The 57,655-nt window shown below is 71.2% G+C and carries 40 protein-coding genes, 1 rRNA gene and 1 pseudogene (1 of these 42 running past the window's edge); 18 read left to right on the top strand and 24 right to left on the bottom strand.

All coding sequences use genetic code 11. The annotated features are described in order from the left end of the window. The first annotated feature begins 160 nt into the window (after positions 1-160). A 5S ribosomal RNA gene (gene rrf / locus ACZ6KY_RS11660) occupies positions 161-277 on the top strand. Between the two features lie 116 nt (positions 278-393). Here rrf and ACZ6KY_RS11655 read toward each other — a convergent pair. The 5 genes from ACZ6KY_RS11655 to ACZ6KY_RS11635 are packed head-to-tail and all read right to left on the bottom strand — an operon-like array spanning position 394 to position 5,974. Continuing rightward, the gene (locus ACZ6KY_RS11655; RefSeq protein ID WP_469310121.1) at positions 394-1,704 is read right to left on the bottom strand and encodes a DUF58 domain-containing protein; all 1,311 of its coding nucleotides are present in this window, start codon (positions 1,702-1,704) and stop codon (positions 394-396) included. After that, a complete protein-coding gene (locus ACZ6KY_RS11650) occupies positions 1,704-2,702 on the bottom strand; it encodes an AAA family ATPase (RefSeq protein WP_469310120.1) in 999 nt (332 codons plus the stop codon). The genes ACZ6KY_RS11655 and ACZ6KY_RS11650 overlap by 1 nt, the downstream gene beginning before the upstream one ends. Further along, a complete protein-coding gene (locus ACZ6KY_RS11645; protein ID WP_469310119.1) occupies positions 2,702-3,886 on the bottom strand; it encodes a DUF4350 domain-containing protein in 1,185 nt (394 codons plus the stop codon). The genes ACZ6KY_RS11650 and ACZ6KY_RS11645 overlap by 1 nt, the downstream gene beginning before the upstream one ends. Beyond that, the gene (locus tag ACZ6KY_RS11640; protein ID WP_469310118.1) at positions 3,883-4,641 is read right to left on the bottom strand and encodes a DUF4129 domain-containing protein; all 759 of its coding nucleotides are present in this window, start codon (positions 4,639-4,641) and stop codon (positions 3,883-3,885) included. The genes ACZ6KY_RS11645 and ACZ6KY_RS11640 overlap by 4 nt, the downstream gene beginning before the upstream one ends. 4 nt (positions 4,642-4,645) lie before the next feature. Then, a complete protein-coding gene (locus ACZ6KY_RS11635; RefSeq protein WP_469310117.1) occupies positions 4,646-5,974 on the bottom strand; it encodes a proline-rich domain-containing protein in 1,329 nt (442 codons plus the stop codon). A 141-nt stretch (positions 5,975-6,115) separates the two neighbouring features. Between ACZ6KY_RS11635 and mtnA the strand changes: the two genes are divergently transcribed. The 7 genes from mtnA to ACZ6KY_RS11600 all read left to right on the top strand — a co-directional run bounded on the left by mtnA (position 6,116) and on the right by ACZ6KY_RS11600 (position 15,057). Next, complete coding sequence (gene mtnA, locus ACZ6KY_RS11630) at positions 6,116-7,261, top strand: S-methyl-5-thioribose-1-phosphate isomerase (RefSeq protein WP_469310116.1); 1,146 nt, start codon at positions 6,116-6,118, stop codon at positions 7,259-7,261. A gap of 8 nt (positions 7,262-7,269) precedes the next feature. Beyond that, positions 7,270-7,959: a two-component system response regulator MtrA gene (gene mtrA / locus ACZ6KY_RS11625; protein WP_192582811.1), complete on the top strand. Its 690-nt coding sequence runs from the start codon at positions 7,270-7,272 to the stop codon at positions 7,957-7,959. A 1-nt stretch (position 7,960) separates the two neighbouring features. Next, on the top strand, positions 7,961-10,045 hold the full coding sequence (gene mtrB / locus ACZ6KY_RS11620) for an MtrAB system histidine kinase MtrB (protein WP_469310115.1): 2,085 nt from the start codon (positions 7,961-7,963) through the stop codon (positions 10,043-10,045). Beyond that, positions 10,035-11,879, top strand: coding sequence for an LpqB family beta-propeller domain-containing protein (locus tag ACZ6KY_RS11615; protein WP_469310114.1), 1,845 nt, complete (start codon positions 10,035-10,037; stop codon positions 11,877-11,879). Before mtrB ends, ACZ6KY_RS11615 begins: the two co-directional genes overlap by 11 nt. A gap of 287 nt (positions 11,880-12,166) precedes the next feature. Next, complete coding sequence (locus ACZ6KY_RS11610) at positions 12,167-13,093, top strand: ComF family protein (RefSeq protein WP_469310113.1); 927 nt, start codon at positions 12,167-12,169, stop codon at positions 13,091-13,093. A gap of 315 nt (positions 13,094-13,408) precedes the next feature. After that, positions 13,409-14,101: a ribosome hibernation-promoting factor, HPF/YfiA family gene (gene hpf / locus ACZ6KY_RS11605; protein WP_389286169.1), complete on the top strand. Its 693-nt coding sequence runs from the start codon at positions 13,409-13,411 to the stop codon at positions 14,099-14,101. A gap of 209 nt (positions 14,102-14,310) precedes the next feature. Then, complete coding sequence (locus ACZ6KY_RS11600) at positions 14,311-15,057, top strand: response regulator (RefSeq protein WP_469310112.1); 747 nt, start codon at positions 14,311-14,313, stop codon at positions 15,055-15,057. A gap of 84 nt (positions 15,058-15,141) precedes the next feature. Here ACZ6KY_RS11600 and ACZ6KY_RS11595 read toward each other — a convergent pair whose 3' ends face one another. Beyond that, positions 15,142-16,395 carry a winged helix-turn-helix domain-containing protein gene (locus ACZ6KY_RS11595; protein WP_469310111.1) on the bottom strand — a complete coding sequence of 418 codons (1,254 nt, stop codon included), beginning with the start codon at positions 16,393-16,395 and terminating at the stop codon, positions 15,142-15,144. 134 nt (positions 16,396-16,529) lie between these two features. Beyond that, the gene (locus tag ACZ6KY_RS11590) at positions 16,530-17,096 is read right to left on the bottom strand and encodes a GNAT family N-acetyltransferase (RefSeq protein ID WP_469310110.1); all 567 of its coding nucleotides are present in this window, start codon (positions 17,094-17,096) and stop codon (positions 16,530-16,532) included. 244 nt (positions 17,097-17,340) lie between these two features. On the opposite strand from ACZ6KY_RS11590, the gene secA reads away from it, so the two are divergent. Further along, the gene (secA, locus tag ACZ6KY_RS11585; protein WP_469310109.1) at positions 17,341-20,184 is read left to right on the top strand and encodes a preprotein translocase subunit SecA; all 2,844 of its coding nucleotides are present in this window, start codon (positions 17,341-17,343) and stop codon (positions 20,182-20,184) included. A gap of 113 nt (positions 20,185-20,297) precedes the next feature. Here secA and ACZ6KY_RS11580 read toward each other — a convergent pair whose 3' ends face one another. Beyond that, positions 20,298-20,564, bottom strand: coding sequence for an Rv3235 family protein (locus ACZ6KY_RS11580; protein ID WP_469310108.1), 267 nt, complete (start codon positions 20,562-20,564; stop codon positions 20,298-20,300). A 1,009-nt stretch (positions 20,565-21,573) separates the two neighbouring features. On the opposite strand from ACZ6KY_RS11580, the gene ACZ6KY_RS11575 reads away from it, so the two are divergent. Together ACZ6KY_RS11575 and ACZ6KY_RS11570 are read left to right on the top strand one after the other, a co-directional pair. Further along, positions 21,574-22,089, top strand: coding sequence for a DUF6912 family protein (locus ACZ6KY_RS11575; protein ID WP_469310107.1), 516 nt, complete (start codon positions 21,574-21,576; stop codon positions 22,087-22,089). Positions 22,090-22,148: 59 nt separating this feature from the next. After that, positions 22,149-22,814, top strand: a complete 666-nt coding sequence (locus ACZ6KY_RS11570) for an HAD family hydrolase (protein WP_469310106.1) — start codon at positions 22,149-22,151, stop codon at positions 22,812-22,814. Positions 22,815-22,999: 185 nt separating this feature from the next. Here the strand turns inward: ACZ6KY_RS11570 and ACZ6KY_RS11565 are convergent, their stop codons facing one another. After that, on the bottom strand, positions 23,000-23,566 hold the full coding sequence (locus ACZ6KY_RS11565; RefSeq protein WP_469310105.1) for a DJ-1/PfpI family protein: 567 nt from the start codon (positions 23,564-23,566) through the stop codon (positions 23,000-23,002). Positions 23,567-24,192: 626 nt separating this feature from the next. Between ACZ6KY_RS11565 and ACZ6KY_RS11560 the strand changes: the two genes are divergently transcribed. From ACZ6KY_RS11560 to ACZ6KY_RS11545, 4 genes are all read left to right on the top strand, one after another. Beyond that, a complete protein-coding gene (locus ACZ6KY_RS11560; RefSeq protein ID WP_469310104.1) occupies positions 24,193-29,133 on the top strand; it encodes an NAD-glutamate dehydrogenase in 4,941 nt (1,646 codons plus the stop codon). Positions 29,134-29,407: 274 nt separating this feature from the next. Continuing rightward, positions 29,408-29,878 (top strand): GtrA family protein, encoded by a 471-nt coding sequence (locus ACZ6KY_RS11555; protein WP_469310103.1) that lies wholly within the window; start codon positions 29,408-29,410, stop codon positions 29,876-29,878. 37 nt (positions 29,879-29,915) lie between these two features. Beyond that, on the top strand, positions 29,916-32,948 hold the full coding sequence (locus ACZ6KY_RS11550) for a bifunctional glycosyltransferase/CDP-glycerol:glycerophosphate glycerophosphotransferase (protein ID WP_469310102.1): 3,033 nt from the start codon (positions 29,916-29,918) through the stop codon (positions 32,946-32,948). Then, entirely contained in the window at positions 32,945-34,096 is a 1,152-nt protein-coding gene (locus ACZ6KY_RS11545; protein WP_469310101.1) for a glycosyltransferase, read from the top strand. Before ACZ6KY_RS11550 ends, ACZ6KY_RS11545 begins: the two co-directional genes overlap by 4 nt. Before the next feature lie 96 nt (positions 34,097-34,192). Here the strand turns inward: ACZ6KY_RS11545 and ACZ6KY_RS11540 are convergent, their stop codons facing one another. Then, positions 34,193-35,017 (bottom strand): ABC transporter ATP-binding protein, encoded by an 825-nt coding sequence (locus tag ACZ6KY_RS11540; RefSeq protein WP_469310138.1) that lies wholly within the window; start codon positions 35,015-35,017, stop codon positions 34,193-34,195. 16 nt (positions 35,018-35,033) lie between these two features. Beyond that, complete coding sequence (locus ACZ6KY_RS11535) at positions 35,034-35,954, bottom strand: ABC transporter permease (RefSeq protein WP_469310100.1); 921 nt, start codon at positions 35,952-35,954, stop codon at positions 35,034-35,036. Positions 35,955-36,128: 174 nt separating this feature from the next. Between ACZ6KY_RS11535 and ACZ6KY_RS11530 the strand changes: the two genes are divergently transcribed. Beyond that, entirely contained in the window at positions 36,129-36,785 is a 657-nt protein-coding gene (locus ACZ6KY_RS11530; protein WP_469310099.1) for a TetR/AcrR family transcriptional regulator, read from the top strand. A 16-nt stretch (positions 36,786-36,801) separates the two neighbouring features. On the opposite strand, the pseudogene ACZ6KY_RS11525 reads toward ACZ6KY_RS11530, so the two are convergent. The 4 genes and pseudogenes from ACZ6KY_RS11525 to ACZ6KY_RS11510 form a co-directional block, all read right to left on the bottom strand. Continuing rightward, positions 36,802-37,342 (bottom strand): annotated as a pseudogene (locus ACZ6KY_RS11525) (ADP-ribosylglycohydrolase family protein). Between the two features lie 125 nt (positions 37,343-37,467). Beyond that, complete coding sequence (galE, locus tag ACZ6KY_RS11520; RefSeq protein ID WP_469310098.1) at positions 37,468-38,448, bottom strand: UDP-glucose 4-epimerase GalE; 981 nt, start codon at positions 38,446-38,448, stop codon at positions 37,468-37,470. 162 nt (positions 38,449-38,610) lie between these two features. Beyond that, positions 38,611-40,206 carry a glycosyltransferase gene (locus tag ACZ6KY_RS11515; RefSeq protein WP_469310097.1) on the bottom strand — a complete coding sequence of 532 codons (1,596 nt, stop codon included), beginning with the start codon at positions 40,204-40,206 and terminating at the stop codon, positions 38,611-38,613. Positions 40,207-40,261: 55 nt separating this feature from the next. Beyond that, positions 40,262-41,530: a glycosyltransferase 87 family protein gene (locus ACZ6KY_RS11510; protein WP_469310096.1), complete on the bottom strand. Its 1,269-nt coding sequence runs from the start codon at positions 41,528-41,530 to the stop codon at positions 40,262-40,264. Positions 41,531-41,623: 93 nt separating this feature from the next. On the opposite strand from ACZ6KY_RS11510, the gene ACZ6KY_RS11505 reads away from it, so the two are divergent. Then, the gene (locus tag ACZ6KY_RS11505) at positions 41,624-43,213 is read left to right on the top strand and encodes a glycosyltransferase family 39 protein (RefSeq protein ID WP_469310095.1); all 1,590 of its coding nucleotides are present in this window, start codon (positions 41,624-41,626) and stop codon (positions 43,211-43,213) included. On the opposite strand, the gene ACZ6KY_RS11500 is transcribed toward ACZ6KY_RS11505, so the two are convergent. Then, complete coding sequence (locus tag ACZ6KY_RS11500; protein ID WP_469310094.1) at positions 43,107-43,604, bottom strand: MarR family winged helix-turn-helix transcriptional regulator; 498 nt, start codon at positions 43,602-43,604, stop codon at positions 43,107-43,109. The two genes, ACZ6KY_RS11505 and ACZ6KY_RS11500, sit on opposite strands and share 107 nt — an antisense overlap. A 125-nt stretch (positions 43,605-43,729) precedes the next feature. On the opposite strand from ACZ6KY_RS11500, the gene ACZ6KY_RS11495 reads away from it, so the two are divergent. Next, positions 43,730-44,143 (top strand): organic hydroperoxide resistance protein, encoded by a 414-nt coding sequence (locus tag ACZ6KY_RS11495; protein WP_469310093.1) that lies wholly within the window; start codon positions 43,730-43,732, stop codon positions 44,141-44,143. A 43-nt stretch (positions 44,144-44,186) separates the two neighbouring features. On the opposite strand, the gene ACZ6KY_RS11490 is transcribed toward ACZ6KY_RS11495, so the two are convergent. The 8 genes from ACZ6KY_RS11490 to ACZ6KY_RS11455 form a co-directional block, all read right to left on the bottom strand. Further along, a complete protein-coding gene (locus ACZ6KY_RS11490) occupies positions 44,187-45,884 on the bottom strand; it encodes a hypothetical protein (protein ID WP_469310092.1) in 1,698 nt (565 codons plus the stop codon). Between the two features lie 84 nt (positions 45,885-45,968). Further along, a complete protein-coding gene (locus ACZ6KY_RS11485) occupies positions 45,969-47,225 on the bottom strand; it encodes a hypothetical protein (protein WP_469310137.1) in 1,257 nt (418 codons plus the stop codon). A 158-nt stretch (positions 47,226-47,383) separates the two neighbouring features. Beyond that, positions 47,384-49,600, bottom strand: coding sequence for a bifunctional glycosyltransferase/CDP-glycerol:glycerophosphate glycerophosphotransferase (locus tag ACZ6KY_RS11480; RefSeq protein WP_469310091.1), 2,217 nt, complete (start codon positions 49,598-49,600; stop codon positions 47,384-47,386). A gap of 1 nt (position 49,601) precedes the next feature. Then, a complete protein-coding gene (locus ACZ6KY_RS11475) occupies positions 49,602-51,761 on the bottom strand; it encodes a CDP-glycerol glycerophosphotransferase family protein (protein ID WP_469310090.1) in 2,160 nt (719 codons plus the stop codon). Positions 51,762-51,884: 123 nt separating this feature from the next. Beyond that, positions 51,885-54,191, bottom strand: a complete 2,307-nt coding sequence (locus tag ACZ6KY_RS11470) for a bifunctional glycosyltransferase/CDP-glycerol:glycerophosphate glycerophosphotransferase (RefSeq protein ID WP_469310089.1) — start codon at positions 54,189-54,191, stop codon at positions 51,885-51,887. Between the two features lie 151 nt (positions 54,192-54,342). Then, the gene (locus ACZ6KY_RS11465; RefSeq protein ID WP_469310088.1) at positions 54,343-55,254 is read right to left on the bottom strand and encodes a carbohydrate ABC transporter permease; all 912 of its coding nucleotides are present in this window, start codon (positions 55,252-55,254) and stop codon (positions 54,343-54,345) included. A gap of 88 nt (positions 55,255-55,342) precedes the next feature. Next, a complete protein-coding gene (locus ACZ6KY_RS11460; protein WP_469310087.1) occupies positions 55,343-56,683 on the bottom strand; it encodes a carbohydrate ABC transporter permease in 1,341 nt (446 codons plus the stop codon). Positions 56,684-56,690: 7 nt separating this feature from the next. After that, positions 56,691-57,655 carry the 3' portion of an ABC transporter substrate-binding protein gene (locus tag ACZ6KY_RS11455; RefSeq protein ID WP_469310086.1) on the bottom strand. 451 nt of this gene lie beyond the right edge of the window, so 965 of the gene's 1,416 nt are visible here — the last part of the coding sequence; its start codon lies off the right edge, out of view — the gene reads right to left on this strand; it ends in the stop codon at positions 56,691-56,693.

Here is a 57,655-nt window from a genome sequence, read left to right as displayed (position 1 = left end):
GGTTGATAGGCCAGATCTGGAAGGCGGGCAACCGCTGGAGGTGACTGGTACTAATAGGCCGAGGGCTTGTCCTCAGTTGCTCGCGTCCACTGTGTTGGTTCTGAAACCACGAACAACCGTCGTAGCTATGCCACGGCTCCGGTTGACAGTTTCATAGTGTTTCGGTGGTCATAGCGTGAGGGAAACGCCCGGTTACATTCCGAACCCGGAAGCTAAGCCTCACAGCGCCGATGGTACTGCAGGGGGGACCCTGTGGGAGAGTAGGACGCCGCCGAACAAATTTTGTTGAAAACCCCCGTACCGGGAAACCGGTAACGGGGGTTTTCTGCGTTCAGGGGAAATCCCCCGGAACGTACAACCCTTCGTCGGGTCGGGGCCTTTTCCGTTCTTCGTTTACAGGCGGCCCGCGGCCTTCAAGGCCAGATAGGCGTCCGCGAGGGCCGGCGCCAGGTCATCCGGAGTCGCGTCGACGACGGTGACCCCGCGGCGGCGCAGTTGCTCGGCGGTGCGCTGTCGCCCGGCCTCTGCCTGGGCCGCCGCCGCTGCCTCGTAGACCGCGTCGATGTTTCCCCTGGCCTTCGCCATGTGCGCGATGTGCGGGTCCGCGACCGATGCGAGCAGGACCGTATGGCGTTGGGTGAGGCCGGAGAGCACGGGGAGCAGGCCCTCCTCGACGGGGGCCGCGTCGAGGCTAGTCAGGAGCACGATCAAGGACCGGCGTGGAGCCGTACGCAAGGCGGTGGCGGTCAGGCCGCGGGCGTCCGTTTCGACGAGTTCCGGTTCCAGGCCGGCCATCGCGTTGACCAGGGACGGGAGGACGTCGCCCGCCGCGCGGCCCTGGACGAGGGCCCGTACCCGGCGGTCGTAGGCGAGGAGATCCACGCGGTCGCCGGCGCGGGAGGCCAGCGCGGCGAGGAGCAGGGCCGCGTCCATGGAGGCGTCGAGGCGGGGGGCGTCGCCGACACGGCCCGCCGAGGTGCGGCCGGTGTCGAGGACCAGAAGGATGTGGCGGTCGCGTTCGGGACGCCAGGTGCGTACGGCGACCGTCGTCCGGCGGGCTGTGGCGCGCCAGTCGATGGAACGGGTGTCGTCGCCGGGAACGTACTCGCGCAGGCTGTCGAACTCCGTGCCCTCGCCGCGTGTCAGCACGCTGGTGCGGCCGTCGAGTTCACGGAGCCGGGCCAGTTTGGAAGGGAGGTGCTTCCGACTGGTGAACGGGGGCAGGACGCGGACGGCCCAGGGGACTTCGTGGCTGCCCTGACGGGAGAACAGACCGAGGGGACCGGACGAGCGGATCGTGACGCGGTCGGCCCGGCGGTCGCCGCGGCGTGTGGGGCGCAGACGGGTCGTCAGACGGCGGCGTTCGCCGGCGGGGACCGTGAGGTGGTGGCGGGAGGCCTCGACCTCGGTACCGGGTTCCCAACTGCTCGGCGGCCAGGCGTCGCGGAGGCGTGCGCGCAGGGGGCGGCCCGAGGGATTGGTGACGGTGAGGGTGACGTCCGCGGACTCGCCGAGGCGCACCGAGGTGTCGCCTGAGCGTGTCAGGCCGAGGCGTCGTACGGGAGCCGCGAGGGCGGCGTCGCAGGCGCAGGCCATGGCCAGAGGGGCGTTCACGGCGAGAATGCCCGTCCAGCTGGGCTCCCAGATGCCGACGGGGATCGCGCCCAGGGCCGCCAGCAGAGCGGCGCGTCCGGTGAGTGCCATCAGCGGGGGACGGGGACGTGGGCGAGGATCGCGTTGATGACGGAGTCGGCCGTCACGCCCTCCATCTCGGCTTCCGGGCGGAGTTGGATGCGGTGGCGGAGGGTCGGCAGGGCCAGGGCTTTGACGTCGTCGGGGATGACGTAGTCACGGCCGGTCAGCCAGGCCCAGGCGCGGGCTGTGGCGAGGAGGGCGGTCGCACCGCGCGGGGAGACGCCGAGGCTGAGCGAAGGCGATTCGCGGGTGGCGCGGCAGAGGTCGACGACGTAGCCGGTGATCTCGGGGGAGACCGCCGTCTTGGCGACCGCGGCGCGGGCGGCTTCGAGGTCGGCGGGGCCGGCCACGGGGCGCAGGCCGGCGGCGCGCAGGTCGCGCGGGTTGAAGCCCTCGGCGTGGCGGGTGAGGACGTCGATCTCGTCCTGGCGGGACGGCAGCGGGATCGTCAGTTTGAGGAGGAAGCGGTCCAGTTGGGCCTCGGGGAGCGGATACGTTCCCTCGTACTCGACCGGGTTCTGCGTCGCCGCGACGAGGAAGGGCTCGGGGAGCGGACGTGGCGTGCCGTCGACCGTGACCTGGCGTTCCTCCATCGCCTCCAGCAGGGACGCCTGCGTCTTGGGAGGCGTGCGGTTGATCTCGTCGGCGAGCAGGAGGTTGGTGAAGACCGGACCTGGCTGGAAGGAGAACTCGGCGGTGCGGGCGTCGTAGACGAGCGAGCCGGTGATATCGCTCGGCATGAGGTCGGGGGTGAACTGGACGCGCTTGGTGTCGAGTTCCAGCGCGGACGCGAGAGCGCGGACGAGCAACGTTTTGGCCACTCCGGGGACTCCTTCGAGGAGAACGTGTCCGCGGCAGAGGAGGGCGACGACGAGGCCGGTCACAGCGGGGTCCTGGCCGACCACGGCTTTGGCGATCTCGGTGCGCAGGGCTTCCAGGGAGGAACGGGCGGTGTCCGCGTCCGCGGAGTACCCGGCGTGTCCGGCGTTGTCAGTGGTCGGGTCCATCATGAAATGCGTACCTCTCTTTCGAGGGCGTCGAGTTGGCCGGCGAGGGAGACGAGGGCCGCGTCGTTGCGGGGCGGCGGCCCGAAGAGGAGCGGGAGCAGGGCCTGTCCGTCGCCGTCGAGGCGGGCGGACAGGGCGGGGAGCAGGGCCTCGGGCGCGTGCGCCTGGGCCGGGGGTACGCCGATGAGAGGGGCGAGGCGGGTGCGGGTGGCGGAGCGCAGAGCGGCGGCCGCGCGGTCGCGGGCGTTGGCCTTGCGGTAGAGGCGTGCGCGGCCTTCGGCGGTCTCGGAGGCGCGGATCGCGACGGGAAGCCGTTCGGGTACGAGGGGGCCCATCCGGCGTCCCCGCCACAGCGCGGCCAGGATCGCCGCGATGAAGAGCTGCAGTGTGCCCCAGAGCCAGCCCGAGGGGAGCAGGTCGAGGAAGCTCTGGCCGCCCGCGTCGGTGGCCGAGTCGTCGGAGAGCGAGGGGAGGTACCAGACCAGATGGGTGCGGGATCCGAGGAGTTGGAGAGCGAGCGAGGCGTTGCCCTGCTCGTCGAGGCGGTCGTTGTAGAGGATGTCCGGGGCGCCGAGCACGATGGTGTCGCCGCCTCCGGAAGCGGCCGGTACGCGCAGGAGCGTGGGCAGCCCGTCGCTCGGGTAGCAGGCGGCGGCGCCCGGGTCGGTGGTGGTGTAGCGCATGCCGCCGGTGTCGGCGCTGCCCGCTCGCCGGGCGGCGGGAAGGCCGCAGTCGGGGGAGAGCGTCGAGTCGAAGCTGACCGCGGGGTCGGCGGTGACCCCTGGGGCGAGGGTGCCGACGGAGGGCGATCCGGGTGCGATCAGGACCGTACGGCCGTCGGAGCGTTCCGTCGCCGCGTGCAGGAGGTTCTGCTGACGCTTGGTCAGCAGGTCGGGGGCCGTGATCAGCACGGTGGTGTCGGGGCCGGCCGCGGCGCGGGCCCCGTCGAGGGTGGTGACCACGCGCGTGGAGATCCCCTGGTCGGCGAGGAGCTGGGCGACGGCTCGGCTGCCGGAGGGGTCGGCGGAGCGCGGGTCGAGGCGGCCGTGCCGGGCGTCCGAGCGGACCGCGGCTATCACGATGGCGGCCACCAGCAGCAGGACGAGCGCGAGGACGAGTCCGCGCGCGCGGGTCCACAACTGGCGGGCGGTGGGCGAGGTGGAGGTGAGGGTGGCCTCGGTCATGAGGCGGCCCCCTGGCGGCTGTTGCGGGGCGTGTTCCGGTCCGTGCTGTGGGTGCTGTCCGTGAGTACGGGCTTGGTGCGCTCCACATCGCGGTCGAGCTCGGTGAGGCGCTGGTACGCGCGCGGGTCGCCGGCCCGGCCGCCGTACGTGATGTCGTCGAAGTCCCGTGCGGCGGCGCGCAGTCGGTCCGTGTGGGAGGGCAGGGTGCGGGTCGCCTCCGCGACCGCCTCGTCGGCCGTGCGGCCGGGGCGCGGATCGAGCAGGGCGCGTTCCTCCAAGGAGCGCACGATGGCACGCATCCGCTCCTGTACGGCCTGGTTCCAATGGCCCTGGGCGGCATGGGCCTCGGCGGCGGCGCGGTGTTCGGCGGCGCTCTTGGGGCGGTCGTCGAAGAGGGTGGCGGACGAGGAGGGGGTGCGGCGCGGTGTGCCCAGGCGCCACCACAGGGCGGCCACGACCACGACGACCGCGAGGACGATGACGACGAGTCCGAGCGTTCCGCCGGGTGCCGCGGAGGAGGCGGCGCCGAACAGTTTGTCGACCCAGTCCCAGAACGCGTTCAGGGCGCGCTGGACGAGGCCGGGATCGTTCTCGTGGTACATCCGCTTGGACAGCTCGCGTCGGGCCGCCTCCCGTGCGGGATCACGCGGCGTCGTCACCGGTGGCGCGTCGCCGCGCGACAGCGCGATGACGGCTGTCGCACCGGTGTGCGGCCCCGCGAGTACGGCTGTGAGAACTCCCCCCGCCCCGTTCACCGCATCAACTCCCTGGTGTGGTGCCGGTGGCCTCGGTGCCGTAGCCCTGGACGCCGGCGGCTCGGGCCAGGTCGAGGTCGAGGGCCTCGCGGCGGATGCGCTGGTCGATGTACAGGAGCACGGTGACGCCCGCGGTGATCGGGAAGGTGATCATGGATCCGATCACCGAACCGATACCGCTGACGATGAGGAAGGTCCAGCCGAGGTCGCCGCCGGAGCTGTCGAGGAAGCCGGAGAAGCCGTCGCCGCTCAGTGCGGCGGCGATGACGGCGAAGGGGATCACGATGATCGACGCCACGATGTTGGCGATGATCACGGCGAGCAGCTGGATGCCGAACACCCGCCACCAGGAGCCGCGGACGAGTTTCGCGGAGCGGCTCATCGACTTCAGGATGCTCTGCTTCTCCAGCATCAGGGCGGGAGAGGCGAGCGAGAAGCGGATCATCAGCCAGAGGGCGACGAAGCCCGCGGCCAGGACGCCGAGGAGGGCGAGCGCGGCACCGGAGTCGTGCGAGCCGGCCGCCATCACGAGCAGACCCGGCAGTGCGCCGACGCCCAGGATCACGATGGCGATGAGCGGCAGCAGCAAGGTCAGGCCGAACAGTTTGGGCAGCTGGGGGCGGGCGTCCCGCCAGGCCTCGCTCGTGGTCACCGGCTTGCCGAGCACGGCGCGGCTGGTCACCGAGGTGAGCAGGGCCGTCGCGACGATGGTGCCGAGCAGTGTGATGAGCAGGACGAGACCGGAGCTCAGCAGAGTGTCGCCCAGAGCCCGGCTCAGCTCGCCGAGGGTGGCGCTCGGGTCGTTCAGGGCGGCCGTGTCGGTGTTGTTGTCGAGGACGAAGCCCTGGAGCAGGATGACGGCGATCTGCGTGATGACGGCGACGGTCAGCGAGATGCCGAGGACCGTGCGCCAGTAGGTGCGCATCGTCGAGACGGCGCCGTCGAGGATCTCGCCGACGCCGAGCGGGCGCAGCGGGATCACACCGGGCTTGGCGGCGGACGGCTGTCCGCCCCAGTTGCCTCCCCAGCCGGCGGGTCCACCGGGGCCGCCGTATCCGGGGCCTCCCCAGCCGGCGGGTCCACCGCCCTGGCCACCGGGGTGCTGACCGCCCCAGCCCGGAGCGGGCGGAGCGGGCGGCGAGGCCTGGCCGGGAGCCTGTGCGCCGGGAGCGGACCACTGGCCGGGCGGGGGCTGCTCCTTGGACCACTTCGGGGGCTGCTCGGGCTGGTTCGCTCCGCCCTGGTCCGTGGGCTGCGGGGTGCCGGACGAGTCAGGCTCCTCTTTGCCGGAGGGTGCAGATCCGGGCGACGCCCAGCCCGGAGTGTCGTTCATCGTCGCTCCTTCACGGTGCCCGTTCCGCGGTCGCGGCGGCAGGTCGGCAGCCATCGTGTCACGGCGTGCCCGGCGGGGGACCGGCCCCCGTATGGGCTGCAGACCTTCAATTGTCCGCCGGGTACGGGGCAGACTGGGCGGATGGCCGATCACTACGCGCAATCCCGCGAGGACAGCGGGCCGACGGAGATACCCGCGATCCGCTGGCACGAGCCGCCCGAAGGCCCTGTGGTGGTCCTTCTCGACCAGACGCGGCTTCCCGCCGAGGAGGTCGAGCTGGTGTGCACGGACGCGCCCGCGCTGGTGGAGGCGATCCGTACGCTCGCGGTGCGGGGGGCGCCGCTGCTCGGGATCGCCGGCGCGTACGGCGTCGCGCTCGCCGCCGTACGTGGCTTCGACGTGGACGAGGCAGCCCGTGCGCTGGCCGGTGCCCGGCCGACCGCCGTGAACCTCGGGGTCGGTGTGCGCAGGGCGCAGGCGGCCCACCGGGCCGCGCTCGCCGGAGGCGGTGACGAGGAGGCGGCCGCCGCCGCGGCGCTCGCCGCGGCGCGGGCGCTGCACCGGGAGGACGCCGAGGCCAGTGCACGCATGGCCGAGCACGGGCTGGCGCTGCTCGACGAGCTGCTGCCGGGCGGCGGACACCGGGTGCTCACGCACTGCAACACCGGGGCACTGGTGTCCGGCGGGGAGGGCACGGCGTTCGCCGTGGCGCTCGCGGCGCACCGGGCGGGGCAGCTGCGGCGGCTCTGGGTGGACGAGACGCGGCCGTTGCTGCAGGGTGCCCGTCTGACGGCCTACGAGGCCGCTCGCAGCGGGATGGCGTACACGTTGCTCACGGACAGCGCGGCGGGCTCGCTGTTCGCGGCCGGGGAGGTGGACGCGGTGCTGATCGGGGCCGACCGCATCGCGGCCGACGGTTCGGTGGCGAACAAGGTGGGGAGCTATCCGCTCGCGGTGCTGGCCAGGTACCACCATGTGCCGTTCATCGTGGTGGCGCCGGTGACGACGATCGATCCGGACACGCCCGACGGAGCATCCATCGAGGTCGAGCAGCGCGCCGGTCATGAAGTGACGGAGATCACAGCTCCACAGGTGCCGGTGGCGGGGGTGGAGCCGGGAGGAGGTATACCTGTGGCACCCCTGGGGACCCAGGCGTACAACCCGGCGTTCGACGTGACGCCGCCGGAGTTGATCACGGCGATCGTCACCGAAGAGGGCGTTGTTTCGCCCGTGACGGCTGAGGCTCTCGCCGAGCTGTGTGACTTGTCACGCCAGGTAACGATTTAGTTAATGGGATGATGTCGTTTATGAAGGGACGAGTCCTTGTCGTCGATGACGACACCGCACTGGCCGAGATGCTCGGCATTGTGTTGCGTGGTGAAGGTTTTGAGCCGTCTTTCGTAGCCGACGGCGACAAAGCGCTGGCCGCTTTCCGCGATGCCAAGCCCGACCTGGTGCTCCTGGACCTGATGCTGCCCGGACGGGACGGTATCGAGGTGTGCCGCCTGATCAGGGCGGAGTCCGGGGTGCCGATCGTGATGCTCACGGCGAAGAGCGACACCGTCGATGTCGTGGTCGGCCTCGAATCGGGCGCCGACGACTACATCGTGAAGCCGTTCAAGCCAAAAGAGCTGGTGGCGCGGATCAGGGCGCGGCTGCGCCGTTCGGAGGAACCGGCACCCGAACAGCTGTCGATCGGCGATCTCGTCATCGACGTCGCCGGTCACTCTGTGAAACGGGAAGGCATGTCGATCGCGCTGACGCCGCTGGAGTTCGACCTGCTGGTCGCTCTGGCGCGCAAGCCGTGGCAGGTGTTCACGCGTGAGGTCCTCCTGGAGCAGGTGTGGGGCTACCGGCACGCGGCGGACACCCGTCTGGTCAACGTGCACGTCCAGCGGCTGCGCTCCAAGGTCGAGAAGGACCCGGAGCGCCCGGAGATCGTGGTGACCGTCCGAGGTGTCGGTTACAAGGCAGGGCCGAGCTGACATGTCACGGGACAGTGCCGCTTCGGCGCCCGCTGAGCAGGGGGACCGTTCGGGGCGGCCTGTCGGCCGGAAAATGACAGGCTCCCGCTGGGAACGATTCTTCGAGGGCGGGCTGCTCCAGGGCGGAGTCCAGGGCAGCCCGGTCCTCCGGCTGCTCATACGCTGGGTGCGGCGTCCGCTGCTGCCCGTGATGCGGCTGTGGCGGCGCAACATCCAGCTCAAGATCGTCGCGACGACACTGCTGATGTCGATGGGCGTCGTCCTGCTGCTCGGCTTCGTCGTGATCGGGCAGGTGCGCAACGGCCTGCTGGACGCCAAGGTGAGGGCCTCGCAGAGCCAGGCCACCGGTGGCTTCTCGGTGGCCAAGCAGAAGGCGGACTCGGCGGCGACCGCGAACGGCGACGACGGTACGAGCGCCGACGGCCGCCCGTCGAAGAACGTCAGCCAGTGGATGACCGACCTCGTCGTGTCCCTGTCCAGCGGTGGGCAGGGCGCGTTCGACGTGGTGACGCTCAACTCCACCGCGTCGGGCGACGGCAGCGCCGGCCTCGCGCCGCGGTACTCGGGTCAGGTCGACCCGACGGTCAGCGTGCCCGAGAACCTGCGCGCCCGGGTCGACAGGACCACGGCGGCGGCGCAGAGCTACACCCGTGTCGTCTACAAGGACGGCCGGGAATCCCAGCCGGCGCTGGTCATCGGCAAGCAGGTCAACGACCCCAACGGTGACGCGTACCAGCTCTACTACCTCTTCCCGCTGACGCAGGAGGAGAAGTCGCTGAGCCTGGTCAAGGGCACGCTCGCGACGGCCGGACTGTTCGTCGTGGTGCTCCTCGGGGCCATCGCCTGGCTCGTGGTGCGCCAGGTCGTCACACCCGTGCGGATGGCGGCCGGGATCGCCGAGCGGCTCTCCGCCGGACGCCTCCAGGAACGTATGAAGGTCACAGGCGAGGACGACATCGCGCGCCTCGGCGAGGCCTTCAACAAGATGGCGCAGAACCTCCAGCTGAAGATCCAGCAGCTGGAGGACCTCTCGCGGATGCAGCGGCGGTTCGTGTCCGACGTGTCGCACGAGCTGCGCACACCGCTGACCACCGTGCGGATGGCCGCCGATGTCATCCACGACGCGCGCGTGGACTTCGACCCGGTGACCGCGCGGTCGGCCGAACTCCTCGCCGACCAGCTGGACCGGTTCGAGACGCTGCTCGCCGACCTGCTGGAGATCAGCCGGTTCGACGCGGGCGCCGCGGCGCTGGAGGCCGACGCGATCGACCTCAGGGAAGTCGTACGACGGGTGGTCGGCGGAGCCGAGCCGCTCGCCGAGCGCAAGGGCACGCACATACGCATCAAGGGTGACCAGCAGCCGCTGATCGCCGAGGCGGACGCCCGGCGGGTCGAGCGGGTGCTGCGCAACCTCGTCGTCAACGCCGTGGAGCACGGCGAGGGCAAGGACGTCGTCGTCAAGCTCGCCGCGGCGGGCGGAGCGGTCGCGATCGCGGTCCGCGACTACGGCGTCGGGCTGAAGCCCGGCGAGGCGACCCGCGTGTTCAGCCGCTTCTGGCGGGCCGACCCGGCACGCGCGCGTACCACCGGTGGCACGGGTCTCGGGCTGTCCATCGCCCTGGAGGACGCGCGGCTGCACGGCGGCTGGCTGCAGGCCTGGGGCGAGCCGGGCGGCGGTTCGCAGTTCCGGCTGACCCTGCCGCGGACGGCCGACGAGCCGCTCAGGGGATCGCCGATACCGCTGGAGCCCAAGGACTCCCGGCGCAACCGCGGACTCGACGACGCCGGCCTGCCGCACGGTGGCGGTACGAAGCTGGCCACGGTTCCCGTGCAGCAGCCCGGGGCCGCGACGGCTCCGATACCGCCGCGTGGGGCCATGGCCCCACGGCTGGCCGGGGCCTCGCCCACGGCCGATCCGACGGCGCTGCCGGGCAACGGCGCCCGCGTGGTGCCCCGGCCCGCCGGGGCGCTGCGCCGCCAGGAGGAGACATCCGGCACCGGCCGGGAACGGACCGCGCAGGAGCGGGGGCGGGACGGCGAGACGCCGGAGGAGCTCGGACATGGGGAGGCATTTCGTGGGCGCTGACCGCGGGGGGAGCGGCGTCCGCGGACGCCGTCCGGTGCGCGTCGTGGTGTATCTCGGCTGTGGAGCCCTGCTGCTGACGGGGTGCGCCTCGATGCCGGACAGCGGGGATCTGCGCGGGGTGGAGTCCACACCGCGCCAGGACTCGCAGGTTCGCGTCTACGCCATGCCGCCGCATCCCGGCGCCTCGGCGGCGCAGATCGTGCAGGGCTTCCTGGAGGCGCTGACCAGCGACGACGCCAAGTACGAGACGGCCGGCAAGTACCTCACCGACAGCGCGCGCAAGACGTGGGATCCGTACCGCTCGACGACGGTCCTCGCGGACGCGCCGGAGCCTGCGGGAATGCCCTCGGGTACCAAGGACGGCAGTGGTGACGCCCTGTTCCGGCTGAACGGCAGCAAGGTCGCCACGGTCGACGGCCGGCACGCGTACGGGCCCGACTCCGGCGCGTACAGCGGATCGGTGCACCTGACCAAGCTGAAGAGCAACAAGCAGTGGCGCATCGACGGGCTGCCGCAGGGCGTCGTGATGGGCACGTCCGACTTCCAGCGGAACTACGTGTCCGTGAACAAGTACTTCTACGCGTCGAACGGGACCTCCGGGAGCGGCCGTCCCCTGGGGACCGTCGCCGACCCGGTCTACGTGCGCGCGCAGGTGGACCCGATGACGCAGATCGTGCGCGCGCTCCTGAAGGGGCCCACGAGCTGGCTGGACCCGGTGGTCAGGTCGAGTTTCCCCTCGGGCACGGAACTGAAGAACAGCGATGTGTCGTTGTCTCCTGACGACCGCAACAGCGTCACGGTGCCGCTGAACGCGAAGGCCGACCGGGTCGGAAGCTCCCAGTGCAGGCAGATGGCGGCCCAGCTCCTCCTCACCCTGCGGGATCTGACCCCCACCGGCGTCGACGAGGTGGAGCTCCAGAGGTCGAACGGCTCGCAGCTGTGCGTGCTGAACAAGGCCGGGGCCGAGAGCGTCGCCTCGCACGGTACGGGCGAGCACCCGGAGTACCAGTACTTCATCGACCACGACCAGCGGCTCGTACGGATGCCCGGCGGCAACCGTGACAAGAAGCCCGAGCCGGTGCCCGGTGCGCTGGGCGAGGGCGACAAGAAGCTGCGGGCGGCCGCGGTGTCGCGGGACGAGAGCAGCGCGGCCGGGGTGTCGGCCGACGGCCGGAACCTGTACGTCGGGTCGCTGGTTTCGGGCGGTTCGCTCGCCGAGCCGGTGCTGCGCAGCCAGGGCAGGACGGCCGACGACCGGCTGACGACGCCCAGCTGGGACGCGCGGGGGGACCTGTGGGTGGCCGACCGTGATCCGAAGAACCCCCGGCTGCTTCTGCTGCAGAAGGGCGCGGGCGAGCCCATCGTCGTGCAGGCGCCGGAGCTCGACGGGCGCGTCGAGGCGGTGCGGGTGGCCGCCGACGGCGTGCGCATCGCGCTGATCGTCGAGAAGGACGGCAAGAGCTCGCTGCAGATCGGCCGTATCGAGCGGTCCAAGCCCGGGGAGCCCGCAGGCGCGTACATCTTCGAACCGCGCTCCGTGGCGCCCCAGCTGGAGGAGGTCACGGCCATGTCCTGGGCCGGTGACAGCCGCCTCGTGGTGGTCGGCAGCGAGAAGGGCGGCGTGCAGCAGATGCAGTACGTGCAGGTCGACGGTTCCACCCCGCTGGGCACCTCGCCCTCCGCGCTGGCCAACGTCAAGGAGATCGCCGCGTCCGAGGACGAGCAGCTGCCGCTGGTGGCGCACTCGGAGACGGACGGGATCGTGCGGCTGTCGGCGGGGGAGCAGTGGCAGAAGGTGGTCCAGGACGGGACGGCGCCGGTCTATCCGGGGTAGCGCCGTGTGTCCCTCGGCTCAGCGGTGGGCCCGTCCGGTTTCCGGGCGGGTCCACCGCCGTTTCCGGGGCGGGCCGCATACGCATCTCGCGGGTCCGTGTCCGCCGTGCCGTCCTCTCGCCGTGCCGTTCTCCGGCCGTGCGGTCCTCCTGCCCTGCGGTTCTCCGCCCTGCCATTCCTCCGTCCTCCGCCCTGTCGTACGACCGCGCAGGGCCGCTCCGAGAGTTGTCCACAGGTGGTTTTCCACAGGGGTGGCCGAGCGGGCCGGGCGTTGGCACAGTGGTGGCCATGCGGGGGTGGTGGCAGGACCTCACGGATCTGGTGCTGCCGGCCGAGTGCGGAGGCTGTGGGAGGCCTCGCACGGTGCTCTGCCCGGAGTGCCGTGCCGCCCTGAGCGGGGCCGCTCCGTGCCGGGTGCGACCGGTGCCCGAGCCGATGGGGCTGCCCGTGGTGCACGCGGCGGCCCCCTACGAGGACGAGGTGCGGGCCACGCTCCTCGCCCACAAGGAACGGGGTGCGCTGGCACTGGCCGCACCCTTGGGAGCGGCCCTCGCCGGGGCTGTGCGGGCGGGTCTGGGGCCGGTACGACGTCCTGGTCCGGCCAGGCGGCCGACAGCTCCGGAGGGGCGGCTGAGGCTCGGGAAGGGGGAAGCGTGGGGTGAGAGGGACAGGCCGGACACCGGTGGCGCGGTGATTCGGGCGACGGGGACGGGATACGGGCCCGTGCTGCTCGTACCCGTGCCGTCCGCGCGGCGGGCGGTTCGGGCGCGGGGACATGATCCGGGGCGACGGATCGCGCTCGCGGCGGCGGGCGAGCTGCGACGCACGGGAACGCCCGCCCGGGTGCTCGCCGTGCTGCGGCAGCGGCGTGCCGTGGCCGACCAGTCGGGGCTGGACTCCCGGCAGCGGCTGGAGAATCTGGAGGGCGCCCTGGAGGTCGTGGCCGGGGGCGAGCGACTGCTGGCCGAAGGGGGCCGGGTCGTGCTGGTGGACGACCTGATGACGACAGGGGCGTCGTTGGCGGAGGCGGCGCGTGCCGTACGGGTCGCACAGTCGGGTGCGCGGGCGCTGCGGTGGACGGGTGAGAGGAGGGGGCGGGCGGAGGTGTACGGGCGAATCGCGGGTAGGGAGCAGGCCGGAGGAACAAGCGGTGAAGCGGTCTGCTCGGCTGTGGTCGCTGCACCGCCGGACGCCTTCGAAATAAACTGGAACTGACCGAGAACTTGCATCGTTGCAGGTAATGAGTGGGTCAATTCACCTGAACGGAGGTACGTATCAGTAGAGGGTGACGTCATCCGTCCGGGCGAGATATGTTCGGTTGTGAGGCAATGGCGCAGGCCGTACCTCGCGCATCCGAGTGCCGAACCGTGGGTTTTCAGCAATCACCCGCATCGGTGGGGTGGAGATCTTGTCCTTGGGGGAGGAGGAGGTGAAAGTCACCGAGTCCGAGGTTCCGGGGCTCACCGGAGCCTGGTGCAAAAGGGAGATGCTCCGCCAGTGGAGCGGGGCTATCCGGGAACGGAGTTCTGCGTGGACATCGTCGTCAAGGGCCGCAAGACCGAGGTGCCCGAGCGGTTCCGCAAGCACGTGGCCGAGAAGCTGAAGCTGGAGAAGATCCAGAAGCTCGACGGCAAGGTGATCAGCCTCGACGTCGAGGTGTCCAAGGAGCCCAACCCCCGACAGGCCGACCGCAGTGACCGGGTGGAGATCACGCTCCACTCCCGCGGGCCGGTGATCCGGGCGGAGGCAGCGGCAAGCGACGCGTATGCAGCACTCGACCTGGCCGCGGACAAGCTGGAGGCCCGGCTGCGCAAGCAGCACGACAAGCGCTACACCCGCCGTGGCAACGGCAGGATCTCGGCGGCCGAGGTCGCCGACGTCGTCCCTGGTGCCGCGACCCTGAACGGCAACGGCAGCGTCGTCCACGACGAGGAGCCGGACGCCGTGCCCACAAAGAAGATCGGTTCTCTCGAGATCATGGGCGAAGGCCCCTGTGTCGTCCGCGAGAAGACCCACGTGGCCGCACCGATGACGCTCGACCAGGCGCTCTACGAGATGGAGCTGGTCGGGCACGACTTCTACCTCTTCGTCGACTCCGAGACAAAGGAGCCCAGCGTCGTCTACCGGCGGCACGCGTACGACTACGGTGTCATCCACCTCAGCACGGACCCGATGGTCACCCAGGGCGGAGCGGACGCGCCGGGCGGCGCGCTCGGCGGCTGACCGGCCGTCCCCGGTAACGGCTGAGCCGGTGCCCCTGGAGCGCGAGTGCGCCCCCAGGGGCACCGGTGTGCGACCACTTCACGTCCCGCTCCGTCACCCCGCCGACGTCCGGACATGGAATCATGGCCGGACCGGCCCAACCGGTGGGCCGTTGCCTTGGGTTGGCGATGGCACGGAAACACAGGCCACGGCTTTCAGGGGGAGGAACGATGGCGGACAGCTTCGGACCGATGCGTGCCGGTGATGCCGACGGCGGAGTCGTCGCCACCGGCCTGGACGCGGGCACTTCACGCAAGGAGCCCATCAGGGTCCTTGTCGTGGACGACCACGCCCTCTTCCGCCGTGGTCTGGAGATCGTGCTCGCGGCCGAGGAGGACATCCAGGTCGTCGGTGAGGCGGGGGACGGGGCGGAGGCGGTCGACAAGGCTGCCGACCTGCTGCCCGACATCGTGCTGATGGACGTACGGATGCCCAAGCGCGGCGGTATCGAGGCGTGCACCTCCATCAAGGAGGTGGCCCCCAGCGCGAAGATCATCATGCTGACGATCAGCGACGAGGAGGCCGACCTCTACGACGCGATCAAGGCGGGTGCGACCGGGTACCTCCTCAAGGAGATCTCCACGGACGAGGTGGCCACGGCCATTCGGGCGGTGGCCGACGGACAGTCGCAGATCAGCCCCTCGATGGCGTCGAAACTCCTCACCGAGTTCAAGTCGATGATCCAGCGGACGGACGAGCGCCGGCTGGTGCCCGCGCCGCGGCTCACCGATCGCGAGCTGGAGGTCCTCAAGCTCGTGGCCACGGGGATGAACAACCGCGACATCGCCAAGGAGCTGTTCATCTCCGAGAACACCGTGAAGAACCATGTACGCAACATCCTGGAGAAGCTGCAGCTGCACTCCAGGATGGAGGCCGTGGTGTACGCGATGCGGGAGAAGATCCTCGAGATCCGCTAGGCGTCACCCGAAGGCGCCGCCGGGCGTCACGCGAGGACCCCACGAGGCATCCCGAGGCATCACACCCCGGGACGCCGCCCCGCGTCACCCCAGAATGCTGACGAGTTCCGCGACGAGCGGCTCGCGCAGGTCCGGGGCGTCCACCCGCTCCACCCGTACATCCGTGCAGTCCACCCAGCTCGCGGCCTCCGCCAGGGCCTGGGCCACCGCCGGGACCGCCTTGGCGCCGTCCAGGGTGACCTGCCTGGCGACCAGCGTGCGGCCCTCCCGGGCCGGGTCCACCCGGCCGACGAGCCGGCCGCCGGCGAGGACCGGCATCGCGAAGTAGCCGTGGATCCGCTTCGGCTTGGGCGTGTACGCCTCCAGCCGGTGCGTGAAATCGAAGATCCGCTCCGTGCGCGCCCGCTCCCAGACGAGGGAGTCGAACGGCGACAGGAGCGTCGTACGGTGGCGGCCGCGCGGGGCCGTCTCCAGCGCCAGCGGGTCCGCCCACGCGTCTCCCGCCGGTCTTCCGCCGGGACTCTTGGCACCGCCCTTTCCGGCGGCGGACCTGCCCCAGCCCTCCACCGTCACCGGGACCAGGCCCGAGTCCGCGACCACCGCGTCGACCTGCTCCAGCCTGAGGCGGTGGTAGTCGGCGATGTCCGCGCGCGTGCCGACGCCGAGGGACTGTCCGGCGAGGCGGACGAGACGGCGCAGGCACTCCCTGTCGTCCAGCTCGTCATGGAGCAGCTGCTTCGGGATGGCGCGCTCCGCGAGGTCGTAGACCCGCTTCCAGCCGCGCCGCTCCACGCACACCACCTCGCCGTACATCAGCGCGCGCTCGACGGCGACCTTGGTGCCCGACCAGTCCCACCACTCGCTGGTCTTCTTCGCCCCGCCCAAGTCCGTGGCCGTGAGGGGCCCTTCGGCGCGCAGCTGCTTGACGACCTGGTCGTAGGCGCCGTCGGGCAGGTCGTGGCTCCAGTGCGGGCGGGCACGGTAGGCGCGGCGGCGGAACGCGAAGTGGGGCCACTCCTCCACGGGCAGGACGCAGGCCGCGTGGGACCAGTACTCGAACGCGTGCGGCGCCGGGGGTGTGTCGGCGGGCGGTGTGGACGTCCAGTAGGCCTGCTCGACGGTCTTGCGGCCGACGGCGCCGAGACGGGCGTACGGAATCAGTTCGTGCGAGCGGGCGAGGACGGAGATGGTGTCGAGCTGGACCGCGCCGAGGTGCCGCAGGACTCCGCGGACGCCCGCCCTGCGATCAGGGGCGCCCATGAAACCCTGCGCCCGCAGGGCGATGCGGCGGGCTTCGTCCGCGGAGAGTTCGGTGGTGGGACGCGGGAGACTCGTCATGCCCACACGTTAGGCGGTGCCACTGACAACGGGGGACGGGCGGGGCGACCGCGTCGGCGCGGGTGCCGGACCCGGCGTCGGGAGCCGGCTCGGACGGGAACGGCGGGACCCGCCCCCGGGAGCCGGTACGGCCCTCACCTGGCCGGCAGGTACGGCGCCGTCGACGGGAGGCCCAGGTCCGAGGGGAGCAGCGAGCCCACCCAGCAGTCCCTGCGTACGCCCTTGTTGTTGATGGCGGAGCGGAGGGTCCCCTCGATGGTGAAGCCGGCGCGTTCGGCGACCGCTCGGGAACCGGTGTTGCCGACCTCGGCACGCCATTCGACGCGGTCGACGGACAGGTCCGTGAAGGCCCAGCGGGAGGCGGCGACGACGGCTTCGGCGGTGTAGCCGTTGCCGCGGTGCTCCTTCGTCGCCCAGTAGCCGACCTCGCCGACGCCCAGGGACCGCATGGTGATGGAGACCATTCCCGCCAACTCCCCGGAGGGGAGGAAGACACCGAAGGCGAAGGCGGAGCCGTCCGCCCAGCCCTCGGGCACTATCTGGTCCGTGAAGCCGGTCGCGTGCTCACGCAGATAGGGCGACGGGATCGTCGTCCAGCGCTGGATATCGGGATCCTGGGCGGCCTCGTAGACGGCGTCGGTGTCGTCCACTCCCACGGCGCGCAGGAGGAGACGGTCGGTGGTCAGCGTGACGGGGTCCATCGGCCGATTCTGCTCGGGCATCCCGAAGGACGCCATTCCTTTGCCCTGAGTGAGCGGTTCGCTACTTTTCGCTGTGCGATTGCGGCACCTTCGGCAACCCCTGCCCGTTGTCCTAGTGGCTGTCACGGGCAGGCCTCCCGGCGTGGTGCGGTCCTCGCTTACGATGGCCGTTGCTCAAGCTGTGATTTGAAACTGTCATTGAAACCGACCGTCCCAGGCCCGACCGGCAAGGAGACAAACCCCCGTGTCCGTCCTCTCAAAGATCATGCGTGCAGGCGAAGGCAAGATCCTGCGCAAACTGCACCGCATCGCGGACCAGGTCAACTCCATCGAAGAGGACTTCGTCAACCTCTCCGACGCCGAGCTGAGGGCCCTCACCGATGAGTACAAGCAGCGGTACGCCGACGGCGAAAGCCTCGACGACCTGCTGCCCGAGGCTTTCGCCACCGTCCGTGAGGCTGCCAAGCGCGCCCTTGGCCAGCGTCACTACGACGTGCAGATGATGGGTGGCGCCGCGCTCCACCTCGGCTATGTCGCGGAGATGAAGACCGGTGAGGGCAAGACGCTCGTCGGAACCCTGCCCGCGTATCTGAACGCCCTCTCCGGAGCCGGCGTCCACCTCATCACGGTCAACGACTACCTGGCCGAGCGCGACTCCGAAATGATGGGCCGCGTCCACAAGTTCCTCGGCCTCGAGGTCGGTTGCATCCTCGCCAACATGACTCCGGCCCAGCGCCGCGAGCAGTACGCGTGCGACATCACCTATGGCACGAACAACGAGTTCGGCTTCGACTACCTGCGCGACAACATGGCGTGGGCCCAGGACGAGCTCGTCCAGCGCGGCCACAACTTCGCGATCGTCGACGAGGTCGACTCCATCCTCGTCGACGAGGCCCGTACGCCGCTGATCATCTCCGGTCCGGCGGACCAGGCCACCAAGTGGTACGGCGACTTCGCCAAGCTGGTCACCCGCCTCAAGAAGGGTGAGGCCGGCAACTCCCTGAAGGGCATCGAGGAGACCGGCGACTACGAGGTCGACGAGAAGAAGCGCACCGTCGCCATCCACGAGCCCGGCGTCGCCAAGGTCGAGGACTGGCTGGGCATCGACAACCTGTACGAGTCGGTGAACACCCCGCTCGTCGGTTACCTGAACAACGCCATCAAGGCGAAGGAACTGTTCAAGAAGGACAAGGACTACGTCGTCATCGACGGCGAAGTCATGATCGTCGACGAGCACACCGGCCGTATCCTCGCCGGCCGCCGCTACAACGAGGGCATGCACCAGGCGATCGAGGCGAAGGAAGGGGTGGACATCAAGGACGAGAACCAGACGCTCGCCACGATCACCCTCCAGAACTTCTTCCGCCTCTACAAGCGCCACGACCACACCGGCAAGGAAATGCCCGGTCTCTCGGGCATGACCGGTACGGCGATGACCGAGGCCGCCGAGTTCCACCAGATCTACAAGCTCGGCGTCGTCCCGATCCCGACCAACAGGCCGATGGTCCGCAAGGACCAGTCCGACCTGATCTACCGCACCGAGGTCGCCAAGTTCGAGGCGGTCGTCGACGACATCGCCGAGAAGCACGAGAAGGGCCAGCCGATCCTGGTCGGCACCACCTCGGTCGAGAAGTCCGAGTACCTCTCGCAGCAGCTCTCCAAGCGCGGCATCCAGCACGAGGTGCTGAACGCCAAGCAGCACGACCGTGAGGCGCCGATCATCGCCCAGGCCGGCCGCAAGGGCGCCGTGACCGTCGCCACCAACATGGCCGGCCGTGGTACCGACATCAAGCTCGGCGGCAACCCCGACGACCTCGCCGAGGCGGAGCTGCGCCAGCGCGGCCTCGACCCCGAGGAGCACATCGAGGAGTGGGCGCACGCCCTGCCCGCGGCCATGGAGCGTGCCGAGAAGGCGGTCAAGACGGAGTTCGAAGAGGTCAAGGACCTCGGCGGCCTCTACGTCCTCGGCACCGAGCGCCACGAGTCGCGGCGTATCGACAACCAGCTTCGCGGTCGTTCCGGCCGTCAGGGCGACCCGGGCGAGTCCCGTTTCTACCTCTCGCTGGGCGACGACCTGATGCGCCTGTTCAAGGCGCAGATGGTCGAGCGCGTCATGTCGATGGCGAACGTGCCGGACGACGTGCCGATCGAGAACAAGATGGTCACGCGCGCGATCGCGTCCGCCCAGTCGCAGGTCGAGCAGCAGAACTTCGAGACCCGCAAGAACGTCCTGAAGTACGACGAGGTGCTCAACCGGCAGCGCGAGGTCATCTACGGCGAGCGCCGTCGTGTCCTGGAGGGCGAGGACCTCGAGGAGCAGATCCAGCACTTCATGGACGACACCATCGACGCCTACATCGGGGCCGAGACCGCCGAGGGCTTCGCCGAGGAGTGGGACCTCGACCGGCTGTGGGGCGCCTTCAAGCAGCTCTACCCGGTGAAGGTCACCGTCGACGAGATGGAGGAGACGGTAGGCGACCGTGCCGGTCTGACCGCCGAGTTCATCTCCGAGTCCATCAAGGACGACATCCACGACCAGTACGCGGCCCGCGAGGAGCAGCTCGGCTCCGAGATCATGCGTGAGCTGGAGCGCCGGGTCGTGCTGTCGGTCCTGGACCGCAAGTGGCGCGAGCACCTCTACGAGATGGACTATCTCCAGGAGGGCATCGGCCTGCGTGCGATGGCCCAGAAGGACCCGCTGGTCGAGTACCAGCGCGAGGGCTTCGACATGTTCGGCGCCATGATGGACGGCATCAAGGAGGAGTCCGTCGGCTACCTGTTCAACCTGGAGGTCCAGGTCGAGCAGCAGGTCGAGGAGGTCCTGGTCGAGGACTCCGCGCCGTCCCTCGCCAAGAAGGAAGCGGTCCCCGCGGGCGGGATGCGACCCGAGATCCGCGCCAAGGGGCTCGACGCCCCGCAGCGGCCGGACCGGCTGCACTTCTCCGCGCCGACCGTGGACGGCGAGGGTGGCGTCATCGAGGGTGACTTCGCCAGCGACGACGAGCCCGTGCGCTCCGAGGCGGACGGCCTCACGCGCGCGGAGCGCCGCAAGCAGCAGAAGGGCGCCGCGCGGCGCCGCAAGAAGTGAGTGAGGGTCGCGGGCGGCGGGCGACTGCCGCCGCGCGCGACCGGTAACGCCGGAAGGGCCGGGCACCTGGTGTCCGGCCCTTCGCGTTTCCCGAGGCCGCGGACCGGAGTCGTTCAGTCCCTCGGGCGGGGCATGCGGGGGCCGCCGAGTTCGATCGCCGTGCAGCGCCAGCGGAGGTCGGGGCCCTGCTCCAGCCGGAAGGCCATGGCGCGGAGCTGGTCGCCGGCGCCGATGCGGGCGAAGGCCTCGACGGCGCCGGGGCGCGCGACGTAGTAGCCGATGTCCCGTACGACGGGGCGGGCGCCGCGGGTGCGAAGGGGGCCGCGTTCGGCGAGCCAGGCCAGTTCGTCGTAGGCGCGGCCCGCGGTGTGGCGGAGCATGCAGTGAACGGGGCGCGCACCGCTCAGTACGGCCAGCAGACGCTCGGCGAAGACATCGGTGGGGCGGGGCTGGGGAGCGGGGCGCCGAGGCGCTTCCGCGGACGTCGTGGCGAGCGGCCGGGCCCCGCCGCGCGCCGTTGCCAGGGACCGGCTGCCCGCCGGTCCCCCCGACGGGTGGCCCGCGCCGCGTGCCGCCGTCGGATCGCCGGTGGCCAGTGCCGCTGCCGATCGGCTTCCGGCCGCCGCCCTCGCCACTGCCGCTTCCGCCGCCGCATGGCTCGTGGCCCTGCCCGGTACTACGTCCGGCTGGCCTGTGGCCCTGCCTGGCACCGCGTCCGGTCGGCCAGTACCCCTGTCCGGTACAGCGTCCGGTCGGCCTGTCGTCCTGCCCGGTGCCATGTTCGGTCCGTCCGGGGCCCGGTCTGGCGCGTCCGGGCGGCCCGTTGACGGGGAAGGGTGGGTCGGGGGCCGTGAGGGCGCCAGGGCGCTCGTGGTGTGCGCGGGGGACGAGTTCGTGTCCTGGGGCGGGTTGCCGCTCGGGGGACTGGTGGGGGTGCCTGTGCCCGGGGTGCGGGGTGGGGCGCCGCCGGGGCGGCGGGTGTCCTGACGGCCGGGCGGACGGGTGCCCGGATGGCGCCCTGCCCTGGTCATCACCTTGTTCATACGTCGTCCCCGATCGTCGTTGGGCCGATTGATACCGGTCGGTAACTTTCGTGTCGGAGATCTTGTACGAGGCGGGAGCGGGCCCGCGCAAGGACGGCGGGCGCGCGTCGCGGCGGCCGGAGAATTCACCTATCAGGGTTGCCGGGAGGGGCGGACCCCTTGGCGGGGAAGGGGAGTACCGGGTGAATCGCGGGCGCGGGGTGGACGCCACGGAGGGTGCGGCCGGGACCTCGAAAGGGGACGCCCGCACGTATCCTGAAGGCCCTCCCCGGAGGCGCGGGACCGCCCTCCCCGGAGCGCTCGGACTGCGTGACCCTCGGAGCCCCGACTACGAAAGCGGCCAGCCATGCGCGTCTACGTCCCCCTGACCCTCTCCGGTCTCGCCGAGGCGTACAAGACGGGAGAGCTGGAGGCGGGACCGTTCGTCGCGTACGCGGTCACGCCCGCCCTGCGCGAGTGGTATCTCTCCGACGACATCGAGGAACTGGAGTACGCGGCGCTGAGCCGTGCCGCGCTGGCCTCGCTGCGACTCCTGGCGGTCGATCCGGGGGCCGTACGGCGCCGGGTCGTCGTCGCCGTCGACGTTCCGGACCGGGCCGCGGCCGCCGACCCCGACCGGGGGCTCGATCCCGGGGCGCTCGGCGAGGTGCGGGTCTCCCAGGACGTGCCGCTGTCCAAGGCGGCCGCCGTACACGTGGACTCGGTGGACGCCGAGGCGGACGTGACCGCGGCGGCGGGCGCGCTGGGCGCGGCGGACGTCGGGGACGACGACGCCCAGTTCGTGGTCGACGGGGCCGAGGACCACGTACTGCTGTGGTTCGCCACGCAGGAGATCCCCAGCCTGGTCGGACTCGGGGAGTAGCCGCCCCCGGTTCCCGCCCGCGATGAGGTGTTGTCAGTGGTGGCGGGTACGTTTCCTGTATGGGGAAGCAAGGAAACGCGCACATTGTGTGGGACTGGAACGGCACGCTGTTCCACGACAATGACGCGATCATCGGGGCGACGAACGCGGCGTTCGCCGAGCTGGGGCTCGAGCCGATCACGCTGGAGCGGTATCGGTCGCTGTACTGCGTGCCCGTGCCGAAGTTCTACGAGCGTCTGATGGGGCGGCTGCCCACGGACGCCGAATGGCTGATCATGGACGAGACCTTCCACCGGTACTACGCCGAGCACCGCAGGGCGTGCGAGCTCACCGCCGGGGTGCCCGCGCTGCTCGCCGGGTGGGGAGCGGCGGGTCGCAGCCAGTCCCTCCTGAGCATGTACGGGCACGAGGAGCTGGTCCCGCTGGTGCGCGACTTCGGGATCGAGCCGCACTTCGTCCGGGTCGACGGGCGGACCGGGCCCTCCGGCGGCAGCAAGGCCGAGCACATGGTGCGACACCTCGGAGCCATAGCGGGTGTCGAGCCGGCCCGCGTGGTGGTGATCGGCGACGCCGTGGACGACGCGTTGGCCGCCCGGCATGTCGGTGCCGGGGCGGTGCTGTACACCGGGGGTTCCCACAGTCGCGCCAGCCTGGAGGAGGCCGGTGTTCCCGTGGTGGACAGCCTGGAAGAGGCGGTCGAGGAGGCCGGGCGGCTGGCTGCCTGAGGGGAGCGGGCCTGGGCCCGCTCAAGGCGCCTGGCCCTGACCTCACCGACGACCTCACCGACCTGCCCCGACCTGCCTTCGGCCGGTACCTTCGGCCCGTGCCCGTGCCCTGGCCCTGGTGCGCCCGGCCCGGGGACGGTCGCCCCGGCGCCGGGACGGTCGGCCGCCCCGGGCCGTCGCGCCCGTCAGTTCACCGGGGCCTTAGAGCGCAGCACCTTGAGGAACTCGCGCATCCAGGCGGGGTGGTCCGGCCAGGCGCGGGCGGAGACCAGCGTGCCGTCGACGACGGCCTCCGCGTCCTGGAAGGTCGCGCCCGCCGCCTGCATGTCGAGTTCCAGCGCGGGGTACGCCGTGACGCGGCGGCCGCTCAGGCTGTCGACGGCCGCGGTCAGCAGGGGACCGTGACAGATCTGGGCCACCGGCTTGTCCGCGTCGAAGAAGGCCTTCAGGATCTTGCGGAGTTCGAGGTCGTTGCGGAGGTACTCCGGCGCACGTCCGCCGGGGATGACCAGGGCGACGTACGCGCCGGGGTCGACCTCGGCGAACGAGAGGTCCGCGGGCCAGGTGTAGCCGAGCTTCTCGGTGTAGGTGTCGAAGCCGGGCTCGAAGTCGTGGATCACGAACTGCAGCTTCTTGCGGGTGGGAGCCGCGATGTGGACCTCGTAACCCTCCTCGAGCAGGCGCTGGTAGGGGTAGAGGACTTCCAGTGACTCCGCCGCGTCGCCGGTGACAATGAGGATCTTCGCTGCCATGGTGCTGCGCTCCCGTCGGCCGTCCTTGCGCGTTCCGTTCGCCGTCCCGGTCAACCTGCCTCCGGGGGAGGTACTTGCCAAGGGGCAGAACACTGCCCGTAGGACGACGGTAGCTTGCGGTCGGCCCGCACTGCATGCCATCGCCCCATTCGTCCCTGTGCATAGTGTCAAAGTTCCACCCCCGGTTTTGTACACATGCGGCTCATGACGACCCCCGGGTCGGGGGCGATAGCCTGGTGGCGTGATCAGCGCGATATCTCGCGGGGGCATCGTCGCCCCCGCCCCGCGCCCGGAGCGCACGGACGACATCCGTGACCGGGCGGCAATCGCTGATCTTCACGGGCGGGACGGGATCATGGCGACGGCCGTATGCGCGAGCGGAAACGCGGCGAGCGCCCACGGCAACGCACTCCGTACGTCGAGGGCACCCCGGGCAGGGACGTCGCCGAGAGCAGCGTCACAGTCTCCGGGGGCGTCGAGAATGGCCGATACCCCTCCGCCCATCTCACCTTGCGGCATAGCGTCGAAGCAGACCGGACACCCCGCGTCACGGCGTTGCGTCGGAAGCGACGAGACCGTACTTCCTTCAACGTCACGCAACGGCGCGCGACAGGAGCCAGAGGACAATGCAGACCAAGCTGGACGAAGCCAAGGCCGAGCTGCTCGAACGGGCCGCCCGGGTAGCTGAGAACAGCCCGGTCGGGGGGCACCTACCGACTGGGACGACGGACGAGGGCACCCCCGACCGGGACACCGTGCTCGCGTTCCTCCAGCGCTACTACCTGCACACGGCCCCGGAGGACCTCACCGACCGCGACCCGGTCGATGTCTTCGGAGCGGCCTTCTCCCACTACAGACTGGCCGAGAACCGCCCGCAGGGCACGGCCAACGTGCGCGTGCACACGCCCACCGTCGAGGAGAACGGCTGGACCTGCAGCCACTCCGTCGTCGAGGTGGTCACGGACGACATGCCCTTCCTCGTCGACTCGGTGACCAACGAGCTGTCCCGCCAGGGACGCGGCATCCACGTCGTCATCCACCCGCAGTTCGTCCTGCGGCGCAACCTCACCGGCGAGCTCATCGAGGTGCTGCCCACGCGGCCCTCCGCCGAGGAGCTGCCGCACGACGCGCACGTCGAGTCCTGGATCCACGTCGAGATCGACCGGGAGACCGACCGGGCCGATCTGAAGCAGATCACCGCCGATCTGCTGCGCGTCCTGTCCGACGTCCGTGAGTCCGTCGAGGACTGGGAGAAGATGCGCGACGCGGCGCTGCGGATCGCGGAGGAGCTCCCCAAGGAGCCGACCGCCGACGATCTGCGCGACCAGGAGGTCGAGGAGGCCCGAGAGCTGCTGCGCTGGCTCTCCGGCGACCACTTCACCTTCCTCGGGTACCGCGAGTACCAGTTGCGCGACGACGACTCGCTGGCCGCCGTCCCCGGCACCGGGCTCGGCATCCTGCGCTCCGACCCGCCGCACGGCGGCGACGACAGCCACCCGGTCAGCCCGTCCTTCGAGCGGCTGCCCGCGGACGCCCGCGCCAAGGCCCGCGAGCACAAGCTGCTGATCCTGACCAAGGCGAACAGCCGGGCCACCGTGCACCGGCCCTCGTACCTGGACTACGTCGGGGTCAAGAAGTTCGACGAGAACGGTGACGTCATCGGGGAGCGCCGCTTCCTGGGCCTGTTCTCCTCCGCCGCGTACACCGAGTCCGTGCGCCGGGTGCCCGTCGTCCGCCGCAAGGTCGAGGAAGTCCTGCGCGGTGCCGGGTTCTCGCCCAACAGCCACGACGGGCGCGACCTCCTCCAGATCATGGAGACGTACCCGCGCGACGAGCTGTTCCAGACCCCCGCCGACGAGCTCCGGGCGATCGTCACGTCCGTCCTGTACCTCCAGGAGCGGCGCCGGCTGCGGCTCTACCTGCGCCAGGACGAGTACGGGCGCTACTACTCGGCCCTCGTCTACCTCCCGCGCGACCGCTACACGACCGGTGTGCGCCTGCGGATCATCGACATCCTCAAGGAAGAGCTCAACGGCACCAGCGTCGACTTCACGGCCTGGAACACCGAGTCGATCCTGTCCCGGCTGCACTTCGTGGTCCGCGTCGAGCCGGGCACCGAGCTCCCGCAGCTCTCCGACTCCGACAAGGACCGCATCGAGGCGCGACTCGTCGAGGCCGCCCGCTCCTGGGCCGACGGCTTCGCGGAGGCGCTGACCGCCGAGTGCGGCGAGGAGCGCGCCGCCGAACTGCTGCGCCGGTACGGCAACGCCTTCCCCGAGGGCTACAAGGCCGACCACTCCCCGCGCTCCGCCGTCGCCGACCTGGTCCACCTCCAGGCACTCGGCCAGGAGCCCAGCAAGGACTTCGCGCTCAGCCTGTACGAGCCGGTGGGCGCGGCGCCCGGCGAGCGCCGTTTCAAGATCTACCGCACCGGCGAGCAGGTCTCGCTCTCCGCGGTCCTGCCGGCCCTGAACCGCTTGGGCGTCGAGGTCACCGACGAGCGGCCGTACGAACTGCGCTGCTCGGACCGTACGACCGCGTGGATCTACGACTTCGGTCTGCGCCTGCCCAAGTCCCTGAACGGCAACGGCGACTCCCTCGGCGACGACGGCCGCGAGCGGTTCCAGGAGGCCTTCGCCGCCACCTGGACCGGACAGGCCGAGAACGACGGCTTCAACGCCCTCGTGCTGAGCGCCGGACTGACCTGGCGGCAGTCGATGGTGCTGCGCGCCTACGCGAAGTACCTGCGCCAGGCCGGTTCCACCTTCAGCCAGGACTACATGGAGGACACCCTCCGCAACAACGTCCACACCACCCGGCTGCTCATCTCGCTGTTCGAGGCGCGGATGTCGCCGGAGCGCCAGCGCGCCGGTGTCGAGCTGACCGACGCCCTGCTGGAGGAGCTGGACGCCGCGCTCGACCAGGTCGCCTCACTGGACGAGGACCGGATCCTGCGGTCCTTCCTCCACCTGATCAAGGCGACCCTGCGCACGAACTTCTTCCAGCACGCGGTCGGCGGCAAGCCGCACGAGTACGTCTCCATGAAGTTCGACCCGACCGCCATCCCGGACCTCCCGGCGCCGCGCCCGGCGTTCGAGATCTGGGTGTACTCGCCGCGCGTCGAGGGTGTGCACCTGCGCTTCGGCAAGGTCGCGCGCGGTGGTCTGCGCTGGTCCGACCGGCGTGAGGACTTCCGCACGGAGATCCTCGGCCTGGTCAAGGCGCAGATGGTGAAGAACACCGTCATCGTGCCCGTCGGCGCCAAGGGCGGCTTCGTCGCCAAGCAGCTGCCCGACCCGTCCGTGGACCGCGACGCCTGGCTGGCCGAGGGCATCCGCAGCTACCGGACCTTCATCTCGGCGCTGCTCGACATCACCGACAACATGGTCGCCGGTGAGATCGTCCCGCCCGCCGACGTCGTCCGGCACGACGAGGACGACACCTACCTCGTGGTCGCCGCCGACAAGGGCACGGCGACGTTCTCGGACATCGCCAACGAGGTCGCCCAGGCGTACGACTTCTGGCTCGGCGACGCGTTCGCCTCCGGCGGCTCGGCCGGATACGACCACAAGAAGATGGGCATCACCGCCCGCGGCGCCTGGGAGTCCGTGAAGCGGCACTTCCGGGAGCTGGGCGTCAACACCCAGACGCAGGACTTCACCGTGGTCGGCGTCGGAGACATGTCAGGCGACGTGTTCGGCAACGGCATGCTGCTCTCCGAGCACATCCGGCTGGTCGCCGCGTTCGACCACCGGCACATCTTCATCGACCCGAACCCGGACGCGGAGACCTCGTACGCCGAGCGCCGCCGCCTCTTCGAGCTGCCGCGCTCCTCGTGGGCGGACTACGACACCGGCCTGATCTCGGCCGGCGGCGGCGTCTTCCCGCGGACCGCCAAGGCCATCCCGGTCAACGCGCACGTCCGTGAGGCCCTCGGCCTGGAGTCCGGCGCCGCGAAGATGACGCCCGCCGACCTGATGAAGGCGATCCTCCAGGCGCCCGTCGACCTGCTGTGGAACGGCGGCATCGGCACCTATGTGAAGTCGTCCGCCGAGTCGCACGCGGACGTCGGCGACAAGGCCAACGACGCGATCCGCGTCGACGGCGGCGACCTGCGCGTCAAGGTCGTCGGCGAGGGCGGCAACCTGGGGCTGACCCAGCTCGGCCGGATCGAGTTCGCCCAGCAGGGCGGCAAGCTCAATACCGATGCCATCGACAACAGCGCGGGCGTGGACACCTCCGACCACGAGGTGAACATCAAGATCCTGCTCAACGCGGTGGTGGCCAACGGCGATCTGACCGTCAAGCAGCGCAACAAGCTGCTCGCCGAGATGACCGACGAGGTCGGCGCCCTGGTGCTGCGCAACAACTACGCGCAGAACACGGCGATCGCCAACGCGCTGGCCCAGTCCCCGAGCATGCTCCACGCCCAGCAGCGGTTCCTCCGCCATCTGGTCCGTGAGGGGCACCTCGACCGGGCGCTGGAGTTCCTGCCCACCGAGCGGCAGATCCGCGAGCGGCTCAACGCCGGTCAGGGCCTGACCGGTCCGGAGACGGCGGTCCTCCTCGCGTACACGAAGATCACGGTCTCCGTCGAACTGCTCGCCACCTCGCTGCCCGACGACCCGTATCTGCAGAGCCTGCTGCACGCGTACTTCCCGACGGCGCTGCGCGACAAGTTCCGCGAGCAGATCGAGGGGCACGCGCTGAGCCGCGAGATCGTGACGACCGTCCTGGTCAACGACACGGTCAACACGGGCGGTACGAGCTTCCTGCACCGCCTCCGCGAGGAGACGGGTGCCTCGCTGGAGGAGATCGTCCGGGCGCAGACCGCGGCCCGCGCGATCTTCAACTCCAGCGCGGTGTGGGACGCGGTGGAGGCGCTCGACAATGTCGTCGCCGCCGACGTCCAGACCCGGATCAGGCTGCACTCGCGCCGTCTCGTCGAGCGCGGCACGCGCTGGCTGCTCAACAACCGGCCGCAGCCGCTCCAGCTCGCCGAGACGATCACCTTCTTCAGCGACGGTGTCGAGCAGGTGTGGTCGGAGCTGCCCAAGCTGCTCCGCGGCACGGACCTGGAGTGGTACCAGCAGATCTACGACGAGCTGTCGAGCGCCGGCGTGCCGGACGAACTCGCCACCCGCGTGGCCGGGTTCTCCTCCGCCTTCCCGGCGCTGGACATCGTCTCGGTGGCCGACCGCATGGGCAGGGACCCGATGGCCGTCGCCGAGGTCTACTACGACCTCGCCGACCGTCTCGGCATCACCAAGCTCATGGACCGCATCATCGAGCTGCCGCGTGCCGACCGCTGGCAGTCCATGGCCCGCGCGTCGATCCGCGAGGACCTGTACGCGGCCCACGCGGCGCTCACCGCGGATGTCCTCGCGGTGGGCAACGGCACCTCCACTCCCGAGCAGCGCTTCGAGGCCTGGCAGGAGAAGAACACGGCGATCCTCGGGCGGGCCCGCACCACTCTGGAGGAGATCCAGGGCTCGGACTCGTTCGACCTCGCCAACCTGTCGGTGGCGATGCGGACGATGCGGACGCTGTTGCGCACGCATTCCTAGGCGGTGGTTCCCGGGCGACAGGCCCGGGAGGTAAGAGATCGGGGGCGCCCCGGGTCATCACGACCCGGGGCGCCCTTGTTGCGTATGGGGCCGTTGTCGTTCTTTCTTGCCGGTCTCTGGCGAAACTCCGGCTCGTAATTTACCTATACCTGGTAAATAGGACATTTAGCTTAAGGTTGGCTCGGCTGACGGCCCGACCGGCGGCTTTATGGACGGACAGACGCGTGGAGGATCCGGACCCGTGACAGTGCACCTCACCGAAAGGCGGGCCCCCGTGGCGACTCCGCCCGTCATCGGCCCACGGAGAGCCCCCAAGGCTCCGAAGGCCCGGAAGGTCAGCCGCCTCGCCCTGGAAGTGGCCCGGTTCTCGGTCGTCGGCGGCAGCGGGGTCGTCGTCAACATCCTCTTCTTCAACCTGGCGCTGCACGGCCTGAAGTGGCCCCCGATGGCCGCCACGGTCGTCGCCAGCTGTGTCGCCATGGGGACGAACTACCTCGGCTTCCGCTTCTTCGCCTACCGGGACCGGGCCTCGCGCACCCGACGCCAGATCGCCCTCTTCTTCGCGTTCAGCGGGCTCGGCGTCGTCATGGAGAGCGTGTTGTTCTATCTCGGCTATCACGGCCTGGGAATGAGCGGCCCGCTCGGCTCGAACATCGCCAAGGCGCTGTCGATCGTGCTGGCCTCGGCCTTCCGCTTCGTGGTGTACCGGACGTGGGTCTTCCAACACGCGAAGAACGGCCGATAGCAACCCAAAGCGGGTTGCGATGTCTACGATTAATAGGATGAATGTGGATCAACGTCGTGCGTTCGCCGAGCACGGGACCGAGCTCGCCGCCGGGGCGGAGCCCTCCCGGCACGGGACCGGACCGTCCGAGCACCGGACGGAGCCCCCCGGGCCCGGGACAGGGGTGTCCGCCTGCGGGCCCGAGCCCGCCGCCTCCGCGGCCGGGACCGCCGGGTCCGGGCCGGAGCGGCCTGCCGTCTCCGTGGTCGTCATCGTCTACAACGACGCCGCCCGGCTGCCCACGGCCGTCCGTTCCGTCCTGGACCAGACACTGCACGACGTCGAGGTCGTCGTCGTCGACGACCGGAGCACCGACGGCTCGTACGAGGTGGCGCGCGGACTGGCCGCCGCCCATCCCGGCCGGGTCCGCGCCTACCAGCTGCCCGAGAACAGCGGCGGCTGCGGCGCCCCGCGCAACCGCGGCATCACCGAGGCGCGCGGCACCTACCTCCTCTTCCTCGACAGTGACGACGTCCTGGAGCGCAACGCGTGCCGCAACATGCTGGAGGCCGCCGAGGCCACCGGCGCGGACCTGGTCTCCGGCCTGTGCGTGCGCGTGCACGTCGACTCGCGCAGCGGCAAGGAGGTCAAGTGGTACCCCTGGCTGTACGGGCGCACCCGCACCCTGGAGTCGATCTCCGAGCTGCCCGACCTGCTGGTCTTCGACACGCTGTCGACCAACAAGTGCTACCGCCGGCGGTTCCTGCTCGACGAGGGGCTGCGCTTCCCGGTCGGCATCCACTACGAGGACCTGCTGTTCTCCGCCCAGGCGTACGCGTCCGCCCGCCGCATCACCCTGATCCCCAACCGGGTGTACGACTGGAGGGTCGCCGACAAGGCGGCGGCGAAGTCCATCAGCAACCGGCGTGACGAGATCGCCAACTTCACGCACCGCATGGAGATCCACCGCCGGGTCGACCGGCTCCTGGCGGACAAGGGGCTCCTGGAGCTGAAGTTCGCCAAGGACGTCAAGTTCCTCAAGCACGACCTCGTACTGCATCTGCGCGAACTGCCCTTCCGCGACGCCGCCTTCCGCGAGGAGTTCGCGGCGATCGCCCGGCAGTACCTGGAGTCGATCGACCGCGCGGCCTTCGACGAGGCCGAGCCCATCCACGCCATCTGCGCCTATCTCCTCCAGGTGAGCGACTGGGACAACCTGCTGCCCGCCGTGGACACGCTCGCCAACCGCGACAAGATCTCCTCCCCGCTCGTCGAGCGCGACGGCCGCGTGTACTGGTGCGCCGAGCATCTCGACGACCCCTTCGGGCGGCACGTCCTGGACGTCACCGACCTCGGCCATCACGTCAAGCCGGTCGACAAGATGTTCCTGCGCAACGCGCTGACCTCGTACGAGAGCGGCGGTGGAACCGTCCGGCTCGCCGGGCGCGTCACCAACCCGCTCGGTGTGATCCCGGACGGCGCCCGGCTCACCGCGGAACTGGAGTTCTACGCCCGCCGTCCCGGGGTGCGCTTCCAGACCTTCCGCTTCCCCGTGGCGAACGTGTGGCACGCGGGCGAGTCCGTCGGCTGGGAGACGTCGGCGGACCTCACCGCCGTGCGGCCGCTGGGCATCGTGGACGCGGTGTGGGACGTACGGCTTCACCTCGACGTCGACGGCGTACGCACCACCACCCGGCTCACCGCGGCCGAACCCGACCTGGCCGACGGGCAGTTGCCCGTCCGGCCGCGGCTCACCCGACTGGTCGCCGACCGGATCGAACCGGTCGTCTCCTCGCGCGGGCACCTGTCCTTCCGGCTGGTCCCCGACAAGAAGGCGAACGTCCTCGTACAGCGCGGTGTGCACGGCCGGGCCGGCACGCTCGCCAAGACGGGCTACCGCAAGGCCCGTTCCCTGCGCAAGGAGCTCACCTCGGGTGAGACCAAGATCCGCCTCTACCACGAGGTGTTCAGCCGACTGCCCGTCAGGAAGGGGCTCGTCGTCTTCGAGAGCCACCTGGGCCGCCAGTACAGCGACAGCCCCCGGGCGATCTACGAGGAGATGCGCCGCCAGGGCCTGGAGTTCCAGGCGGTCTGGGCGCACGCGGGCGGTCCGGACGGTTTCCCGGAGGACGCCACCCTCGTACGCCGCTGGTCGCTGCCCTATCTCAGGGCGCTCGCGCAGGCCGAGTTCTGGGTCGACAACCAGAGCTACCCGCTGAAGCTCGCCAAGCGGCCGGACACGACGTACATCCAGACGTGGCACGGCTCCGCGCTCAAGCGGATGGGCTTCGACGAGGCCGAGTGGAAGCTCAAGTCCCGTGAGGAGCAGGCCGAACAGCAGAGCACGCTGGACCGCTTCGACCGGTTCCTGATCCGCTCCGAGCACGATGTGCGCACCCTCGCGCGGGCGTTCCGGCTCCAGGAGCGGACCCTGCTGCGGGTCGGCTACCCGCGCAACGACGCCCTCGTGCGGGCGAGGCGGCGGGAGGAGGCCGACGGGCGGCGTGAACGCGGCCCGCTGGCGGCCGAGTTGGGTATCCCCGAGGACAAGCAGATCCTCCTGTACGCCCCGACCTTCCGCAGTCGCGACAGCGGACAGCGGCGGTTCGAGCTGCCCTTCGACGTCGAGCGCTTCGCCGACACCTTCGGGGACCGCTACGTCCTCCTGGTCCGCTCCCACTACCTGAACCACGTCGTGCTCCCGCCGTCCGTGCGCGGCCGGGTCGTCGACGTCACCGCGCAGCACGACATGACCCCGCTGCTGGCGCTGGCCGACGGGCTGATCACCGACTACTCGTCGGTGATGTTCGACTACGCCCTCCTCGACCGCCCCCTGTTCTTCTTCGTGTACGACTACGACGCGTATGTGCACGAGGACCGCGGCACCTACTTCGACCTGCTGGAGCGGGCGCCGGGACCCGTGGTGCGGACCGAGGACGAACTGCACGCGGTGCTCGGCTCGCTGGAGGAACAGACCGTCAAGTACGCGCCCAAGCGTGAGCAGTTCACCGCCGAGTTCGGCGAGTACGACCAGGGGACGGCGGCCCGCGGTGTCGTCGACCAGTTCTTCGGACAGTGGAGGCGTGGATGACCGGCCATGCGCAGCGGGACATCTTCTTCGTCTCCAACAGCGTCGACGAACTGGGCGGGGTGACCACCTGGTCGCACCAGATGGCCCGGCTCTTCACCGAGCGCGGCCACCGCGTGCACGTCGTGGGAGTCACCGAGCCCGCCGTTCCCCAGGAACTGGGCGAACTCCCGTACCCCACCACGACGTTGTACGACGTCCATCCGCCGCGGGTCGGACCGGCGCGCGGACTCAAGGGGCGGCTCGACGTCGCCGAGCGGAGGCTGCGCGCCGAGCGGGCGGCGGGCATGCGGGAGCGGGCCGCCGAGCTGACCGCGCTGTTCCGGGCCGCGCGGCCCGGCGCCGTCGTGATCGTCACCCAGGTGTGGGCCATGGAATGGGTGGAACTCGCCGACACCGACGGCCTGACGGTCATCGGGATGAGCCACGAGTCCTTCGAGTACTCCCGGACGACCTCGCGCTTCAGGCGCGTCCTGAAGCACTACGCCGACGTCGACCGGATGCTGGCGCTCACCCGCGAGGACGCCGACCTGTGGATCGGGCAGGACATGAACAACGCGTCCTTCATGCCGAACCCCATTCCCTTCGTGCCCGAGGTGCCCTCGCCGCGCACGGAGAACGTCGTCGTCAGCGTCGGCCGGCTGACCGACCAGAAGGGCATCGACATGCTCCTCGACGCCTGGGCCGAGGCCGCCCCGCGCCAGCCCGACTGGCGGCTGCGGATCTACGGCTCCGGCGAGGACGAGGAGATCCTGAGGAAGCAGTGCACGGCCCTCGGGCTCGACGACTCCGTCGACTGGATGGGCCGGACGAGCGATGTGCCGGGCGCGCTGCGCGGCGGCTCGGTCTTCGTGCTCTCCTCGCGGGGCGAGGGCTTCCCGCTCGCCCTCATGGAGGCCATGGCCACCGGGCTGCCGTGTGCCGCCTTCGACTGCGCGCCCGGCGTCCACGAGATCGTCCGGGACGGCGAGGACGGGCTGCTGGCCACCCTCGGCAACACGGGTGAACTGGCCCGCCGGCTGGACACGCTGATGTCCGACAAGGTCCTGCGGGACTCCATGGGGGAGGCGGCGCGTGTGAACGTCCAGCGCTTCACGACGGACGAGGTCGTCCGCATGTGGGAGGAACTGTTCGCGTTCCTGGAGCGCTGAGCGGCCGTCGGTGCGCGGAACGACCTGAGGCGGAGCCGATTTCCGGCTCCGCCTCAGTCACTGCTCACCGGCCTGCGTACTCAGGCGCTCACGTGCCTACTTGCCCGTGAACTTCTCGTACTCCTTGAGAACGTCCTCGGTCGGGCCGTCCATGCGCAGCTCGCCGCGCTCCAGCCACAGCACGCGGTCGCAGGTGTCGCGGATCGACTTGTTGTTGTGACTGACCAGGAACACCGTGCCCGCGGTCTTGCGCAGCTCGCGGATCCGCGCCTCGGACCGCCGCTGGAAGGAGCGGTCACCGGTCGCGAGGGCCTCGTCGATCATCAGGACGTCGTGGTCCTTGGCCGCCGCGATGGAGAAGCGCAGCCGGGCCGCCATGCCGGACGAGTAGGTCCGCATCGGCAGGGTGATGAAGTCGCCCTTCTCGTTGATGCCCGAGAAGTCGACGATCTCCTGGTAGCGCTCCCTGACCTGCTCGCGGGACATGCCCATCGCCAGACCGCCGAGGTAGACGTTCCGCTCGCCGGTGAGGTCGTTCATCAGGGCCGCGTTGACGCCGAGCAGCGAGGGCTGGCCGTCGGTGTAGATCTTGCCGTTCTCCACCGGGAGCAGGCCCGCGACCGCCTTGAGCAGCGTGGACTTGCCGGAGCCGTTGGTGCCGATCAGGCCGATGGCCTCGCCGCGGTACGCCGTGAAGGAGACGCACTTCACCGCGTGGACCTTGCGGACGCCGGACGCCCTCTCGGTCTTCTCGCGGCGCATGATGCGGTTGAGGGCGGCCGTGGCACTGCCCCGGCCGGCGCCGGTGCCGTTGACGCGGTACACGATGTCGACGTGGTCCGCGATGACGGTGGGGATCTGCTCGGCGTCGGCCACGGGGGTGTTCCCGGCCGTGCTCTGGGCGTTCTGCGGCTGCTGGATGTCCTGCGCGATGATGTCAGCCACGGCCGTAGGTCTCCTCAGCCTTCCAGAAGTAGATGAAGCCGCCGACGCCGACGACGACCGCCCAGCCCAGCGCGAGCGGCCAGGCGTGGTGCGGGAGCTGGTGCGCGTGGAAGCTGTCGATCAGCGCGTAGCGCATCAGGTCGATGTACACGGCCGCCGGGTTGCTCTCCAGCGCGACCATCGCCCAGTGCGGCAGATTGCTGTGGCTGAGCACCTTGTCGATGCTCCACATGACGCCCGAGACGTACATCCAGGTGCGCAGGACGAACGGCATGAGCTGTGCGATGTCCGGGGTCTTGGCACCCATGCGAGCCATGATCATCGCGACGCCCGCGTTGAACGTGAACTGGAGCACCAGTACGGGCACCGCGAGCAGCCACGAGGCGCTCACCGGGACGCCGAAGCACAGCAGGATGACGACCAGCGCGGCCATCGAGAACAGCAGCTGCTGGAGCTGCTGGATGGCGTACGACACCGGCAGCGCGGCGCGCGGGAAGTGCAGGGCGCGGACCAGGCCGAGGCTGCCGGAGATCGCCCGGGTGCCCGCCATGATCGAGCTCTGGGTGAAGGTCCAGATGAAGACGCCGGTGACCAGGAACGGGATGTAGTCCGGCACACCGCGCTTGGTGCCGAGCAGCACACCGAAGATGAAGTAGTAGACCGCCGCGTTCAGCAGCGGGGTCATCACCTGCCACACCTGCCCGAGCTTGGCCTCGCTGTACTGCGAGGTGAGCTTGGCGGTGGCGAACGCGGTGATGAAGTGGCGTCGTGCCCACAGCTGGCGGACGTACGCGGGCAGGCTCGGGCGCGCGCCGCTGACGGTGAGGCCGTACCGGGCGGCGAGGGCCGCGGCGTCGTCGGCGGGGGAGGCCGGCGGCGCTGTCGGGGGCGGTGTGTTGAGAACCTGGCTCACATCCGTTGCTTTCGCTCGGGGGGTGGGGGGCGCGCGGCCCGTTCCGTGCATCTCCAACGGCGTTTCCTGCCGTTTTCTGCGCGTCGGAACGGGACCGTATCGTCGTAACGGGAGAGTAGGCCCAATCGACGTCGGAACGCAACCGTATCGTCGTAACGCCCTATGCTGGTTCGCATGACGACGAACGCCGATACAGCCGCGAGTGCCACCACGCCCGCGCCTGCCGCCGGGAAGGCGCCGCGTCGCCGGGCTCCCGCCGGTGCGGCCGTCCTCCGGGAGGATGTCACCGAGGCGATCCGCGTGGCCGTCTTCGAGGAACTGGCGTCCGTCGGCTATGCCCGGATGTCCATCGAGGGCATCGCCCGGCGCGCGGGGGTCGGCAAGACCGCGGTGTACCGGCGCTGGCGCTCCAAGCTCCATCTCGTGCTCGACCTGGTCTCGGCGGTCGCCGTCCAGGGGCTTCCCGCTCCGGACACCGGCTCCCTCGAGGGCGACCTGCGGCTGCTGTACGAGGTCACCTCGCGCGCCCTGCGGCACCCGGTCGCCGGCCAGATCATCCCCGACCTCCAGGCCGAGGCGGCCCGCAACCCCGAGATCGCGGACGCGATGCAGCAGGCGCTGCGGGAGGGCCAGCAGTCGGTGTCGAGCGGGATCGTCGCCTCGGCCACCGCGCGGGGCGAGATCCGTGAGGGAGTCGACGTCGAACTCGCGCTGGACCTGATGTCCGGCCCGCTGTACTGGCGCGCGGTGGTGGTCCGCGGCCCCAAGGTCCCGAAGGGCTACCTGGCCAGCCTGGCCCGCGCGACGGCGGCGGCGCTGAAGGCGCTCTGAGCCGAGCGCGATTCGCTCAGGGCCGGTGCTCAGGGGCTGACCACTCCCCGGCCGGCCGGTGTGCGAGGTCGGCCAACCGGACCGCGAGGTCCGTGAGTTCGGGGGCTCGTAGCACCCGTCCGTCCGAACTCGGCAGGGGTACGTGCAGTGGTTCGGTCCAGTGGGCGGGCAGGGCGGCGTCTCCGTGGACCGCTCCCGCGAGTGCGCCCGTCACCGCCGCGACGGTGTCCGTGTCGCCGCCGAGGTCGATCGCCGCGCGCACCGCGTCCTCGTAGGAGGCCGATGCCCTTCGGGTCGGCCGCCGCCCACCGCCTGAACCGGTCGAACATGTCCGGGAGTTCGAGGCGGCCGTGCCGGAGCAGCGACTCGCCGACCAGGACGGCCATCTGCGTGTCGTCGGTCGCCTCACCCGGGTCCCAGCCACCACCCCCGCACATCTCCCCGCCCTGCCCGGGTGCCGGGAAGCGGCGCGTGAACGCGCCTTCCGGGCCGAACTCGAACGGCGCGCCCAGCGCGTCGCCCACCGCGGAGCCGAGGATGGTGCCGGTGGCGGTCATGGGGCGAGCGTAAGGCGACGGGAGGGACGGGGCGAGCAGGAGGGGTGAGCGGGAAGGGGGTCACCAGGAAGGAGGCGACCGTCAAGAAGGCTGCTGGGGAAAGGAGTTCAGGGGGCGGGCCGGGGTCAGGTCCGGGCTGCGCCCGGGTGGTGGCGGAGCCAGCCGGACCAGGCCGAGGTGATCATGTCCTCGACGTCGTAGCGGGCCTTCCAGCCCAGTTCGACGGAGATGCGGTCGGCGGAGGCGACGACGCGGGCCGGGTCGCCGGGGCGGCGCGGGGTGGTGACCGGGGGCGAGTCGTAGCCGGTGACGGCGTTGATGCGGTCGATCATCTCGCGGACCGAAACACCTTCGCCGCGGCCGATGTTGAGGGTCAGATGGGCGCCGGGGGAGGACTGGAGGGCGCGGGCCGCGGTCACATGCGCCTCGGCCAGGTCGACCACGTGGATGTAGTCGCGCACGCAGGTGCCGTCGGGCGTCGGGTAGTCGTCGCCGAAGATGCGCGGCGGGGCGTTCTCCGTCAGCTTCTCGAAGACCATGGGGACGAGGTTGGAGACGCCCACGTCGGCGAGTTCGGGGGCCGCCGCCCCGGCCACGTTGAAGTAGCGCAGGGAGGCCGTGGACAGACCCGTGGCGCGGCCGGTCGCACGCACCAGCCACTCACCCGCCAGCTTCGTCTCGCCGTACGGGCTCATCGGCAGGCACGGTGTCTCCTCCGTCACCAGTTCCACGTCCGGCATCCCGTACACCGCGGCCGAGGACGAGAAGACGAAGGCGGACACGGCGGACGCGGTCACGGCCTCCAGCAGGACGCGCAGCCCCTCGACGTTCTCCCGGTAGTAGTGCAGGGGCAGCTCCACGGACTCGCCGACCTGCTTCTTCGCCGCCAGGTGGACGACACCGGTGACGGAGTGCTCGGTGAGCGTCCGGGCCAGCAGTTCGCCGTCCAGGATCGAGCCGGCCACCATGGGAACGTCCGAGGGCACCCGCTCCGCGATCCCCGTGGACAGGTCGTCGAACACCACGGCCTGTTCGCCCGCCTCGCGCAGTGCGCGGACGACGTGCGCTCCGATGTAGCCGGCGCCGCCGGTGATCAGCCAGGTCATGTGCGGCCGTTCCCCTCGTGGGTGAGTCCGTGGTGGTGCTGCTCTGTGTGCGGTGTCGCGCGGCCCTGTGTCGTGCGGTGCTGTGCCGTGCGGTCGGGGAGGGGCGGGCGCACGTACGGAGTCCGCGTTCGCGCGTCGCGTCCTCCCGTCCGCGGCCGCGTATCAGTGAAGCAGGCGACGGAGCCTTCGGGACACCACTTCGGTCATTCCTCGCCAACCGGACGCCGCGCGCAGGCCCAGTGCCCCGGCGTGCGTCCGGTACGGCTGTACGAGGAGAACGCCCTGGCGGACGTCCGGAACCGCGCGGCGGCGCAGCAGGCCGGGGCCGCCGCGCGCGTGCGCCGACACCTCCCGGCTCGACCCGTCGCGAAAGCGCACGACCAGGCGCAGATCCCAGGTGCCCGCGCCCAGCGCCGACAGGTCCACCGGTATCTCCGCAGACCAGGTGTCGCCGTAACGGTCGGCCACCAGGGGCGCCGTGCCGTCCAGGCCCACCCGCCCCTCCTCCCGGTGGATGAACTCCACGTCCACCGAGGCCGGACCCGCCTCCGCCATCCGCCCGTACAGCTCGTGCAGGCGCAGCCGCAGCAGGGTGCCCCGCGCGCGGGGCCGCAGTTCCGCGTCGACCGCGGCGGGCAGCAGGTGGGCCGGCCGGTCCAGGAAGTGCTCCAGAGTGACCCGGGGGAGGTCGGAGGACCAGACGGGGGTGCCGTCGGACGTGCGGATGTAGGGCGGGAGCAGCCGGGCCGGCCGGGCCGCCAGCTCCTTGAGGCGGGGCAGGTCGCGCGGGGCGGGGGAGGCGAGGATCACGCGGGCGACGAGGCGGCCGGGGGCGGCCGGATTGACGGTGAAGTCGGCCGCGTCGAACGTCGACAGGTACGCGCGCGTGAGGTCCCACCAGGCGCCGCGGTACTCGGGGGTGCGCAGTTCCAGTTCGCGCGTGTACATCCGCAGCTCGTGGTCGAGGAACTTGGCGTGCACGGCCCGCGCGAGCTGCTTCTCCCCGGCGTTCAGGAGGATCTCGTACGCCGCCTGGTTCGCCTCGGTCCGTGCCCGCCAGTTGCTGATGTCGGCGCGGTCGAGCGAGATGGACAGGCGGTCGGCGGAGCGCCGGACGTGCCAGACGTACACCGTGTCGGGGATCAGCGCCATGCGCGGCGCGGCGGCCAGCACCCGCGCGGTGAACACGAAGTCCTCGTAGGGGTAGCGGCCTTCGGGGAAGCGGATGCCGTGCTCGCGCAGGAAGTCGGTGCGGTACAGCTTGTTGACGCACAGGGTGTCGTGGGCGAGACGGAGGCGCCGCGAGGGGCGGGATATCAGGGTGGGCCGCGTGTAGAGCTTGCTTTCCCAGGGGACCTCGCGGCCCGAGGGGAGTTCGCGGCGCACGCACAGTCCGGCCGCGACCTGGACGTCGTGTTCCTCGGCGGCGGCGAGCAGCGCGTCCGCCGCGCCGGGCGGCAGGACGTCGTCGCTGTCCAGGAACATCACGTAGGGGGCCGTGGCCGCGTCGATGCCGTCGTTGCGCGGGCTGCCGCAGCCGCCGCTGTTGGTCCGGCGGTGGATCACCGTCAGGCGAGGCTCCCCGTCGGCGAGGGCGTCGAGGAGGGCCGCGCTGCCGTCCGTCGAGCGGTCGTCCACGGCGATCACCTCGCGGACGGCCGGCCCCTGGGCGAGCGCCGAGCGCACGGCGTCCGCAACATGGGCGGCGTCGTCGTACCCGATGACGACGACGCTGACCTTCGCTTGGTGAGGGTTCATGTGATCCACGAGCCGGAATCGTAAGTATTGCGGGTAATTCTCCGTTAAGAGGCAGTCACTGTCTTGTTCGGAGCCCGGCGGGAATCCGGTGTGGAGTGTGCGCCCGCCTGGTCGGCGTGGTGCGGTCCCCGGCGGTCGTGGACGGGCCCGACCGCCACAGCCGTACGAGCGACACTCCCGCCGCCGTCGCCAGCAGCCCGTTGCGTACGAGCATCAGCAGGCAGCCCGTCCAGGTGCTGCGCACCACTTCGCCGTACAGCACCGGGTACACCACCGAGCTGACCGCCGTCGCCGCCACGATCAGCGCGGCGACCGGGCGTTGCGTGGTGTGCCGCGAGGTCAGGCAGACGGCGGCCAGGCCCAGCAGCCACACCATGTACTGGGGACTGATCACCCGGCTCGTCACGGTGAACAGCAGGACGGCGGTGAGCGCCGCGTCGTACGGGGTGGCCGTCGTCCAGCGCCGTGCCCGCATCCGCCACAGCAGCACGAGCCCGAACGCGGCGACCGTCAGCGCGAGCGAGCAGGCCGCGACCGCGCCGACGTACGGCCCGACGAACTCCATCGCGCCGTACTGGTAGCGGACCGTCCCCGGCCATCCGGCGCGGCGCGCGAAGCCCAGCACCGTGCCGCCGAGGGACTCGATCTGCACACCCCGGCCGCTCTGCTGGCGCAGGAAGTCGAACGGGCCGCTGAAGACGGCCGTGAGGACGGCGAGCAGCGCGGCGGCGCTGACCGCCGCCGATGTCCACACCTCCCGGGTGGTGCGGCCCCGGGGTGTTCCGATGAGCGCCAGCGCGGGCCAGACCTTCACCAGGGCCCCCATCGCGGCGAAGGCGCCGGACACGCGCGGGCGGCGCGGGAGCGTCAGCAGGGAGACCACGGCGAAGGCGGTGACCTGCACGTCGTACCGGGCGAGCGGGAGGTGCAGCAGCAGGGGCAGCCCCAGCACCCACAGCCGGGCGCCGCGCAGACTGCGGCCGGGCCGCCGTCCCGCGCGCGTGAGGGCGACGGCGATCACCGCGTCGGCGGCGAGCGTGAGCGTCACGAACGCCGTGAAGTACGTCAGCCGCGGCAGCAGCGCGGGCGCCAGCAGTACCGGGCCGGCGCCCGGCGGGTACTGCCACAGCCGGTCGCCCACCGGGAACGCGCCCCGCGACAGGACGCCGTACCAGCGGAAGTACAGATGACCCACCTCGCTGGACACCCCGCCCCTGCCGAGCGGCGCGAGGTCGTCGTGGGCGAGGAGCCACAGCATCAGGGCGCGGGTGGCGAGCCAGGCGGCGGCGAGGGCAAGCGGGCGGTGGTTCCGGAAGACGCTCATCAAGCCCGGATCGTAAGCCGCATGGATGGGTCGCACGGTGTGATACGCCGTCAATGCCGGTCAAAAGTTGTTTAATAGCAAAAAATCGTTCCCATGGTGTATGCGTGGGTGAGGCGCTCGGCGGCTCGGCGTCCGGAGGCGGTGGCCGTCGTCCTGCCCGCCCTGGCGATGCTCGTCATCGGGCTCTGGGGGCTCGACCGCGGCGGCATGTGGCGCGACGAGGCGGTGACCTTCCAGGTCGCGCGGCGCTCGGTGCCGCAGATCTGGCATCTGCTGCACACCGTGGACGCCGTGCACGGCCTGTACTACCTCCTGATGCACGCCGTCCTCGCCGCGCGCCCCGGCGAGATCGCCCTGCGCCTGCCCTCCGTCTGCGGCGCCGCCGCGGCCGCCGGGCTCGTGGCCGCCCTCGGGGTGCGCCTGTGCCGCCCGCGCGTCGGCCTGTGGGCGGGCCTGCTGTACTCGGTCACACCCATGGCCGGCCACTTCGCCCAGGAGGGCCGTTCCTACGCGCTCGTCGCGGCCGGGGCGGCCGGAGCGACCCTGCTGCTGGTACGGGCCGCCCGGTCCACCAGGGCCGGACCCTGGCGCGCTTACGGAGCCACGGTCGCCGCCACCTGTCTGCTGCACGAGATGGCGCTGCTCCTGCTCCTCGCCCATGCCGCGACGCTGGCGTTCGGCCGCGTACCGGCGCGGGTGTGGCGGGCCTGGCTCCTCGCCGCCGCGGCCGTGGTCCTGGTGCTGGTGCCCCTGGTCCTGGTCTCGCGGGAGCAGTCCGCGCAGGTCGCCTGGCTGCCACGGACCGGCCTCGGGAGCGCGGAGCGCCTGCTCGGGCTGTTCACCGGCCCGGCCCGGCTCGTGATCCTGCCGTACCTGGTCCTCGTCGCCCTCGCGCTCCGGCCGGCCCGGACCCCGCGCGGCACGCTCTCGCTCGCGGCCGTCGCCCTGCCCCTGGTGACCGTGCCCCCCGCGGTGCTGCTGACGGTGTCGCACTGGCGGCCGCTCTACGACGAGCGGTACGTCCTCTACGCCCTCGCCGGGGCCCCGCTCCTCGCGGCCGCCGGAGCCGACCACCTCGCGACGCGGCTGCCGCGGCCGCTGCCCCACGCGGTCCTCACCGGCGTCCTCGCCGTGACCCTCGTCTTCGCCGTCCAGCTCCCGCTGCTGCGCCAGGACCGCCGCCCCGACCGCCGTCCCGACAACCTGGCCGCCGTCTCCGCCGTGGCCCACCGTGAACTGCGCCCCGGCGACCCGGTGCTGTTCCTGCCGTCGCTCGCGCGGCGCGCGGCACTCGCGTACCCCAAGGGCTTCAGCGGGATCCGCGACATCGCGCTGAGCGTCCCCGCGCCCGCCTCCGGCACGCTGTACGGCCTGGAGGCGGATCCCGCTGAACTGCGCCGCAGGCTGGACCGGCTCGACCGTGTCTGGCTGGTCGCCGCGCCCTTCGCGACGCGTCGGGCCTGGTCCCCGGGAAGTCCGACCGAGCGGGCCAAACTGGCCGTGGTCGACGAGGAGTTCACGCCCAGGGAGCAGGTCGTCCGCAGCGGGGTGACACTGCGCCTCTATGTGCGCAGGCCTACGTACATCCCGGCGCCTCCGACAGGGCGGCCTCGTCCAGTGCCGCCGTCAGCCGGTCGAGCCGGGCCCGGAGCTCTCGGATCTCCTCCAGGTCCGCCCCGGTAGCGGCCGCGATCCGGCGCGGCACGGACAGCGCGCGCTCCCGGAGCGCGGCCCCCTCCTCGGTGAGCTGGACCCGCACGGACCGCTCGTCCCGCGCGCTGCGCTCCCGCCGTACGAGCCCCGCTGCCTCCAGCCGCTTCAGCAGCGGCGACAGGGTCCCCGAGTCGAGCCGCAGATGCTCGCCGACCTTCTTCACGGGCAGCTCGCCGTGCTCCCAGAGCACCAGCATCACCAGGTACTGCGGGTAGGTGAGCCCGAGGTTCTTCAGGAGTACGCGGTAGACACCGCCGAAGGCGCGTGAGGCGGCGTTCAGCGAGAAGCAGATCTGCTCGTCGAGGCGGAGGAAGTCCCCCGCCGCGGGGGCCTCGGGGCTCGGGGCGGGCGTCGCGGTCATGCCCCCAGGATAGCTCTTGCGAGCAATTTAGTTGTGCACAACTGAATTGTGTGCTCTAATTCTGGTCGTGGGGCCGTCGTACCGGCAGCCCCCGCCAGGATTTCGACTTGAGAGGGACGGTCCCCATGGACGCGCTCTACACCGCTGTCGCCACCGCCACCCACGGCCGCGAGGGCCGCGCCGTCAGCTCCGACGGCACGCTCGACCTCCAGCTGGGCATTCCGGTGGAGATGGGCGGCAGCGGCCAGGGGACCAACCCCGAGCAGCTGTTCGCCGCCGGTTACGCCGCCTGTTTCGCGAGCGCCCTCGGCCTGGTCGGCCGTGCCGCGAAGGTCGACGTCACCCAGGCCGCGGTGACCGGCGAGGTGAGCATCGGCAAGCAGGGCGAGGGCTTCGGCCTGGCCGTCACGCTCCGCGTCGAGCTGCCCGACACCGTGGACGAGGCGACCGGCCGCAAGCTCGTCGAGCAGGCCCACCAGGTCTGCCCCTACTCCAACGCCACCCGCGGCAACATCGCCGTCGAGCTCGTCATCGAGTAACTCGTCATCGCACGGCCCGTCATCGCACGGCCCGGGCAGGGCGTCATCGGGCCAGGCGGACCGCAGCACCGGCCTCCGTGCCGGTCCCCGCGCCCGCGCCCGTGCCTGTGCGGGCACCGGCGCGGGTGCCCGTTTCCCGGCCCGTGACCGGGCCGGACCCCGTGCCGATCCGGGCCAGCACCTCCCCGGTCTCCCGGCTCCACGCCACCACCGTCGCCTCCTCGGGCACCCGCCGCCAGCGCGTCAGCAGCAGCCAGCGGACGTGGTACCGGCGGGCGACGGCGGTGCGCTCGGCGCGGGTCGAGGACGGGGCGAGGTAGGCGCGGACCGCCGCGAGCCGGCGCAGCCGCTCGCCCTCGGCGAGGGCGGGGTCGGGCCAGGCGGGCGCGGCGAGATCCGGGCCGTAGCCCGCGATCAGGTGGACGGAGTAGTACCCGTCCGCGATGACCGCCTCGCCGGGCCGGATGTGCCGCGCCGCCCAGTCGTACGTCGGCCAGCGCGGCGGCTGGTCGAAGCCGACCGGGTCGAGCGAGCGCGGCACCACCGCCCCGGCCTGCACGGTCAGGAAGCCGGTCAGCGCGCAGGCGGCCGCGGTCCCGCCCAGCAGCCGCCGCCCCGGACCCCACGGACGCGGCGCCGCCAGCTCCACCCCGAGCGCGAACTGGAGCGGCACCAGCGTGAGCCCGAGGATCCTGCCGTACGTGTAGTGCCCGCTCACCCAGCCGTACGCCACCGCCGCGCACTCCAGCGCGAACATCAGCACCAGGGGATCGCGCCACCCGTGTCCCTCGCTCCGCCGGGCGCGCCGGGCCCGCAGCCACAGGGCGGGCACCCCGGTCAGGGCCAGCCAGAAGTGTCCGGGCATCCCGTCGTACAGCCGCTCGTGCATGGCGTCCACGCTGCGGTCCCCGGTCAGCGCGAACACGTCGAAGTACGGCCAGCCGTACGCGACGAGGAGCGCCACCGCGCCCGTCACCAGCCACCGGCCCGCCACGGCGGGCCGCCAGCCGCGTTGGCAGCCCGCCACGAACGCCACCGCGCCGAGCACCGCCGCGACCGACGTGATCGGATGCACCAGCAGGATCAGTCCGTACAGGGCGCCGAGGGCCGCGTACCCCCACCAGCCTCTGAGGCCGCTCGGGCCCACGTACCGGACGAGGCCCCCGGTGCCCGCCGCGCGCGTGCCCGTGAACGCCCAGGCCCAGAAGGCCAGTCCGATGGCGAACGTCGAGGGATAGCCGAGGTCGCCGGTCATCGACATCAGCCCGAGGTAGCCGCTCCACCAGGCCCGGTCGGTGCCCCACAGCAGCACCATCGCGGACAGGCAGAGGACCGGCGCCCGGCGACGGGGCGTCAGCACCCGCGTGAAGCGGCCGACGCCGGTCAGCAGCACCAGCAGGTTGACGGGTCCGGACAGGCGCACCACCGCCCAGCCGCCGAGACCGGTCAGCCGGGCGAAGGCGCCCTGCGCCACCGCGTACGGCGAGTAGTACGGGCTGCCCGCGCCCGGCAGGTCCGCCATCGGGTGCCGCGGGTGGAGCAGGTGCGCCCGCAGCCGTTCGACGACCGCCGCGTGCTGTCCCGCGTCGCAGCACAGCGGGATCCGCCAGTAGGCGAGCGTCATCACCAGCCAGAACAGGCCGCCGAAGACCTGGTACGGCGTCGGACGCCAGGTGCCTGTGCCGCGCAGCGCGGTCGCACCGCGGACAGCACCCCGCCGGACGACGACATCGGCGCTCATCGGGCGGTGGGGGAGACGGGACCGGCGGTTTCTGGCATCTGCCGTATATGCCCGCCGCGCTCGGCCGCCTAGCCCAGGATCACCTCAACGGGCGACCTGGGTGTCCCGGCGCGACGGCCCCGGAACCGTGCCGCCGAGCGCCCGCACGCCCGGCCGGACGACCGCGTCGAGGAGCAGCGGAAGGCCCACCACGGGCAGCAGCCACAGCAGCACGATCAGCCGGTCTCCCCAGACGTTGATGTCGGGGTGCGCGGCCTGGTTGAGCACCCCGGTGCCCGCCGCCGCCAGCAGGAAACCGGCGAAGGCGGGATGCCGGCGCAGCGCCCCCCACCCGGCCGCCACCACGGCCGTCAGGAACAGCGGCTCCCAGAACTGGCGGCGCGCCCACTCCACCCAGAAGGCGACCTCCAGATGGAGGAACTCCGGCCACGGACGGGCGCGGTCCGGGCGGGCGTAATGCCCCGTGAGCAGGTCCTGCACGCTCTCCGACTCGGACGGGTAGTGCAGCGCCTTCGCGAGCAGCAGGGTGGCCAGCACGCCGCAGCCGGCCACCGCCCCGAGGGTCCGCAGCGGCCCGTCCCACCGGCGGCCGCGGACCAGGAGCACCGCGCAGGCGGCGGCCAGGCACAGCCCGAGGAACAGCGCCTGCGAGTGCTTCACCGTGAAGAGGACCGCCAGGGAGCCGCCGGCCAGCCAGATCCCGGCCCGCGCACGGCCCTCCAGCACCAGCGCGCAGCCCCACAGCGCCGCCAGGGTCACCGCCATCATCAGGCCCTCGGTCATCGGGCGCATCGCCGTGGTACCGCACGGCAGGACGTAGAAGAGCGCCTGCCCCGTCAGGGCCGCGCCGGTGGAGGTGCGCAGGGTGCGCAGGACGAGGAAGACGAGCACGCCCCCGGCCACCGTCACGGCGACGCCCGCCGCCCACAGGCCCCAGGTCACCCCGAGCACCGTGACGAACGGCACCAGCAGGACCGGATACCCCGGCCGCGCCTCGAAGATCCGCATGAAGCGGGCCGGCATGAACGGCACGGTGTGTCCCGCCGTCTCCCCGGCCGCGAGCCGCGCGGACACGCCCCGCCACTGCTCGCGCCGGCACTGAGCGACGACCCGCCGGGTCGGACTCGCGTGGTGGAAGCGCACCACGTCGACGGCCTGGCCGCGCCGTGCGACGGACGCCTTGCTCGCGCAGACGTAGTCGATCGTCCGCGCGGCGGCCTCCTGCTTGCTCTCGCCGCGCAGACTCAGCGCGTACGAGAGGTAGTTCTTGGTGTCGGGGGTGTCCCGGCCGGTGAGGTTGGCGAGCTGGAGGACGGCGAAGACGGCGGCGATCAGGATCACCCCGGCGCGGGCCGAACGCGGTGCGCGCAGGCCCCGCGCCCAGGTCCGGCGGGGACGCGCGGTCACGGGGGCGCCGGAGGAGCCGCTCGTGGCACCGCTCGCGTCGCCGTTCATGGGGCCGCTCGCGTGGCCGTTCACGGGGCCGTTCACGGGGCCGCTCATGAGGACATCAGGACGTCGTGGCCCGCCTGCGCGGGCACCGGGACGACCGCGGCCGGCTCCCCGGCCCGCTCGCCGAGCATCAGCGTCCGCACCACCCGCTCGGCGGCCCGCCCGTCGTCGAACTCGCAGAACCGCTCCCGGAATCCCGCCCGCAGCCGCGCCGACTCACCGTCCCGCCAGGCCCCCGACGCGAACAGCCACGTCAACTCCCGCTGGGAGCGCGCCACATGGCCCGGCGCGTCGGCCGTGATGTCGAAGTAGGCACCCCGGCTCGCCGCGTACGCGCCCCAGTCGTCGGCGAGGAGCGCGATCGGCCGGTCCAGGTTGGCGTAGTCGAACATGAGGGCCGAGTAGTCGGTCACCAGGGCGTCGGAGGCGAGCATCAGATCCTCGACGCACGGTTCGTCGGTCGCGTCGACCACGACACCGCGCCGGTGCAGTTCGGCCAGCCCCATCCCGCGCGCCGGACCGTCCGCGAGCGAGGGATGCAGCCGTACGACGAGGGTGTGGCCCGTGCCGAGATCGTCCGCGAACCGGGCCAGGTCGAGCCGGTCGGCATGGCCGCCGCGGAGATAGTCGCGGCGCGTCGGCGCGTACAGCACCACCCGGTCGCCGGCCGGGATCCCGAGCCGGGCGCGGACCGCCGCCCCGGCCCCGTCCTCGGGGCGGGCCCGCACGAGGACGTCGTTGCGGGGGCTGCCGGTGCGCAGCGAGGTGAAGTGGCAGGGGTAGGCGCGGTCCCAGACCAGCTCCGAGTGCCGGTTGGCGACCAGGCTGTAGTCCCAGCGGTCGGCGCGGCGCAGCATCTGCGGAACGTCGAGGCCGTGCCGGGCGCCCGGCTTGTGCAGCAGGTCCGCGGCCATGTACTTCAGCGGGGTGCCCTGATGGGTGTGGATGTGGACGCTGCCGGGGCGCTTGACCAGTGTGCCGGGCCAGTTGACGTTGTTCACGAAGTACGTGGCCCGCGCGGTGACCTGGCGGTAGCGCAGCGAGTCGAGCAGCACGTGCTCGGTGTCCGGCGGCAGCAGCGCCGCCTGTTCCTCGTCCCGCACCACCCACACCCCGCGCAGCTGCGGGGCGAGCTCCCGCGCCGCGGCGTACACCGCCCCTGGATCACCGAGGACCCCCCGGTGCGAGAACGCCGAGTACACCGCCAAGTGCGGGTCCAGCGGCCGGTGTTCGTGCGCCGCGGACCAGCCGCGCTTGACGCGCGTGGCGACGATCCGGCGTGCCTGCTGCCCGCGCAGGGCGAGCTCCCGGCCCGCGCGGCCCGCCTGCCGCCGCACCCGGTAGCGGGTGAAACCGCCCTCCAGGACGCGCAGTTCGGGCGGCACGGGACCGCTCTTGTGCTTGCGGAAGAGCGCGGCCGTCAGCCGGAAGAACTCGGCCTTGTCCTCTTCCGGAAGCCGGTCCTCCTTGGACAGGATGTCGAGACAGTGCTCGCCCATCTTGTGGTGCAGATAGGGGCGCCAGCCCGACAGCCGCGGGCGGGAGCCGACGAACGCGAAGACCCGCTCGTACTGGTCGTGGATGTCGAAGTGCTTGCGGCTGGTGGTGGACAGGATGTTGCCCTGGCGGCGCTGGCGGTAGGCCAGACAGATCCGGTCAAGGGTCGCGATCCGTCCGGCACTCAGCATCACCGGGAACGTCCAGGGCGTGTCCTCGTAGTACCCGGGAGGGAAGGCGAAGCCCTCCCGTTCGACGAACGCGCGGCGGTGGACCTTGTTCCACACCACCATCAACAGGTCGAGGATCTCCGGATGTTCGGCCGCCGTGAAGGTGCCGGCACCGGCCTCCGCGAGGACCCGTGCGAGCACGTTCCTGCGGGTGCCGCCCCACCAGTAGGTGCGCGCGTAGTCGAAGACCAGCACATCCGGGTCGGCGGTCTCGTCCAGCCGGTCGGCGACGGCGCGCAGCGCGCCCGGCGTGAGGGTGTCGTCGCTGTCCAGGAAGAGCAGGTAGTCCCCGCCGGCGAGCGGCATTCCGGCGTTGCGGGCGCGGCCGAGCCCCACGTTCTCCGGCAGGTGCAGCACCCGTACACGCGGATCGCGGGCCGCGTACGCGTCGAGGATCTCGCCGCAGCCGTCAGGGGAACAGTCGTCGACGGCGATGACCTCGAGGTCCGTGAACGACTGCTCCAGGACCGAGTCGAGACACTCGCGCAGAAAGCCCTGCACCTTGAAGACCGGGACGATGATGCTGAAGCGGGGCACGTCAGCTCCTTACGAGGGTGGACGCGGCGGGAGCCGGGACACGTTCGGCGAGCGGCAGGACGGGCGGGATCGCCTCGGGGGGTTCGCCCAGCAGCACTCTGCGCACGACCCGCTCGGCGGCCCTGCCGTCGTCGAACTGGCAGAAACGCTCACGGAACCGGGCCCGCAGCGCGGCGGCGGCCGGATCCGCGTAGGAGCCGTCGGTGAAGAGCGCGGCCAGCTCGCCCGGAGTGCGCGCCACCCGGCCCGGCGGCTCCTCCAGCACGTCGAAGTAGACGCCCCGCGTCTCCCGGTAGACCTCCCAGTCGTCCGCGTACACGACGATCGGGCGGTCGAGGTTGGCGTAGTCGAACATGATCGACGAGTAGTCCGTGATCAGCGCGTCGGCGGCCAGACAGACGTCCTCGGAGGACCGGTGCCCGGTCACGTCGATGATCCGCCCGCTGCCGCGCCCGCGGCCCTCGTCGTAGAAGTAGTGGGCGCGCAGCAGGACGACGAACTCCTCGCCGATCTGCTCGCAGAGGGCCTCCAGGTCGAGCCGGGACTCGAAGCCGGTGCTGTAGTCACGGTGCGTGGGCGCGTACAGCAGCGCCGTCTTGCCCTCGGGCACCCCGAGCCGTTCGCGGACCCGGGTCACGTCCTCGGCGGTCGCCGTGCAGTACACGTCGTTGCGCGGATAGCCGTACTCCAGGGCCTCGTAGCCGCCGGGGAAGGCCCGCTCCCACATCTGGGTGGAGTGCCGGTTGGACGAGAGGTTGTAGTCCCAGCGGTCCACCCGGGACAGCAGCTTGGCGAAGCTGCCGGTCGCGGCGGCCACCACCGGATACGTCGACTGGTCGACGCCCATCTTCTTCAGCGGTGTGCCGTGCTGGGTCTGGACGTGCACACTGCCGGGGCGTTTGACCACCCCGTCCGCGAAGTTGGCGTTGTTGACCAGGTACTTGGCGCGGGCCAGTACCTCCCAGCCGCGCCGGCTCCCGATCACCGCGTGCTCGACGTCCTTCGGCAGCGCGTCCACCGCCTCCGGCTCGACCAGGAACACCGAGCGGATGTGCGGGGCGAGTTCGCGGGCCTTGGCGTGGATCGCCGCCGGGTTGCAGGCGTAACCCCGGCCCCAGTAAGCGCAGTACACCGCGAGGTTCTCGTCGAGGGGGCGGCGCAACTGGGCGGCGTAGAGCGCGCGGGTGCGCAGCGTTCTCGCCCGGGGCACCCGCCGGACCACGCCGGAGACGGCCCGGTTCGTGCCGCGCAGGGCGCGGAACGCGCTGTACGCGCCCGCCGCGAGCAGCCGGTGCTGCACTCCGAGACTGCCCGCCGGCACCCGGAACCCGGCCGGGCGGTGGCGCCGGTAGAGCTTGCCCGCCCGGCGGAAGAAGGCCCGGCGGCGGCCCGCGGGCACCCGGGCCGGGTGCGCCGCCGTCTTCAGCACCAGGGAGAAGAGCTGCCCGAACAGCGCCTTCGACCGGGCCGCGGGCAGGGTCCGCTCCGAGGCCCGGACGAGGACCCGTTCGACCTGGTCGAGGAGTTCGAAGTGGTGCTCGCCCGGCTCGTTGAGCCGGCTGCCCTGACGGCGCAGATGATGCCGTACGCACACCGTGCGCAGCAGGGCCGACCGCTCCGCCGCCACCGTCACCAGGCCGCCCCAGCCCGCGTCCGTGAAATGTCCTTCGGGGAAGGCGAGTCCGTGCTCGGCGAGGAAGTCGCGGCGGTACGCGGCGCTCCACGCCGGAACGTGCACGCCCAGCACCTCCGGGGCCTTGTCCAGCGGGGGCGTGCTCGGCTCGCCCTCCCACCAGTGCACCCGCTGATGCCCGAACCAGAGGACGTCCACACCGGCCGGGAGTCCCGCGTCCAGGGCGCCCAGCGCACCCGGCACCAGGTCGTCGTCACCGTCGAGGAAGAGCAGATACGCGCCCTTCGCCGCGGCGATCCCGGCGTTGCGCGCCGCGCTCAGCCCGCCCGACGGGGGCGAATGGACCGGGGCCACCCGGGAGTCCCGTGCCGCGTACGCGGCGGCGACCGCCGCGGCCGGGGAGTCCGGCTCGTCGCAGACCGGGATCAGCTCGAAGTCGCCGAAGGACTGGGCCAGGACCGAGTCCAGCGCGCGGGCCAGTCGCCCGGCGACTGCGAAGGTGGGGACGATGACGCTGAAGCGGGGCATTCTGCTCTTTCTCTCAAGGGGCGCCGAACGGGGGATTCATCGCCCGGGGCGCCCGGTCGGCCGCCAGGTGGAGGGCCGGGTGGGCGTGGGCCGCGAGGGACTGGAGGGCACGCGGACTCCGGTTCAGAGGGTCTCGGTCAGGGGAACGGCGGCACCCGGAGCCGGAACGTTCCCGAGCGGCGCGGCGGCGGGGGCTTCCGCCGGCAGGGCGGAGCCCGGAACGCGGGGGAGGACCGCCGCGGCCGAGGGGACCGGCCCGCGCTCGGCGAACGGGACGAACGGCGGCAGCGTCGCCGTCTCGCCGAGCACCACATGCCGTACGACACGTTCGGCGGCGCGCCCGTCGTCGTACGGGCAGAACCGCTCGCGGAACGCGGCCCGCAGCTGCGCGGAGCGCGAGCCGCGCCAGTGCCCGGTCGCGAGGATGTCGATCAGCTCGTCCTCACTGCGCGCGACCGCGCCCGGCGGGAAGGCGCGCAGGTCGAAGTAGGTGCCGCGGGCCGCCTCGTACGCCTCCCAGTCGTCGGCGAGGACGACGATCGGCCGGTCCAGGACCGCGTAGTCGAACATCAGGGACGAGTAGTCGGTGACCAGCACGTCCGAGGCGAGGCACAGCGACTCGACGCTCGGATGGCCGGACACGTCGATGATCCGGCCGCCCGCGGTGTCCGTGAGCGGCGCCCCGTACGTGTGATGGGCGCGGGTCAGCACCACGAAGCGCGGGCCCAGCCGGCGCAGCACCCGCTCCAGGTCCAGGGCGCGGCGCTGGGCGCGCCGGTAGTCGCGGTGGGTCGGCGCGTACAGCACGGCGACCGTGCCCGCGGGGATGCCGAGCGAGTCGCGCAGCCGCTCCACGTCGGCCGACGTCGCGTGCTGGAACACGTCGTTGCGCGGCAGCCCGTACTCCAGCGTCGTGTACGTGGAGGGGAAGACGCGCTCCCAGACCAGCGTGGAGTGGCGGTTGGCGGACAGGCAGTAGTCCCATGTGTCGGCGCCGCGCAGCAGTTCGGCGAAGTCGGTGCCGCCCGCGGCGGCCGGGCGGTCCTGGAGGTCGAGCCCCATCCGCTTGAGCGGCGTCCCGTGCTGCGTCTGGATCATGATCTGGCCGGGCCGCTTGACCAGCCGCCGGTCGAAGTTGACGTTGTTCACCAGGTACTTGGAGCGGGCGAGCGCCGTCCAGTACCCGGCCGTGCCGGGACGTAGCCGGACCGTCGCGGCCGGGATCGTGTGGTGGTGTTCGAGGTGCGCGATCCACGCCGTGCGGATGTGCGGCGCGAAACTGCGGAACGCGGACTCCAGGGCGCCCGGATTGCAGCCGTGGCCCCGGCCCCAGTAGCTGGAGAAGACGGCACGGTCGGCGCGCAGCGGGAGGCGGAGCTGCACGCGGTAGTGGAACTGGAGCGCGGCGCCGCGCATCGTGCGCAGCAGCCCGGTGGTCAGCCGCACGGCTCTCTTGCGGACCCGCGACAGGAAGGAGAGCAGCCGGTACGTGCGATGCGTGCCGAGCCCGACCAGCGCGTGCCGCAGCCGGGTGCGGGGGCCGAGCGGTGTGCCCGGGACGCGGTAACGGCGGTAGTGCGTACGGGCCTTGCGCAGGAACTCGGCCCGGGCGGCGCGCGGCAGCCGGCCCCGCTTCACGAACACGGTGGCGAAGTGGTCGACCATGCGCCGGAACAGCACCGGGCGCCACCGGTCCAGCTCCGGGTGCGCGTCGACATGCGCGAAGACACGGTCGTACTGCTCGAAGACGTCGAAGTGCTGACGGCTGCTGGTGCCGAGGATGCTGCCGTGCCGCCGCTGGCGGTAGTGCACACAGACCCGGTCGAGGGTGGCGATCGTCTCGGCGGACATCAGCGCCGGATACGTCCAGGGCGTGTCCTCGTAGTAGCCGGGCGGGAAGGTGAGGCCCGCGCGCTCGACGAACTCCCGGCGGTAGGCCTTGTTCCACACCACCATCAGCAGCCGGAGCAGTCCGGGCCGCTCGTCCAGCCGGAACGGCGCCGGGCCCTCCTCGGTGAGCTGCGCCGAGACCTGGTTGCGTACGACCTCGCCCGACCAGAACGTGCGCGCGTAGTCGTAGACCAGGACGTCCGGGTCGCCGGTCTCCTTCAGCCGGTCGGCGATGGCCCGCAGCGCGTCCGGAGTGAGACTGTCGTCGCTGTCCAGGAAGACCAGGTAGTCGCCGGTGGCGCGTTCGAGACCGGCGTTGCGGGCACGACCGAGGCCCACGTTCTCCGGGAGGTGCACGGCGAGGACGCGGGCGTCGCGGGCCGCGAACTCGTCGATGATCGTCCCGCAGGCGTCGGGCGAACAGTCGTCGACCGCGATGAGTTCGAGATCCAGGTAGGACTGATCGAGTACGGATTCAAGGCACTCGTGCAGGTACGCCTGAACCTTGTACGCGGGGACGATGACACTGAACCTGGGCAACGGACATCCATGGGTCGGCGCGGGCATACCTGCCCGGGAACGGCCGAAGGGGTGATTTGGTTACGCCAGATGTGGCATCCGGGGGATGCCGGGTGAACGGCGAGGGGCGGGCCGGTGTCCGGCCCGCCCCTCAAACACGTCCGGGACCTGCCTACTTGACCGCGCCCGCCATCACTCCGGAGACGAACTGCCGCTGGAACGCGAAGAACACGGCCAGCGGGATCACCATCGAGATGAAGGCGCCCGGCGCCAGCACATCGATGTTGTTGCCGAACTGGCGTACCTGCGTCTGGAGCGCGACCGTGATGGGCTGGCTCCCCGAGTCGGAGAACACCAGCGCGACCAGCATGTCGTTCCACACCCACAGGAACTGGAAGATGCCCAGCGAGGCGATGGCGGGACCGCCGAGCGGCATCACGACCCGTACGAACAGGCGCAGTTCACCCGCGCCGTCCAGCCGGGCCGCCTCCAGGAGCTCCCGCGGGATCTCCGCGAAGAAGTTCCGCAGCAGGAACACCGCGAAGGGCAGGCCGTATCCGACGTGGAAGAGGACCACGCCGGTGATCGACCCGAAGACGCCTATCTTCCCGAAGAGTTCGGCGATCGGGATCAGCGCCACCTGAACCGGCACGACCAGCAGACCGACCACGCCGAGGAACCACCAGTCGCGGCCCGGGAACTCCATCCAGGCGAAGGCGTATCCCGCGAGCGAGCCGATGACGACGACCAGGAGCGTCGCCGGGACCGTGATCAGCACCGTGTTGAGCAGCGAGTTGGTGATGTCGCTGTTCTCCAGGAGCTTCTGGTAGCTGTCCACGGTGAGCTGCGAGGGCGTGGTGAACACCTTCCACCAGCCGCTCGCGCTCATGTCCTCGGGCCTGCGCAGCGAGGACAGCAGCAGCCCGATCGTCGGCACCAGCCAGAACAGGCCGACGAGCAGCAGGAAGACGCGGACGACGCCCCCGCCGGCACGGCTCGCGATCCGCGAACCGAGTGAGGGCCTCGCCCTGTTCACGGCCGTGGCGGGTACGGTCTCCGCCAGCCGTCCGGCATGCGTGGTCATCGCCGCACCTCCCGCCTCAGCCTGCGAACGTTGCTGTGTCCTCCCGGGGGACGACCCCCGGACCCCCGGCCGGAAAAGAGGCTTGGGCTCACCGCCGCACCTCCCGCCTCAGCCTGCGAACGTTGAACAGCATCACCGGGATCACCAGCAGGAGCAGGAACACCGCGATGGCGCTCGCGATGCCCGGCTGGTCCTCCGAGAAGCCCTTGCGGTACAGCTCCAGGGCCAGCACGTTGGCGTCGTCCTGGGAGGAGCCCGGCGCGATGATGAAGACCAGGTCGAAGACCTTCAGCACATTGATCATCAAGGTCACGGCGACGACCGCGAGCACCGGCGCGAGCAGTGGCACGGTGATCCTGCGGAACACCTGCCACTCGTTCGCCCCGTCGACCCGGGCCGCTTCGAGCAGTTCGCGCGGCACACCCGCGAGCCCCGCCGCGATCAGCACCATCGCGAAGCCCGCCCACATCCAGACGTAACTGCCGATGATGGCGGGGGTGACCAGGGACGGACCCAGCCAGTCGACGCCGTTGTACGGCTCCTTGAAGTTGCTCGCCGGGAGCCGCAGCCGGGCTCCGTCCGCCTTGCCCGAGAGCGAGAACGTGCCGTCGTCCCCGGCCTTCGCCGTGTCGACGACCCTGCCGTCCTTGACCGCCTCGATCCTCATCCCGGAGTAGCCCAGTTCGCCCGCGTCCACCTGGCCCAGCCGGCCGACGCCCTTGCCGCGGGTGAAGTCCTGCCAGGCCGTCCCGGTGATCCTGCCGGGCTCGGACGCGGCCCGGACGGCCTTCTTGGCGCCGCCCGGCAACTGGTCCGGGGCGACCCCGACGAGCGGCAGGGTGACGGACTGCCCGGTGTGCACGGCCCCCCGGGTGACGAAGCCGCCCTTCTCCGCCTCCAGCGGCGACTGCCGGCCCGGGTGGGCCTTCGGGAACGCCGACGACGGGGCGAAGGTGTCGTGCACCCCCACCCACACCGCGTTCGCGACCCCCTTGGCCGGGTCCTGGTCGTACACCAGCCGGAAGATGATGCCCGCCGCGAGCATCGAGATCGCCATCGGCATGAAGACGACCAGTTTGAACGCCGTTCCCCAGCGCACCCGTTCGGTGAGCACCGCGAAGACCAGCCCCAGCGCGGTCGCGACCGTCGGGGCGAACACCACCCAGATGATGTTGTTCTTGAGCGCGGTGCGGATGCCGTCGTCGGTGAACAGCGCCTTGTAGTTGTCGAACCCGGCGAATCCGTCGCCCTGTTGGTCGTAGAAGCTGCGGACGACCGAGTACCCGATCGGGTAGACCACGAGCGCGCCGAGCAGCACCAGGGCGGGCAGCAGGAACAGCGCCACCACCGCCTTGCGGGTCCCGGTCACGCTCTTGCGTGTACGGGCCGGGGGCACCGGTGCGGTGCCCCCGGCCGTTGCCGACGTCATGGCCGGATCAGCCCTTGTAGGCCGCTGCGGCGTCCGATTCGAGCTTCGCCTGTGTCCCCGCCACGTTCTTCGGGTTCTTCAGGAAATCCTGTAGGTCCTTCCACTCGCCCTTGCCGGGCGTTCCGCCGAAGGACTGCGGGGCCTGGTCGGACATGTCGAAGCGGAAGTCGTCGCCGGCCGCGATCAGCGCCTTCGCCATGGACCGCTGGACGGCGTTCGGATAGGCGGACTCGGCCACGTTCTTGTCGGGGGAGAGATAGCCGCCGAGCTTCGCCCAGATCGTCGCCGCGTCGGGCGAGGCGAGGAAGGTCAGCAGCGCCTGGCCCGCCTTGGACTCCTTCAGCAGCACGGCCGCGTCGCCGCCGCTCACCACGGGCGCCTTGTCACCCACGGCCGGGAACGGGAACACCTTCGCGTCCGTCCCGATCTTCGCCTTGGTCTCCGCGATGTTGACGCCCACGAAGTCGCCCTCGAAGACCATGCCCGCCTTCGGCTGGTCGCCGCCGGTGAACGTCTGGGTCACCGAGGCCGGGAACTCCGTCTGGAGCGCGCCGTCCGGGCCGCCCGCGATGTAGTTCTTGTTCCCCCACAGCTGGGCGAGCGTGGTCAACGCGTCCTTCACGGACGGATCCGTCCACTTGATCTTGTGCTGGGCGAGCTGGTCGTACTTCTCGGGGCCCGCCTGGGAGAGATAGATGTTCTCGAACCAGTCGGTGAGCGTCCAGCCGTCGGCGCCGCCGATCGAGACGGGGGTGACACCGGAGTCGTAGATCGTCCGCGCGGCGGTCAGGAACTCCTTCCAGGTCTTGGGCTCCTTGGCCCCCGCGTTCTCGAAGACCTTGGTGTTGTACCAGACCAGCGACTTGTTGGCGGCCTTGAAGTACACGGCGTACTGCTTGCCGTCGACCTTGCCGAGGTCCTGCCAGCCCTGTGAGTAGTTCTTCGTCAACTGCGCCTGCGCGTCCGCGCCGA

Source organism: Streptomyces sp. NPDC042002 (genome assembly GCF_055588305.1).
Note: the sequence above shows the minus strand (reverse complement) of the source record. Positions and strands in the feature narration are given on the sequence as shown.

Bases quoted from the DNA above. Each gene is read 5' to 3' on its own strand.
- ACZ6KY_RS11565 (WP_469310105.1), bottom strand. From the start codon at position 23,566: ATGGCAGCGAAGATCCTCATTGTCACCGGCGACGCGGCGGAGTCACTG.
- ACZ6KY_RS11515 (WP_469310097.1), bottom strand. From the start codon at position 40,206: ATGAACCCTCACCAAGCGAAGGTCAGCGTCGTCGTCATCGGGTACGAC.
- ACZ6KY_RS11635 (WP_469310117.1), bottom strand. From the start codon at position 5,974: ATGAACGACACTCCGGGCTGGGCGTCGCCCGGATCTGCACCCTCCGGC.
- ACZ6KY_RS11460 (WP_469310087.1), bottom strand. From the start codon at position 56,683: ATGACGTCGGCAACGGCCGGGGGCACCGCACCGGTGCCCCCGGCCCGT.
- ACZ6KY_RS11575 (WP_469310107.1), top strand. From the start codon at position 21,574: ATGCGCGTCTACGTCCCCCTGACCCTCTCCGGTCTCGCCGAGGCGTAC.
- ACZ6KY_RS11500 (WP_469310094.1), bottom strand. From the start codon at position 43,604: ATGACCGCGACGCCCGCCCCGAGCCCCGAGGCCCCCGCGGCGGGGGAC.
- ACZ6KY_RS11505 (WP_469310095.1), top strand. From the start codon at position 41,624: ATGGTGTATGCGTGGGTGAGGCGCTCGGCGGCTCGGCGTCCGGAGGCG.
- ACZ6KY_RS11560 (WP_469310104.1), top strand. From the start codon at position 24,193: ATGCAGACCAAGCTGGACGAAGCCAAGGCCGAGCTGCTCGAACGGGCC.
- ACZ6KY_RS11475 (WP_469310090.1), bottom strand. From the start codon at position 51,761: ATGCCCCGCTTCAGCGTCATCGTCCCCACCTTCGCAGTCGCCGGGCGA.
- ACZ6KY_RS11600 (WP_469310112.1), top strand. From the start codon at position 14,311: ATGGCGGACAGCTTCGGACCGATGCGTGCCGGTGATGCCGACGGCGGA.
- ACZ6KY_RS11530 (WP_469310099.1), top strand. From the start codon at position 36,129: ATGACGACGAACGCCGATACAGCCGCGAGTGCCACCACGCCCGCGCCT.
- ACZ6KY_RS11580 (WP_469310108.1), bottom strand. From the start codon at position 20,564: ATGCTCCGCCACACCGCGGGCCGCGCCTACGACGAACTGGCCTGGCTC.
- ACZ6KY_RS11570 (WP_469310106.1), top strand. From the start codon at position 22,149: ATGGGGAAGCAAGGAAACGCGCACATTGTGTGGGACTGGAACGGCACG.
- ACZ6KY_RS11490 (WP_469310092.1), bottom strand. From the start codon at position 45,884: ATGAGCGCCGATGTCGTCGTCCGGCGGGGTGCTGTCCGCGGTGCGACC.
- ACZ6KY_RS11495 (WP_469310093.1), top strand. From the start codon at position 43,730: ATGGACGCGCTCTACACCGCTGTCGCCACCGCCACCCACGGCCGCGAG.
- mtnA (WP_469310116.1), top strand. From the start codon at position 6,116: ATGGCCGATCACTACGCGCAATCCCGCGAGGACAGCGGGCCGACGGAG.
- ACZ6KY_RS11550 (WP_469310102.1), top strand. From the start codon at position 29,916: ATGAATGTGGATCAACGTCGTGCGTTCGCCGAGCACGGGACCGAGCTC.
- ACZ6KY_RS11545 (WP_469310101.1), top strand. From the start codon at position 32,945: ATGACCGGCCATGCGCAGCGGGACATCTTCTTCGTCTCCAACAGCGTC.
- galE (WP_469310098.1), bottom strand. From the start codon at position 38,448: ATGACCTGGCTGATCACCGGCGGCGCCGGCTACATCGGAGCGCACGTC.
- ACZ6KY_RS11645 (WP_469310119.1), bottom strand. From the start codon at position 3,886: ATGACCGAGGCCACCCTCACCTCCACCTCGCCCACCGCCCGCCAGTTG.
- ACZ6KY_RS11590 (WP_469310110.1), bottom strand. From the start codon at position 17,096: ATGGACCCCGTCACGCTGACCACCGACCGTCTCCTCCTGCGCGCCGTG.
- mtrA (WP_192582811.1), top strand. From the start codon at position 7,270: ATGATGTCGTTTATGAAGGGACGAGTCCTTGTCGTCGATGACGACACC.
- ACZ6KY_RS11610 (WP_469310113.1), top strand. From the start codon at position 12,167: ATGCGGGGGTGGTGGCAGGACCTCACGGATCTGGTGCTGCCGGCCGAG.
- ACZ6KY_RS11650 (WP_469310120.1), bottom strand. From the start codon at position 2,702: ATGGACCCGACCACTGACAACGCCGGACACGCCGGGTACTCCGCGGAC.
- ACZ6KY_RS11465 (WP_469310088.1), bottom strand. From the start codon at position 55,254: ATGACCACGCATGCCGGACGGCTGGCGGAGACCGTACCCGCCACGGCC.
- ACZ6KY_RS11510 (WP_469310096.1), bottom strand. From the start codon at position 41,530: ATGAGCGTCTTCCGGAACCACCGCCCGCTTGCCCTCGCCGCCGCCTGG.
- ACZ6KY_RS11655 (WP_469310121.1), bottom strand. From the start codon at position 1,704: ATGGCACTCACCGGACGCGCCGCTCTGCTGGCGGCCCTGGGCGCGATC.
- ACZ6KY_RS11595 (WP_469310111.1), bottom strand. From the start codon at position 16,395: ATGACGAGTCTCCCGCGTCCCACCACCGAACTCTCCGCGGACGAAGCC.
- mtrB (WP_469310115.1), top strand. From the start codon at position 7,961: ATGTCACGGGACAGTGCCGCTTCGGCGCCCGCTGAGCAGGGGGACCGT.